The 41480-nt window shown below is 71.4% G+C and carries 35 protein-coding genes and 4 pseudogenes; 13 read left to right on the top strand and 26 right to left on the bottom strand.

Annotation, left to right across the window (positions count from 1 at the left end):
• Together ADL12_RS55850 and ADL12_RS43460 are read right to left on the bottom strand one after the other, a co-directional pair.
• Window positions 1-197, bottom strand: a pseudogene (locus tag ADL12_RS55850) (FGGY family carbohydrate kinase); the annotation flags it as partial.
• 26 nt (window positions 198-223) lie between these two features.
• Window positions 224-1675 carry an FGGY family carbohydrate kinase gene (locus ADL12_RS43460; RefSeq protein WP_062713877.1) on the bottom strand — a complete coding sequence of 484 codons (1452 nt, stop codon included), beginning with the start codon at window positions 1673-1675 and terminating at the stop codon, window positions 224-226.
• A 378-nt stretch (window positions 1676-2053) separates the two neighbouring features.
• Between ADL12_RS43460 and ADL12_RS43465 the strand changes: the two genes are divergently transcribed.
• The gene (locus ADL12_RS43465) at window positions 2054-3148 is read left to right on the top strand and encodes a mechanosensitive ion channel family protein (protein WP_062713879.1); all 1095 of its coding nucleotides are present in this window, start codon (window positions 2054-2056) and stop codon (window positions 3146-3148) included.
• 15 nt (window positions 3149-3163) lie between these two features.
• Here the strand turns inward: ADL12_RS43465 and ADL12_RS43470 are convergent, their stop codons facing one another.
• A complete protein-coding gene (locus tag ADL12_RS43470) occupies window positions 3164-4729 on the bottom strand; it encodes a M1 family metallopeptidase (RefSeq protein ID WP_062713881.1) in 1566 nt (521 codons plus the stop codon).
• Between the two features lie 236 nt (window positions 4730-4965).
• Between ADL12_RS43470 and ADL12_RS43475 the strand changes: the two genes are divergently transcribed.
• Window positions 4966-7185, top strand: a complete 2220-nt coding sequence (locus ADL12_RS43475; protein ID WP_062713883.1) for an NADP-dependent isocitrate dehydrogenase — start codon at window positions 4966-4968, stop codon at window positions 7183-7185.
• 69 nt (window positions 7186-7254) lie between these two features.
• On the opposite strand, the gene ADL12_RS43480 is transcribed toward ADL12_RS43475, so the two are convergent.
• On the bottom strand, window positions 7255-8361 hold the full coding sequence (locus tag ADL12_RS43480; protein ID WP_062713885.1) for a DNA glycosylase AlkZ-like family protein: 1107 nt from the start codon (window positions 8359-8361) through the stop codon (window positions 7255-7257).
• A 5-nt stretch (window positions 8362-8366) separates the two neighbouring features.
• Entirely contained in the window at window positions 8367-8696 is a 330-nt protein-coding gene (locus ADL12_RS43485; RefSeq protein ID WP_062713937.1) for a DUF5713 family protein, read from the bottom strand.
• 48 nt (window positions 8697-8744) lie between these two features.
• On the opposite strand from ADL12_RS43485, the gene ADL12_RS43490 reads away from it, so the two are divergent.
• Window positions 8745-9542: an N-formylglutamate amidohydrolase gene (locus tag ADL12_RS43490; RefSeq protein WP_062713887.1), complete on the top strand. Its 798-nt coding sequence runs from the start codon at window positions 8745-8747 to the stop codon at window positions 9540-9542.
• A gap of 9 nt (window positions 9543-9551) precedes the next feature.
• Here the strand turns inward: ADL12_RS43490 and ADL12_RS43495 are convergent, their stop codons facing one another.
• Genes ADL12_RS43495 through ADL12_RS43505 form a run of 3 tightly spaced genes read right to left on the bottom strand, consistent with a single transcriptional unit; the run spans window position 9552 to window position 12123 of the window.
• Window positions 9552-10043 (bottom strand): hypothetical protein, encoded by a 492-nt coding sequence (locus tag ADL12_RS43495; RefSeq protein WP_208614744.1) that lies wholly within the window; start codon window positions 10041-10043, stop codon window positions 9552-9554.
• Between the two features lie 8 nt (window positions 10044-10051).
• Window positions 10052-10627, bottom strand: coding sequence for an RNA polymerase sigma factor (locus ADL12_RS43500; RefSeq protein WP_062713889.1), 576 nt, complete (start codon window positions 10625-10627; stop codon window positions 10052-10054).
• Between the two features lie 59 nt (window positions 10628-10686).
• Entirely contained in the window at window positions 10687-12123 is a 1437-nt protein-coding gene (locus ADL12_RS43505; protein WP_062713891.1) for a S8/S53 family peptidase, read from the bottom strand.
• Window positions 12124-12271: 148 nt separating this feature from the next.
• Between ADL12_RS43505 and ADL12_RS43510 the strand changes: the two genes are divergently transcribed.
• Window positions 12272-14839 (top strand): CHAT domain-containing protein, encoded by a 2568-nt coding sequence (locus ADL12_RS43510; RefSeq protein WP_062713941.1) that lies wholly within the window; start codon window positions 12272-12274, stop codon window positions 14837-14839.
• A gap of 29 nt (window positions 14840-14868) precedes the next feature.
• On the opposite strand, the gene ADL12_RS43515 is transcribed toward ADL12_RS43510, so the two are convergent.
• Window positions 14869-16680 carry a LuxR family transcriptional regulator AbsR2 gene (locus tag ADL12_RS43515; protein WP_062713893.1) on the bottom strand — a complete coding sequence of 604 codons (1812 nt, stop codon included), beginning with the start codon at window positions 16678-16680 and terminating at the stop codon, window positions 14869-14871.
• Window positions 16681-16778: 98 nt separating this feature from the next.
• Between ADL12_RS43515 and absR1 the strand changes: the two genes are divergently transcribed.
• The gene (gene absR1, locus ADL12_RS43520) at window positions 16779-17864 is read left to right on the top strand and encodes a beta-glucuronidase AbsR1 (protein WP_062713896.1); all 1086 of its coding nucleotides are present in this window, start codon (window positions 16779-16781) and stop codon (window positions 17862-17864) included.
• Between the two features lie 130 nt (window positions 17865-17994).
• On the opposite strand, the gene ADL12_RS43525 is transcribed toward absR1, so the two are convergent.
• Both ADL12_RS43525 and ADL12_RS51980 read right to left on the bottom strand, forming a co-directional pair.
• Window positions 17995-18447: a GNAT family N-acetyltransferase gene (locus ADL12_RS43525; protein WP_425265214.1), complete on the bottom strand. Its 453-nt coding sequence runs from the start codon at window positions 18445-18447 to the stop codon at window positions 17995-17997.
• Window positions 18448-18516: 69 nt separating this feature from the next.
• Window positions 18517-18644 (bottom strand): annotated as a pseudogene (locus tag ADL12_RS51980) (helix-turn-helix domain-containing protein); the annotation flags it as partial.
• A 52-nt stretch (window positions 18645-18696) separates the two neighbouring features.
• Here ADL12_RS51980 and ADL12_RS43530 point away from each other — a divergent pair.
• Window positions 18697-19068 carry a hypothetical protein gene (locus ADL12_RS43530; protein WP_062713900.1) on the top strand — a complete coding sequence of 124 codons (372 nt, stop codon included), beginning with the start codon at window positions 18697-18699 and terminating at the stop codon, window positions 19066-19068.
• A gap of 92 nt (window positions 19069-19160) precedes the next feature.
• Entirely contained in the window at window positions 19161-19733 is a 573-nt protein-coding gene (locus ADL12_RS43535) for a MarR family winged helix-turn-helix transcriptional regulator (RefSeq protein WP_062713902.1), read from the top strand.
• Window positions 19734-19748: 15 nt separating this feature from the next.
• On the opposite strand, the gene ADL12_RS43540 is transcribed toward ADL12_RS43535, so the two are convergent.
• The 10 genes from ADL12_RS43540 to ADL12_RS43585 all read right to left on the bottom strand — a co-directional run bounded on the left by ADL12_RS43540 (window position 19749) and on the right by ADL12_RS43585 (window position 29993).
• The gene (locus tag ADL12_RS43540; RefSeq protein WP_062713904.1) at window positions 19749-20459 is read right to left on the bottom strand and encodes a gamma-glutamyl-gamma-aminobutyrate hydrolase family protein; all 711 of its coding nucleotides are present in this window, start codon (window positions 20457-20459) and stop codon (window positions 19749-19751) included.
• On the bottom strand, window positions 20456-21946 hold the full coding sequence (locus ADL12_RS43545) for an aldehyde dehydrogenase (protein WP_062713906.1): 1491 nt from the start codon (window positions 21944-21946) through the stop codon (window positions 20456-20458). Before ADL12_RS43545 ends, ADL12_RS43540 begins: the two co-directional genes overlap by 4 nt.
• A 121-nt stretch (window positions 21947-22067) precedes the next feature.
• Window positions 22068-23516: an APC family permease gene (locus ADL12_RS43550; protein ID WP_062713908.1), complete on the bottom strand. Its 1449-nt coding sequence runs from the start codon at window positions 23514-23516 to the stop codon at window positions 22068-22070.
• A gap of 182 nt (window positions 23517-23698) precedes the next feature.
• A complete protein-coding gene (locus tag ADL12_RS43555) occupies window positions 23699-24358 on the bottom strand; it encodes a TetR/AcrR family transcriptional regulator (protein ID WP_062713943.1) in 660 nt (219 codons plus the stop codon).
• Between the two features lie 44 nt (window positions 24359-24402).
• Window positions 24403-25257: a fumarylacetoacetate hydrolase family protein gene (locus ADL12_RS43560; protein ID WP_062713910.1), complete on the bottom strand. Its 855-nt coding sequence runs from the start codon at window positions 25255-25257 to the stop codon at window positions 24403-24405.
• 3 nt (window positions 25258-25260) lie between these two features.
• A complete protein-coding gene (locus tag ADL12_RS43565) occupies window positions 25261-26205 on the bottom strand; it encodes a 3,4-dihydroxyphenylacetate 2,3-dioxygenase (protein WP_062713911.1) in 945 nt (314 codons plus the stop codon).
• Window positions 26198-27661: an aldehyde dehydrogenase gene (locus tag ADL12_RS43570; protein WP_062713913.1), complete on the bottom strand. Its 1464-nt coding sequence runs from the start codon at window positions 27659-27661 to the stop codon at window positions 26198-26200. Before ADL12_RS43570 ends, ADL12_RS43565 begins: the two co-directional genes overlap by 8 nt.
• A gap of 122 nt (window positions 27662-27783) precedes the next feature.
• Entirely contained in the window at window positions 27784-28596 is an 813-nt protein-coding gene (locus ADL12_RS43575; protein WP_062713915.1) for an acetoacetate decarboxylase family protein, read from the bottom strand.
• Between the two features lie 12 nt (window positions 28597-28608).
• A complete protein-coding gene (locus ADL12_RS43580) occupies window positions 28609-29799 on the bottom strand; it encodes an NAD(P)/FAD-dependent oxidoreductase (protein WP_062713917.1) in 1191 nt (396 codons plus the stop codon).
• 5 nt (window positions 29800-29804) lie between these two features.
• The gene (locus ADL12_RS43585) at window positions 29805-29993 is read right to left on the bottom strand and encodes a ferredoxin (RefSeq protein ID WP_062713919.1); all 189 of its coding nucleotides are present in this window, start codon (window positions 29991-29993) and stop codon (window positions 29805-29807) included.
• 365 nt (window positions 29994-30358) lie between these two features.
• Between ADL12_RS43585 and ADL12_RS43590 the strand changes: the two genes are divergently transcribed.
• Window positions 30359-31699, top strand: coding sequence for a glutamine synthetase family protein (locus ADL12_RS43590; protein WP_425265215.1), 1341 nt, complete (start codon window positions 30359-30361; stop codon window positions 31697-31699).
• 15 nt (window positions 31700-31714) lie between these two features.
• Window positions 31715-33034 (top strand): cytochrome P450, encoded by a 1320-nt coding sequence (locus ADL12_RS43595; RefSeq protein ID WP_062713923.1) that lies wholly within the window; start codon window positions 31715-31717, stop codon window positions 33032-33034.
• On the opposite strand, the gene ADL12_RS43600 is transcribed toward ADL12_RS43595, so the two are convergent.
• Entirely contained in the window at window positions 33021-34640 is a 1620-nt protein-coding gene (locus tag ADL12_RS43600; RefSeq protein ID WP_062713925.1) for an FAD-binding oxidoreductase, read from the bottom strand. The genes ADL12_RS43595 and ADL12_RS43600 overlap by 14 nt on opposite strands.
• Window positions 34641-34815: 175 nt before the next feature.
• Here ADL12_RS43600 and ADL12_RS43605 point away from each other — a divergent pair, with 175 nt between their 5' ends.
• On the top strand, window positions 34816-35556 hold the full coding sequence (locus ADL12_RS43605; protein ID WP_062713945.1) for a class I SAM-dependent DNA methyltransferase: 741 nt from the start codon (window positions 34816-34818) through the stop codon (window positions 35554-35556).
• 26 nt (window positions 35557-35582) lie between these two features.
• On the opposite strand, the pseudogene ADL12_RS57420 reads toward ADL12_RS43605, so the two are convergent.
• From ADL12_RS57420 to ADL12_RS43625, 4 genes and pseudogenes are all read right to left on the bottom strand, one after another.
• Window positions 35583-36038: pseudogene (locus ADL12_RS57420) on the bottom strand (glutathione S-transferase family protein); the annotation flags it as partial.
• Between the two features lie 160 nt (window positions 36039-36198).
• Entirely contained in the window at window positions 36199-36657 is a 459-nt protein-coding gene (locus ADL12_RS43615; RefSeq protein ID WP_062713929.1) for an RrF2 family transcriptional regulator, read from the bottom strand.
• A gap of 52 nt (window positions 36658-36709) precedes the next feature.
• Window positions 36710-37906, bottom strand: a complete 1197-nt coding sequence (locus ADL12_RS43620) for an acyl-CoA dehydrogenase family protein (RefSeq protein ID WP_062713931.1) — start codon at window positions 37904-37906, stop codon at window positions 36710-36712.
• Window positions 37907-37918: 12 nt separating this feature from the next.
• Window positions 37919-38882 (bottom strand): annotated as a pseudogene (locus ADL12_RS43625) (LLM class flavin-dependent oxidoreductase).
• Between the two features lie 425 nt (window positions 38883-39307).
• On the opposite strand from ADL12_RS43625, the gene ADL12_RS43630 reads away from it, so the two are divergent.
• The 3 genes from ADL12_RS43630 to ADL12_RS43640 all read left to right on the top strand — a co-directional run.
• Window positions 39308-39490: a hypothetical protein gene (locus tag ADL12_RS43630; RefSeq protein WP_062713933.1), complete on the top strand. Its 183-nt coding sequence runs from the start codon at window positions 39308-39310 to the stop codon at window positions 39488-39490.
• A 327-nt stretch (window positions 39491-39817) separates the two neighbouring features.
• Complete coding sequence (locus tag ADL12_RS43635; RefSeq protein WP_062713936.1) at window positions 39818-40924, top strand: ABC transporter substrate-binding protein; 1107 nt, start codon at window positions 39818-39820, stop codon at window positions 40922-40924.
• A 36-nt stretch (window positions 40925-40960) separates the two neighbouring features.
• Window positions 40961-41480: ABC transporter ATP-binding protein (locus tag ADL12_RS43640; protein ID WP_159053480.1), on the top strand; the 520-nt coding region annotated here is incomplete at its 3' end.

The following is a 41480-nucleotide window of genomic DNA, read 5'->3' on the forward strand; positions in this document are numbered from 1 at the left end:
CCAAGGAGAGCCCCCACTTCCGCCCGGAACACGGCACGACGCCCGGCAGCCTCACCCGCCATGACGCGCGGCTCATAGAGCACGGCCGACATCCCGCCCGGCAGAACCTCAGCAAGCACCAACCCCGGGCCCACACCCAGCCAGGCCAGCACACCGACACCCCACGCCGCCGCGTCCGGCAGGGCGAACCCTCCCACCCGACCACAACGCGCGGCCGCCCCCCTCATACGGACGCCCCGCCCGTCCCACCAAGGAGAGCCCCCACTTCCGCCCGGAACGCCGCACGCCGCCCGGCAGCCTCACCCGCCGTGACGCGCGGCTCGTAGAGCGCCGCCGGCTTCCCGTCCGGCAGAGCCTCAGCGAGCGTCAGGCACGGCTCCACGCCCAGCCGGGCCAGCGCGCCGACGCCCAGTGCGGTCGCGTCGGGCAGGGCGGAGACCTCCACGGGGCGTTGCAGCAGGTCGGCCTGGGTCTGCATGAGGAGGGCCGAGCGGGTCAGACCGCCGTCGACTCGCAGCACCCGCAGGGCGGTGCCGAGGTCGGTCTCGGTCGCGTCGGCGAGTTCGGCGACCTGGGCGGCGATGCCCTCGCACAGTGCGCGCACCAGGTGTCCGGCGCCCGTGTCGAGGCCCAGTCCGGTGAGCGAACCGCGCAGGTCACCGCGCCACCAGGGGGCGGCGAGACCGGCCAGGGCGGGCACGAAGGTGACTCCGCCGCTGTCCGGCACCGTGGCGCCCACCACGTCGAGGTCGGCGGCGCCCTTGATGACGCCGAGGTCGGTGAGCCAGCCGACGGCGGACGCGGCCGTGTACACCTGGCCGTCGAGGCAGTAGTCGGTGCGTCCGGCGAGCCGCCAGGCGACACAGCTGACCAGGCCGGAGGCGGTGCGCCGGGGCGTGTCACCGGTGTGGGCGAGGAGGAAGGCGCCGGTTCCGTAGGTGCACTTGGCGCCGCCCGGGTCGGTGACGCGCTGGGCGAGGAGGGCGGCCTGCTGGTCGACGAGGAGGCCGGTGAGCGGGATCTCAGGGCCGTCGAAGGCGGTCGTCGTGCCGACCGGGGTGGCGCAGTCGACGACGTCAGGGAGCCGTTCGTCCGAGAGTCCGTAGAGGTCGAGCGCGCGGTCCGACCAGTCGGCCCGGTCGAGGTCGAGGAGTTGGGTACGGCCTGCGGTGGCGGCGTCCGTGACATACGCGCCGGTGAGCCGGTGGACGAGCCAGGCGTCGCTGGTGGTGACGACCCCGTCGCGGGTCAGATGGCGTCGTATCCAGGCCATCTTGGAGGCGGCGAAGTACGGGTCGAGGGGCAGGCCGGTCAGTCGGCGTAACTCGTCGGCGTGCGGGGCGAGTTCCGCGCACACCGTCTCGGCGCGACGATCCTGCCACACCAGCGCGTCGGTCAGCGGGCGGCCGGTGCCGGGGTCCCAGGCGAGCACGGTCTCGCCCTGGTTGGCGAGGCCCAGCGCCACGACGGGTTCGCGGGCCTCGGCCAGCGCGCGGTTTCCGGCCTCGACGACCGAGGCGTACAGCTCGTGGGGGTCGACCTCCACCAGGCCGCCGGGCAGATGGCGGGGGTGGACGGCGGTGAATCCGGTGCCGATGACGCCGCGTTCGGGGCAGACGACGAGGGCCTTGGTGCCGGAGGTCCCCTGGTCGATCGCGAGCACCGGACCTGTCATGGCACCTCTCCCCGTCGACTCCCGCGACGCCCTCGACTGTCTCGGCCGCCTCGGCGATCACCCGCGCCAGCCTGCCGCCGGGGTGCGCGGGCGTCAAGCGGCGCTCTGCGTACCCAGGCCGTGGGCGGCAAGTGCCCCTTCGCCCACCGGCTGTCGGCGGAGAATGCCCGAAACCGGCCCAAGACGCCGTCCGGGCGCCGATCCTGGTACGAACACCTGTGCCCGATACGGCAGGATGAGCCCTCGTGCCGGCCTCGGGGGACGGGTGGCCGACACGATGGCACATCGCGGAAAACGAGCAGGTGACAACGTGACGAGACTTCACATCCGGCCGTCGGCGAAGGGGTTCGCCGCAGCTCTTCACCACGGAGGCGACCGGTGAAGCGAGCGCTCATTGTGGACGACCTGGTCATCGCCGGGATCGCGCTGGCGGCGGGGCTGCTCGCGGCCTTCCTGCTGCGCATGCTGCTGCGCTGGCTCGGCAAGCACGCCGACCGCACCCGCTGGAGCGGCGACGACCTCATCGTGGACACGCTGCGGACCGTGGTGCCCTGGGCGGCGTTCCTCGGCGGCGCGGCCTCCGCGGGCGCGGCGCTGCCGCTGACCCGGACGGTCCAGCACAACGTCAACAAGACCTTGACCGTGCTGCTCATCTTCGTCGTGACGCTGGCGGTGGCCCGTGGCGTCGCCGGACTGATGCGGACGGTCACCCAGTCCCGCCCCGGCGTCGCCGGCTCGGCCACGATCTTCGTCAACATCACCCGGATCCTGGTCCTGGCCATCGGCTTCCTGGTGGTGCTCCAGACCCTGGGCATCTCCATAGCGCCCCTGCTCACCGCCCTGGGCGTCGGCGGTCTGGCGGTCGCGCTCGCCCTGCAGGACACGCTCGCCAACCTCTTCGCGGGCATCCACATCCTCGCCTCCAAGACCGTCCAGCCCGGCGACTACATCCGGCTGGCCAGCGGCGAGGAGGGCTATGTCGAGGACATCAACTGGCGCCAGACGACCGTACGCGCGCTCTCCAACAACCTGATCGTCATCCCCAACGGGGAGCTCGCGAAGACGAACATGACCAACTTCATGCGCCCCGAGCAGGAGTTGACGATCCTGGTCCAGGTCGGCGTCGCCTACGACAGCGACCTGGACCACGTGGAGCGGGTGACCAACGAGGTCATCGGCGAGGTGATGACCGAGGTCGAGGGCGCCCTCCCGGACCACGAGCCGATCATCCGCTTCCACACCTTCGGCGACTCCCGGATCGGCTTCACGGTCATCCTGGGCGTCGGTGAGTTCAGCGACCAGTACCGGATCAAGCACGAGTTCATCAAGCGCCTGCACAAGCGCTACCGCCGGGAGGGCATCCGCATCCCGGCGCCCACGCGGACGGTGGCGATCCAGCAGGGCACGGTGGCGATACCGCAGCAGCGCCTCCCCGAAGAGGCGGACGAAGTGGCCTCCGTCCGCCTCGACTGACGTACCCGGACGTCGCTACAGGGTGGCCGAGCTCTCGTGGTGGTCGGCACCCTTGCGGCGGCGCGGCGCGGTGAGCGCCGGGTTCACCGGGGTGACCGTCCAGTCCGGGTGCCCGGGCATCCGCGGCGTCTTCGTGCCGTACAACCAGTCCCGAAGGAATCCGGACAGGTCCTGGCCGGTGACCTCCGAGGCGACGGCGATGTAGTCCTCCGTCGACGCCGAGGAGTTGCGGTACCGGGCGAGGAAGGCACGCTCAAGCGCGCTGAAGGGCTCCTCGCCGACGAGATTGCGCAGCGCGTACAGGACGAGAACGCCGCCCAGATAGCGCTGGCCTTCGAAGAGGTTCGCCGCGTTCGGCGCCGCGACCGGCCCCCAGTCATGGCGCCACTGGTCGCCCTGCGCGTAGGTGTTCTTCATCCGGGCTTCCAAGGTTGTCATGCCCAGGGAGTCGGGCCAGCCGCGCTCATAGCGGTAGAGCAGCCCGTAGAAGTCGGCGTGTCCCTCGTTGAGCCACAGGTCGGCCCAGGTGGCGGGGCTGACGCTGTTGCCGAAGTAGGAGTGGACCAGCTCGTGCATCATGTGCGAGCCGATCTTCTTCTCCTCCTGGAGCAGATACTTCGGCCGGTAGATGGTGAGGGTCTGCGTCTCCAGACCGGTGAAACCGAAGGGCTCCGCGGCGTCGGAGTTGCAGGGCAGCAGTCCGTACGTCTCGAAGGGGTACGCCCCGAGCCGCGCCTCCACCCATTCCACCAGCTTCGGCGTCAGCGCGAGCGCGGGCTCCAGCGCCTCGGCGCGCGCGGCCGGGACGACGTCCCGCAGGGGGAGCCCGTGCGGGCCCTGCCGGTCCTTCACCACGTAGTCGCCGACCGTGATCTGCACCAGTTCCGTCGCCATGGGCTCGCGGGAGCGGTACGTGTACGCCGTACGGCCGCCCGACAGGCTCTCGGTGCGCACGAGCAGGCCGCTCGCCACGCCGCGCAGGCCGACTGGGACCGTGAGGCGGAAGGTGAAGTCGGCCTTGTCGGAGGGGTGGTCGTTGCAGGGGAAGACGGTGTGCGCCGAGTCCGCCTGGCACGCCACCGCGAACCCGTCGAGCGTGTCGACCCAGCCGGTGTGCGGCAGGGCACGGCGCGGGTCCGCCGAGTACTCGACGCACACGGTGACCGCGCACTTGGCGGGCAGGGTCCGCGCGGGCGTTATGCGCAGCTTCTCGTCCACCTGCTCGAACGTCGCCGTACGGCCGCCGACGCGGACGGAGTGGATGTCGAGGCCGAGGCCGTCGAGGGAGAAGCGGGTCAGGGCCTGGGTGGTGCGGATCTTCAGGGTCGCGGTGGCGTCGACCAGGCGGGTCGTGGCGTCGTAGGAGAAGTCGAGGTGGTAGGCGGCGACGCGGTAGCCGTCGTTGCCGAGGGCCGGGTAGACGGTGTCGCCGAGGGTCTCGGGGCCCGGGCCGCCGGAGGTCCTGGGGGCCGACGTCCCCGTGCGCGTCGGCGTGGCGTGGGCCGAGGGCGCGGTGGTCAGGGCCGCCGCGGTTCCGATGAGAGCGGCCGCGGGGGCCGTCACTCGGGTGCGATATCTCATGGTCCGCTTTCGCTGGGGCAGGCCGGGTGGTCAGGACCGGCCGCCGGATCGGTGATCTCCCTACATGACTGTGGGATCGGCCGATCAGGTTGCACGGAGGCGGTACCTCCGTTTACCCGGATCCGGAGATCTCGGCACACATCCCGCACCCGGTGGCGCGGACCCCTGTCGAGCCGAGGTCGATCACGAGATATCTTGATGTCGAGCAATGTTGCAGACGTGGAGCGGAGCACCCGGTGACTGACTCGACCATCATCTATACGCACACTGACGAGGCCCCGGCCCTGGCGACGTATTCCTTCCTGCCGGTGGTCCAGGCGTACGCCTCGCAGGCGGGTGTCACCGTGGAGACGCGTGACATCTCGCTGGCCGGCCGCATCATCGCGGTGTTCCCGGAGTACCTGACCGAGGACCAGCGCATCCCGGACGCCCTCACCGAGCTCGGCGAGCTCGCGAAGACGCCCGAGGCCAACATCATCAAGCTGCCGAACATCTCGGCGTCCATCCCGCAGCTCAAGGCGGCCATCGCCGAGCTGCAGGGCCAGGGCTACGCGCTGCCGAACTACCCGGACGACCCGAAGACCGACGAGGACCGGGAGATCCAGGCCCGCTACGACAAGATCAAGGGCTCCGCGGTCAACCCGGTCCTGCGTGAGGGCAACTCCGACCGTCGCGCCCCCGCCTCGGTCAAGAACTACGCCAAGACCCACCCGCACCGCATGGGCGCCTGGACCTCCGAGTCCAAGACGAACGTGGCGACCATGGCCGAGAACGACTTCGCCTCCACCGAGAAGTCCGTGGTGATCCCCGAGGCCACCACGCTCCGCTTCGAGCTGGTCGGCGAGGACGGCTCCACCACCGCCCTGCGTGAGCCGCTGAAGGTCATCGCCGGTGAGGTCGTCGACGCCGCCGTGCTCCGCGTCACCGCGCTGAACGAGTTCCTCGCCGCGCAGGTCGCCCGCGCCAAGGCGGAGGGCGTGCTGTTCTCCGTACACCTGAAGGCGACGATGATGAAGGTCTCCGACCCCATCATCTTCGGCCACGTGTTGCGCGCGTTCTTCCCGAAGACCTTCGAGCAGTACGGCGCGACGCTGGCCGCCGCCGGTCTGTCCCCGAACGACGGTCTGGGCGGCATCCTCAAGGGCCTGGAGTCACTGCCCGAGGGCGCAGCGATCAAGGCGTCCTTCGACGCGGAGCTGGCCGAGGGGCCGGCGCTGGCGATGGTCGACTCCGACCGTGGCATCACCAACCTGCACGTGCCGTCGGACGTGATCGTCGACGCCTCGATGCCGGCGATGATCCGCACCTCCGGCCACATGTGGGGCCCGGACGGCCAGGAGGCCGACACCCTCGCGGTCCTGCCCGACCACTCCTACTCCGGCGTCTACCAGGCCGTGATCGAGGACTGCCGGGCCAACGGCGCCTTCGACCCGGCCACCATGGGCTCGGTCCCGAACGTGGGTCTGATGGCGCAGAAGGCCGAGGAGTACGGCTCCCACGACAAGACCTTCGAGATCCCGGCCGACGGCACGGTCCGCCTGGTCGACGAGGCCGGCAACGTCGTCCTGGAGCAGGCCGTCGCCGCCGGTGACATCTTCCGCGCCTGCCAGACCAAGGACGCCCCGATCCGCGACTGGGTCAAGCTGGCCGTCACGCGGGCCCGCGCCACCGGCGACCCGGCGGTGTTCTGGCTGGACGAGAACCGCGGCCACGACGCCGTGATCATCGAGAAGGTCAAGCAGTACCTGCCGGAGCACGACACCGAGGGCCTGGACATCCGTATCCTCGCCCCGGTCGAGGCCACCAAGCTGTCGGTGGAGCGCATCCGCCGCGGCGAGAACACGATCTCGGTCACCGGTAACGTCCTGCGCGACTACCTCACCGACCTCTTCCCCATCCTGGAGCTGGGCACCAGCGCCAAGATGCTGTCGGTCGTCCCGCTGATGGCGGGCGGCGGCCTGTTCGAGACGGGCGCCGGCGGCTCCGCGCCGAAGCACGTCCAGCAGCTGGTCAAGGAGGACTACCTGCGCTGGGACTCCCTCGGTGAGTTCTTCGCGCTGGTGCCGTCCCTGGAGCAGTACGCGACCGCCACCGGCAACACCCGCGCCAAGGTCCTCGCCGACACCCTCGACCGCGCCACGGCGACCTTCCTCAACGAGGACAAGTCCCCGACCCGTCGCGTCGGCGGCATCGACAACCGCGGCAGCCACTTCTTCCTGTCCCTGTACTGGGCGCAGGAGCTGGCCCAGCAGACCGACGACGCGGACCTGGCCAAGGCGTTCGCCCCGCACGCCGAGACGCTCGCGGCGAACGAGCAGAAGATCGTCGACGAGCTGATCGCCGTCCAGGGCAAGCCGGCCGAGATCGGCGGCTACTACCAGCCCGACCCGGCCAAGGCCGCCGCGGTCATGCGCCCGTCGGCCACCTGGAACGAGGCGCTCGCGTCCCTGAGCTGACGCACCCCCGCTCCCAGGCTCCGCCCCGGCCGACACCACGTCTGCCGGGGCGCAGTCGTGTCCGCTCACTCAGGCGGGCAGCAAGAGCTCCACCTCCAGCCAGCGGGCCAGGTCCTCGAGCTCCGTGCGGATCTCCACGCTCATGGTCTTCGTGAACGGCACATCCTCATGGATGGCGTTCACCCGCAGCACCCCCGCCTTGCGGTCGGCGGTGGCGTCGAGCTTGCCCACCAGCCGGTCGCCGTACAGGATCGGCAGCGCGAAGTATCCCCAGCGGCGCTTGGCGACCGGCTTGTACATCTCCAACTGGTAGTCGAAGCCGAAGAGTTCGGTGGTCCGCTTGCGGTCATGGATCAGCCGGTCGAAGGGCGACAGCAGAGCCGCCCGCCCCGCGAACGGCTGCCCCAACCGGTCCGGATCGACACGCCACTCACCCCGCACGCCCTCGACGACGGCCGGCTCACCGGCCTCCCCCACGTCCGCCGGCTCGACCTGGCACTCCGGCCCTCGCGCGCGGGCGATACCCAACGCCCGCAGCCGCCGCTCGTCCCGGATGCGCAGCGCCTCCTCGACAGGTACCGCGGGGGCGTCGGGGTAGACCCGCTCGGCCAGGTCCCAAAGCCGATCCCCGCCGCGGCGTCCGGCCACGGCGACCTCCCCGCGCTGCACCATCAGCTCCAGGAGCTTGGTGACATTGCGATTGTTGGTCCACCCGCTCGACTTCCACGGCAGTTCGCAGGTGTCGGGCAACTCGCGGGAGGGCAGCGGCCCTGCGGCGCCGAGCCGGTCGAGTATGTCCCGGCGGCAGGCGTCGTTGGCCGCCACCCACTTACGGTGATACTCACGCCAGGAGGACGGCGTCCCCCGCTCGGGCCACTCGGCCATCTCGGCGCGGTACAGCGCGAGATCCTCACCGGGCCGGATCATCGCCTGCAACTCCAGCAGCGTCCGGTCGGCGAGGGCAGCAGTCAGGTCGGCCGGCGAGTAACCGGCGGACCCGAGCCGACTCCAAGCGACGAGATCGGCGTTGGGCGCGACAGCGGCGGTCGGGTCGACCTGCAGCAGGGTCAGCCGCCGTACGACATCGAGCAGCCCGGCCGGCCGGGAGCGGTCCAGCAGTTGGGCGCGCACGGCGATGCGGCGGGCGTCGGTACGGGAGAGTTCGTGGACGGTCATCCGCGTCACCAGTCCCGCGTGGCGATCAGTTCCTCATCGTCCGCGTCCGCGAATCCATAGGCATGGGCCACGAACCAGAAGTCCCCGGCTATCTCCTCGCGGGCCACGGTCTCGATGTCGAAGTCGTCGTCCTGCAGAGCGTTGAACTCGTCGGTGGCCGCCTGGGTCAGGACGTACAGCGCGGCCAGGTCTGCGGGCCGCTCCGCCTCGATGCGCTCGCACAGCCGCAGCAGGATCGCCTTGCCCCGGTCCACCACGTGGTCGGGGTAGTAGCCGTCCGCATACAGGGCTGTGAGGAACGGGTGCGCGGTCACCTGCTGGTTGCCGATGTTCATGCTGTGATGGTGCACCACGCCACTGACAACGCCCCGGGAGCAGCCGTCATGACCTCTGCCGTGCCGTCGTTCGAGTTGCTCCCCGGAGCCGACGCATCGCCGGTGATCCTGCATGTGCCGCACTCGGCGCGGGAGATACCGCCGCAGGTGCGCGCGGGGATCGTGCTGGACGACTTCGCGCTGGAGCGGGAGCTGGACCACATCGTGGACGCGCACACCGCTGAGCTCGCGGAAGAGGCGGCCGGGGCGTCGAGGGTGACCCCGTGGCGGTTCGTCAACCGGCTCTCGCGGCTGGTCGTCGACCCGGAGCGGTTCCCGGACGAGCGGGAGGAGATGCTGGCCGTGGGTATGGGTGCCGTCTATACGCGGACCACGCACAAGGCACCGTTGAGGCCTGCGGACGCCGACCCCGAACCCCTCATCGAGCGGTACTTCCGGCCGTACGCGAAGGCCATGTCGGACGCCGTGGCCGATCGCCTCGCCGTCACTGGGCGGGCCGTGATCATCGACATCCACTCCTATCCGACCGCCCGGCTCCCCTACGAGCTGCACGGTGAGGGCCCGCGGCCGCCGGTCTGCCTGGGCACCGACTCCTTCCACACGCCGCCCGAACTGCTCGCCGCGGCCCGGGAGGCGTTCGCCCCGTGCGGGGAGACAGGGCTCGACAGCCCGTTCGGCGGTACGTACGTCCCGTTGGAGTTCTACGGCACCGAGCCCCGGGTGGCCGCCCTGATGATCGAGATCCGCCGGGACACGTACATGGCGGAGCCGGGCGGTCCGGCCGGTCCCGGACTCACCCGGCTCACGCAGGCGCTGGCAGCACTGGTGGACGCCGCCTCCCGCTGACGCGGCGCGTCAGGCCCGCAGCCACTCCGTGACCACGACCTCCCCGCCGGTCCGCAGCCGCAGGGCGAAGGGGCCGCTCGGCGGTGCGTCGCTGCTGAAGCGGCCCATGGCGTCGGCCACGACCGGTGTGGCCGTCTGCGGGCCGCCGAGCACCTCGATCCGCGCCTGCTGCGGCGGCAGCACCTGCCCCATCAGCCCCTGCGCGCTCACCTCCACATCGACGGTCACCTCGCCGGCCCGGAAGGTCAGCATCCGCGGCACGTCCGTCGCCCCCCTGACCGGAATGGCGTCCACCACCGAGTCGAACGTCAACTCGGCGATACGGGCGTCGAGGTCGTGCAGGGCGAAGGCCGCGACGGCGCTCTGCCGCAGCTGGGCAGGGACGGGGTCCAGGATGGCGGCGGCCTGGCGGAGCTCCTCCTCCAGCAGCTCGACGTCGAAGCCGTCGTCGCCCAGGGACCGTTCGCCGAGGGGCTCTTCGTCCGTCACTTCGTCGTGCATGTCGTCGTTCACAGCGCTCCCCGTGCGTCGAGTCGGGCCCGAAGTCGGCGCAGACAGCGCTGGCGCAGCGGCCCGATGCTGCCCACGGCGATGCCCAGTGCGGCGGACACCTCCTGGTAGCTGGGCGGCGGCGAGGCCATCAGCACGCGCAGCAACTGGCGGCAGCGGTCGCCGAGTTCCTCGAACTCCTGCCACATCCAGCGGATGCGCTCACTCTCGGCGGCCGCCTCCTCAGAGTCCAGGATCGACTGTTCGGGCGTACGGTCCTCGCTGACCCGGTCGAGCAGCTGCGGATCGCTCGTCACCGTCAGCCGCCTTAAGCTCTTGAGCACCTTCAGGCATTCGTGCCGTGCGGTGCTCGCGAGCCACGATCCGGCCTTCTCGGGTTCACGGATGCGCCCGAGGTGCTGGGCGAAGCGGAACCAGACGGTCTGGTAGACCTCATGGGCGTCGGCGTCGCCCAGCCGATGCGCGCGCACGACGGACCACACCAGTGGGCTCAGCCCTTCCACGAGCGCCTTCCAGGCCGCCGCGTCACCGTCGACGGCGGACTGCACCAAGGCACCGACATCTGCACGGTCCACAGCCCCACCCCTCGTGTACGGCAAGTCATCGTACGCCGCGGAGGGGACGGTTCCGACCCTCATGAGCGAGGAGCCGGTGGCACTACGGGGGCAGGGCGCCAGGTCGAGGGGCGGAGTGCCGGAACGTGCGCCCCCCGCACCTCCGCGAACCCGGAGTTCGCCGCGAGCATCTTGTACCGGGCGACCCGCGGGTCGCGCTCCTGCTGCGCGGTCATGTGGGCGGCGATCATGCCGGCGACCAGGGGCGTGGCGAACGAGGTGCCGCTCCAGTGTGCGAGCCCCTCGAACATCACCTGGTCCGGCTTGACGCTGCGGCCCTGCTCGCTCAACACGCCGGTGTGGCGCGGGGACTGGCAGGTGCAGGAGTAGCCGAAGCCGTACCGGCAGGCGTCGTAGGTGGAGTGCTGGTAGACGTACGGCACGGGCTCGTCGAAGCCGGTGAGGGCGCTGGTGAGCCGCTCGCCGGGCGCGTACACCTTCACCCAGCCGCCGTGGTTGCTGAAGCAGGCTCCGAACTCGCCGTCCTCGCGCAGCGCTCCGACCGACAGCACGACGTCCTGGTAGTCGGGTACGTCGGCGTAGGCGGCGGGCCAGAAGGGCGTGGCGCTGCCGTTGTTGCCGGCCGCCGCGACGAGCAGGGTGCGCCGGCCGCGCAGTTCCTGCATGAATGCCTCGACGCCGAGCAGCGCGTCGGTGCGGCCGTTGGAGGTGCCGGCGGAGAGGCTGAGGATGTCGGGCCAGCCACCCGCGTCGACGGCCTCGAAGAGCTTCTCGCCGAACTCGGACTCCAGGAGGGCGCCCGCGTCGTTGAGGGAGTTGCGGACGGTGATGTCCGTGTTGGGCGCGACGGCGGCGACGAGCCCGGCGATGAAGGTCCCGTGGCCGACGTACTCCTGGAGAATGCCGTCGTCGTCGCACTCCTTGACCTGGGCGTCGCCCTCGGTGTGGGCCAGCAGCGGGAAGGAGCGGTAGTCGTTCATGAGGCCGGTGTCGATGACGAGGACGCCGACGGCGGTGTCCGGGTCGTGGACGCCCTCGGCCGCCGCGGGATTGATCCCACGCTTGAGCAGGGCGGGCACGGGTTCGTCGCCGGGACAGGAGTTGACCCCGCCCGCGATCGCGACGAGGTGGTTGCGGCTGACGAGGCGCCGTCCGGCCCGGCCCTCCGTCTCCCGCAGGGCGCGCAGGGCGTGCGCGACGGTGCGGTCGCCGCTGCGGTCGCCCTCCCCGGGGTCGCCGACCTGGATGCGGGTGATGCCCGAGCGGTTGCTCTGCGGGCTCGCGCGGCGCACGTGGTCCTGCACCAGGTCGGGTTCGGCGGTGAAGTGCGCCCGCACGGTCTCCTCGACGACGCGGGCGTCCTCGCCGTCACGGACCAGTATGTAGCCCTTCTCGTAGATGAACTCGCCGGAGTCGTCCGGTCCCATCGCGAGGGGGACGTCGGGCATGGTGCGCTGGATCTGCTCGAACTGCTCGTGGAATCGCTGTGGTGCCATGGCGTGTCCTCCCGCTGAGGCGACGGTCGTCAGTCAGAGCCGTACGGTCGCTGATTGATACAGCGCCAAACCTGTGTGGCACGGTTCCGAGGCAACTACCATCCGTGGAGTGACAGCGGGAAGCGACTCGGTTCTCGAACTGCTGCCGATGGTGTTCGCCGCCCCGAACGACGCGCTGGCGAGGGCGGAAGGAGTGCTCGACGCCGATCCGTCGCCGTGGCACGCCTCCGTCGCCCACCAGGTGATCGGCATCTGGCAGCGGGACTGGGGCGACATGCGCATCGCCCTGCATCACCTGCGGCGTGCCCGGGATCTCGCGGCACGCGCGGAGTCGGCCGACCGGGAGGCGGACGCCCTGGCCGCGCTCGGGGTCGCGTTGGTGCACGCGGGGCGCACTCAGCAGGGGCTGGCCGCGCTGGAGCGCGGGATCGAGCGCGGGAGCGGACACACGCGCGCGCGGGTGCTGTACCGGCGGGCCTACGCCCGCTGGGTCCTGGGCCACCACCGGGAGGCGCTGGAGGACGTACGCAGGGCGATACCCGTGCTGCGGCAGGTGGACGATGTGATCTGGACGGCGCGGGCGCTCACTTTGCGCGCGACCGTGCATCTGGCGCTCGGCGCGATGGACCGTGCGGATGCCGACTTCACGGCGGCCGAGGCGCTGTGGGACACCACCGGCCAGGAGCACGACAAGGCCGACGCGGTGGAGAGCCGGGGGCTCGCGGCGTTCCGGTCGGGCGACATCCCGGCGGCGCTGCGGCTGCTCGACGACGCCGAGGAGCGCTACGCCAAGCTCGGCACGCCGACGTTCATGCTGAACATCCGCCGCTGCGAGGTGCTGATGGCCGCCGGGCTGGCCCCGGAGGCGCTGGCCGAGGCGGACGCGGCGATCTCCGTGCTCGACGGCATCGGCGGCCAGTCCACCCGCAAGGCCGAACTGCTGCTGGCCGCCGCGCGTGCCGCCCGGCTGGCGGGCGACGCGCACACGGCGATCGCGCGCGCCGACATGGCCGTACGGCTGTTCGCCGGGCAGCGGCGCATGTGGTGGGAGACGCATGCCCGGCTGGTGCTGATCGAGGCGCGGGTCGCCGCCGGGCGCAGTTCGGGCCGGCTGGTGGCCGACACGGCGGCGGTCGCCGAACGGCTGGCCTCCTTCGGCGCGCCCGCCGCGCCGGAGGCCTCGCTGCTCGCGGGCCGGATGGCGCTCGCGCTGGGCTGGCAGGCCGACGCCGAGCAGCATCTGGCCGTCGCCGCCCGCAGCAGGCGCAGCGGGCCGCCGCTGGCGCGGATGACGGGCTGGGCGGCACAGGCGCTGCGGGCGCAGGCGGCCGGGTCGGGGCGCGGCGTCCTGGAGGCCTGCCGGCGCGGCCTGGACGTCCTCGACGCGCACCGGATGACGCTGGGCGCCTCGGAGTTGCGCGCCCGCGCCAGCGCGCAGGGCGCCGAGCTCGCCGCGCTGGCCCAGCAGGCCAGCCTCGACTCCGGCAGCCCGCGCCGGCTGCTGGTGTGGAGCGAGCGCTGGCGGGCCACCGCGCTGTCGACGCCGCCGACCCGGCCGCCGGCCGATCCGGAGCTCCAGAGCGACCTGACGGCGTTCCGGGAGATCGCGGCGCGCGCCGAGGAGGCCCGCAGCGAGGCCCGCCCGGTTCCGGCGCTGGAGCGTGAACAGCGGCGCCTGGAGCGGGAGATACGCTCCCGGACCCTGCACCTGCGCGGCGACACGCCGGGCGACGGCCACCGCTTCGACCCGGCCAGGCTGCTTCAGCGGCTGGGCGACGACGTACGGCTGGCCGAACTCGCCGTGCTGGACGGGCGGGTTCAGGTGCTGTTGTGCGGGCAGGGGCGGGTGCGGCGGTTCGAGGCCGGGCTGCTGGCGGAGGCGGAGACCGAGGCCGAGCACGTCCAGGCCGGGCTGCGGCGGCTGGCGCACCCGGGTGCGGAGGGGCGGCTGCCGGTGGTGGAGGCGGCGGGGCGGCGCCTGGAGGAGCTGCTGCTCGGTCCGGCGGCGGCGCATCTGGGCGACGGCCCCGTGGTGGTCGTACCGCCGGCCCGGCTGCACCGTGTGCCGTGGGCGCTGCTGCCGTCGCTGCGGGACCGTGTGCTCAGCGTGTCGCCCTCGGCGAGCAGTTGGCTGCGCGCCCGGGAGACCGAGCCGCCGCCGGGCGGGCGCCCTGTGCTGGTGCGCGGGCCGGGTCTGGCGACCGGCGGCGCGGAGGTGCCCCACCTGGCCGGACGGTACGGCGGTGCGGTCGTCCTGGAGCACGCCGACGCGCGCGTGCCGCGCGTACTGGAGGAGCTCGACGGCGCCGCGCTCGCCCATATCGCCGCCCATGGCACGTTCCGCGCGGACAGCCCCCTGTTCTCGTCGCTGCGGATGGCCGACGGGCCACTCATCGTCCACGACTTCGAACGCCTGGACCGCAGCCCTTACCGGATCATCCTCTCCTGCTGCGACACCGCCCGGTTCGCCTCCGTCGGCGCCGACGAACTGCTCGGCCTGGTCACCGCGCTGCTGCCGCTGGGCACGGCTGGGGTGGTGGCGTGCACGGCACCCGTCAACGACGCCGCGGTGGTGCCGCTGATGCTCGCGCTGCACAAGGGGCTCAGCGAGGGGCTCTCCTTGGCGGAGGCGCTGCGCGACGCCCGGGCGGCGCTGCCGGGCGACGCGCTGCACCAGGCGACGGGGTGGGCGTTCTCGGCGTTCGGTGCGGCCTGACGCGGCGCTGGGCGTCCCTCGAGGACGGCTTACGCCGGTTGCGCGTCCGGTAGTTCCACCAGCCACGGCAGTGCGCCGCGGTCGCTGGCGCCGAGGCGGGCGTAGGCGCTGTAGAGGTGGTTGCCGACCGTGCGGACGGACAGGGTGAGCTTCTCGGCGATCTGCCGGTTGCTCAGCCCCGTGGCCGCGAGGGTGACGATCTGCCGTTGCCGGGCGGTCAGTTCGCCCAGCACCAGGCCGGACAGCGCCGGGGTGCGGGCGCCCTGGCAGCGGCGGGCCAGGGCGACGGCACGCGTGCGTGCGGTGCGGGCGGCGCGCGGGTCGCGGTGGGCCCGTACGGCCTGGGCGTGCGCCTCGGCCGCGAACAGCAGGAAGCCGCGCTCCTCCAGCTCTTCGGCCACCTGGTCGAGCGCGGGGCCGTCGCCGCGGGCGAGCGCGTCGGCGTGCGCGGCGAAGATGCCGGTCAGGCGGCCCGCGGCAGGCTCGGGGGCGCCGAGGCGGACCGCGTCGTACGCATCGCCGGTGAGCGCCTCGACGTCCCCGTCGGCATCGCCGCGGGCCGTTGCCAGCCGGGTGACCGCCCCACCCCCGTGGGGGCGGCCACCCAGGATCTTGTGCGCGGTCGGCATGTCGCCCGACTGCGCTGCGGCGAGGGCGAGTTCGAGTCGGCAGGTCGGATCGTCACCGCCGTCACCCAGCCCCTCCCGCGCCCACGCCGCCGCCTCCCGCAGCTCGCCGCGCAGCCGCGCGAACCGGGCGCGTACGGCCGCGTACCCGGTCGGCACCGGCGCGCCCTCCGCGACCAGCCACTCCCCCACCGGCGTCGGCATCGCCCGTACGTCCGCCCGCTCGATCCGGCCGGCCAGCGCGGCCCGCTCGGCGTCGAGGGCGGGCCCGCACTGCTCGGGCGTCCGGGACAGCCGCCTCGCCCGCAGCCTGCCGGCCACGGCCCGCAGCACCGGGCCGTGCAGGGGGTGGGCGAGGCGGACGGCGCCCTGGTCGTCGACGTGGACCAGGGAGTCGGCCTCGAGGTGTTCCAGGGCACGAAGGTGGAGTTCGTCCAGGTCCAGGGGCAACGGCTCGGCGAAGGCGAGGCGTTCGAGGGTCTCGCGCTCTTCGGGGCAGGTGCGGTCGAGGACGTGGGCCGTGCGTTCCCGTACCGTCGCGGTGACCGGCACCGGGCCGCGCCACGCCCACTCGTCCGAGTCGGGGACCCGGCCGAGCAGCCCGCGTTCGCGTACGGCGCCCACCAGGTCGCGCAGCAGCCGCAGGTCCCCCTGGCACAGGCGGTGCAGCCGGTTCACGGTGAGCGGCTCCAGGCCGCCCCCGGCTCCGCCCGCCAGCAGTTCGGCGGTCTCCTCGCGGGGCAGTGGCTCCAGGGTGAGGCGGGGCAGGAGTTCGCCGGTCCACAGCCGGGAGATCGCGCCCGGGGCCGGGGCACCGTCGGTGGTGACGACCAGGAGACGGGTGCGTCCGTGCACGGCCAGCTGGTGGACGAGGGCGGCCGAGGCGTCGTCGAGCAGGTGCGCGTCGTCGACCAGGAGCAGTCGTACGCCGGACAGGTGCTGGAACGCGCCGTGCAGGGAGGCCGTCTCGGGCACGAGGTGCGCGAACGCGGCGAAGCGGATCCGGCGGGTCTCGGGGGTGCCGGCCACCCTGGCCCAGCCGGTGCCGCGGACGGCCTCGGTGACGAGCCGGGTCTTGCCGCAGCCCGCCGGTCCCGTGATCACGATGCCGTGCCGACCGGCGGTCAAAGACCCACGGACCAGTTCGAGTTCGTTCTCCCGGCCGGTGAACGGCCAGGGCAGTTCCAGGGTCTTCGCGTCCCGTTCGAAAGTCATCACGGCAATAGGAGCGCGGTGACTCACACTTGATACACGGGGACTTGAGTAGCCCTCGACTCAGGCGCCCGTGGCGGGCCGACGGCAACCTGTTCGGCATGACCGCCCGCTACTGCTCCCTCGCGCAGCAGTCGGCGCCCGCCTTCGCACCGGGGCTGGCCGCCGAGCGGCTCAGTGCGCTCATCAGCGGGCGTCGGATGTGGGTCAACGGCACCGTGCTGCACTACTACTTCTTCGACCGGGACTCCGACGGATCCGTGATCCCCGATCCGGAGACCGGCCGGGCCCGGCGCGTGTCGTGGGTCGGCGGCAAGGAACAGCAGGACGTCGTGCGCGAGTGCTTCCAGGAGTGGCAGGGCCTCGGCATCGGGCTGTCGTTCGTGGAGGTGCGCGACCGGTCGGAGGCCGAGCTGCGCATCGGGTTCCAGCTGGGCGACGGCTCCTGGTCGAACGTGGGCAAGGACTCGCTCCGGGTGGGCCTCAACGATCGCACGATGAACTTCGGCTGGGACCTGACCGTGCCCGGGGAGCGCGCGACGGCCCTGCACGAGATCGGGCACGCGCTCGGCATGCTGCACGAGCACCAGAGCCCGTTCGCCAGCATCCACTGGGACGACGAGGCCGTGTTCGCCGATCTGGCGGGCCCGCCGAACTTCTGGAGCCGGGACAAGACGTTCTTCAACATCCTGCGCAAGCTCGATCCGGACGAGGTCAACGGCTCCGTCTGGGACCCGCACTCGATCATGGAGTACCCCTTCTCGGGCGGGCTGATCCTGGAGCCGGAGCAGTTCCGCGCGGGCCTGAACCCGCCGGGCGTGCTCTCCGACGCCGACAAGGAGTTCGTCCTGCGCTGGTACCCGCCGGCCGAGACGCCCGGGCCGCGGGAACTGGTGCCGTTCCGCTCGGTACCGCTGCGGCTCGGCCCGGCCGAGCAGGCCGACTTCGTCGTCGAGCCGCCGGAGACCCGCGAGTACACCTTCGGCACCTTCGGCGACAGCGACACCGTCGTCGTGCTCTTCGAGGAACGGGACGGCGAGCCCCGTTACCTCACCGCCGAGGACGACGGCGGCACACCGCACAACGCCCTCGTCAAGGCCCGCCTCGTCAAGGGCCGCCGCTATTTCGTCCGAGTGCGTCTGTATGCCAACTGGGGTTCCGGGGAGACCGCGGTCATGTGCTGGTGACAGCACGGCTTTGCTGACGCGCACGGACGCGACAAGTCCACAGTCCGGCGCCGGGGGAAGTGGCCGGAGACGCCGCCTTCGGGGGAGGGCGACGTCTTCGGCCACGCCGGCGTGTCCGGCCACGCGCCGGCTACAGCTCCCGGGTGAAGACCACCATCGGCCGACCGGGACCGTCGTAGTCCTCCTCCACGCGCGCGTCGAAGCCGAGGCTGCGGTGGAAGGCGATGGAGCCCTTGTTGCCGACCGAGGTGATCGCCTTGAGGCGGACCGCTCCCTGGCCTCGGGCCGCATCGGTGAACTCCGTGTAGAGGCGGCGCCCCAGGCCGGTGCCGCGGGTGTCGTCCCGGGTGGCGATGAGGTGGACGTATCCGGTGTGGTCGGGGGTGACGAAGCCGATGACATATCCGCGGATGCCGTCCTCGGCACGTGCGATGAGACAGGTGGCGCCGAACTCCCGCACCAGCACCGGCTGATGGAGCGCGCGCAGGTCGCGCTCGCCCCAGTAACGGGCGTGGTTCTCCAGCACCTGATGGAGGTCCGAGACATCGGCGGGGACGATCTCAAGCGGCATGGTCCTGATCATGACACGGGTGGGACGGGTGGGCGGTGACGGGGAGTTGGTCCAGGCTCGCCTCGTCGATGTGGACGCACCGGGGCCGCCGCTGGCCACGACCGGCACGCCGGCGGCGGCGAGCGCCTTCAGGTCCGGTAGACGGTCCGGACCGACACCTCCAGCTCGTCGGCGAGTTGACGTGCCGTCATCTGCCCACGCGCAGTCATACGGTCGTAGCGTCTCCCGCAGGCATCCCCACGACCTCAAGGGAGACAGCAAGTGATCACCGGATACCTCATCGGCGAGAGCCTTCGCCCCGGCGCCGAGTTCCAGTCGCGGGGCCTCAGGCTGCGCAAGGTCAGCCGGGTCGACGTCTCGGCGAGTGCGGCCGAGGGCCAGCCCGGACTGTGGACGTTCGTCGAGTGGGAGAGCGACGGCGAGGACGTCACGGCGCTCGCGGAGGCGTTCGCGGCGGCGCTCGAGCCCGAGAACGGCTGGTACGTCGACTTCGTCGCCGGGGACGATCGTGTGGTCGTCTTCGCCGGGAAGGTGTTCCGCTACCGGCGCGGTGACGGGGCGGGCCGTGCCGAGGTGGTCGCGTACGGGACGTCGGTGGGGACGCCCGCGCATCAGCTGGACTGGAAGGAGTGAGCCGCCCGCGGGTCGGGCAGCGACTGACCCTTCGTACAATTTGAACCCGAACGACACCGCTGTTCGACTCGCCCGCGGCGAAGGAGTGTGCCATGCCCGGCCAACGATCGATCACCGAAGCCGAGAAGCTGGCCGAGGCCAAGCTCGGTGGTATCCCGCTGCACCGGGAGCAGATGGCCGTGGTCGCCAACATCTACCGCGCGGCCTCGACCGTCCGCCAGCACCTGGAGAACTCCGTGTTGCGCGGGGCCGATCTGACCTGGACGGCGTTCGTGGTGCTCTGGGTGGTCTGGGTGTGGGGCGAGTCGGAGACCCGGCATGTCGCGGAGGAGGCCGGGATCTCCAAGGGGACGCTCACCGGCGTGTCGCGGACGCTGGAGGGGCGGGGGCTGATGAAGCGGGCCGGGCACCCGACCGACGGCAGGCTGGTGCTGCTCAGCCTGACCGAGGAAGGGGAGGCGCTGATGCGGCGCCTGTTCCCGGCCTTCAACGACGAGGAGGCCTTCGTCGCCGGGCGGCTCAGCGACCAGGAGTGCCGGAGCGTCGCGGAGGGGCTGCGCCGGGTGGTGCTCCAGGTCGAGGAGCAGGGCGAGGAGCGCCGGCTCGCCCTTCTCGACGGGGCCGAGCCGGCACCGCGGCGCAGCGGACGCCGACCGAAGGCCTGAGCCACGCCCGCCTGTTCAGCGACGCTCGCGTGCGGCCCGCACCAGGGCGTCGAAGAGGCCCTGCTCTGCCGGATCCCGGTGCGCGGTGTCCTCGGGGTGCCACTGCACGGCCGTGAACCACCCTTCCGCGCCCGGGAGTTCGACCCCTTCCACCGTCCCGTCGGCGGCGCGCGCGGTGACCGTGAGTCCTGTGCCGAGGCGGTCGACGCGCTGGTGGTGGTAGCAGGAGGCCTCCGCCTTCTCGGCGCCGGTGGCCTGTTCCAGCAGGGTGCCGGGCCGGATCGGCACCGGGTGCACTAGGTGCCGGTGTTCGCGCTCGGGGCCGCCCATGTCCTGTTCCAGGGTGCCGCCGAGGGCTACGTTCACGACCTGCAGGCCCCGGCAGATCGCCAGCAGGGGGATGCCCAGATCCAGAGTCCGCCGGGCGACTTCGAGGTCGGAGGCGTCCTGGAGGTCGTCGACGTCGTAGACGGTGTCGTGGATGCCGTCAGCGCCGTAGCGGTGCGGGGCGAGGTCGCCGCCGCCGGGGAGCAGGACGCCGTCGAAGCGGGCGAGCCGCTCCGCCACGTCGGCGTCGGCAGGGTCGGCCGGGTGGATGCTCGCCGGTTCGCCGCCCGCTCGCCACACCGCCTCGATCAGCGCGCGGGCGTTGACCTCGGCCGCGTACCGGAGGGCGGAGGTGGTGGCGCAGAAGCGGGCGGGAACGGCGATCAGCGGGCGGGTCACAGCTGGATCCAGGTGGTCTTGAGCTCGGTGTACTTCTCCAGGGCGTGGGCGGACTTGTCGCGGCCGTTCCCGGACTGCTTCATGCCGCCGAAGGGGACGGTCAGGTCGCCCTCCTCGTAGCAGTTGACCCAGACCGTGCCGGCTTTCAGAGCGCGGGAGACGCGGTGGGCGGTGGAGAGGTCGGAGGTCCACAGGCCGGCGGCGAGACCGTACTCGGTCGCGTTGGCCAGTCGTACCGCCTCGTCGAGGTCGTCGAAGGCGAGGACGGACAGGACGGGGCCGAAGATCTCCTCGCGGGCGAGCCGCATCCCAGGGTCCACGTGAGCGAAGACGGTCGGCTGCAGGAAGCTGCCGCCGGTCTCGGTGAGGGTGCGGGAGCCGCCCGTGAGCAGGCGGGCGCCCTCGGCCAGGCCCGTGGCGATGTGGTCCTGCACCCGCCCCAGGTGGTCCTCGCCGACCAGGGCGCCCATCTCGGTGGCCGGATCGAGGGGGTCACCGACCCGCAGCTCCTGGGCCCGCCGGACGATCGCCTCGGTGACCTGGTCGGCGATCGAGGAGTGCACCAGCAGCCGGGAGGGGGCCGTGCACATCTCGCCCTGGTTGAAGAAGATGCCCCATGCGGCGGTGGCGGCGGCCTGCTCCAGGTCGGGGGCGTCCGGCAGGATGATGTTGGGCGATTTGCCGCCCAGCTCCAGCCAGACGCGCTTGAGGTTGGAGTCGGCCGCATAGTGCAGGAAGTGGCGGCCCACGGCGGTGGACCCGGTGAAGGCCAGGACGTCGACGTCGGGGTGGAGTCCGAGGGCCCGCCCGGCGACGGGACCGTTGCCGTTCACGACGTTGAGCACCCCGGGTGGCAGCCCCGCCTCGGTGGCCAGGCGGCCGAGCAGAAGGGCGGACAGGGGGGAGCTCTCGGACGGCTTCAGTACGACCGTGCAGCCGGCCGCGAGCGCCGGGGCGACCTTCCAACCCGCCAGCGTCAGGGGGAAGTTCCAGGGCACGACGGCGCCGACGACACCGGCCGGTTCGCGGGTGACGAGGGCCAGGGCGTCGGGGGCGGTGTGCGGGGACTCGTCGGTGAGCTTGTCGGCGAGCTGGCCGTACCAGCGGAAGGTGGTGATGGCGGCGCGCAGTTCGATGTCGTACGCGTCCGTGATCGGTTTGCCCATCTCCAGGCTGATGGTCAGCGCCAGTTCGGCGCGCTGCTCCTGAAGCAGGTCGGCGATCCGCAACAGCACCCGGCCGCGCTCGGCGGGCGCGAGGCGCGGCCACGGCCCGGCGTCGAAGGCGCGGCGGGCGGCCGCGACCGCCGCGTCCACCTCGGCGGCGCCCCCGTCGGCGACCTGCGCCAGCACTTGGCCGTCCCGGGGCGAGACGGCCGTGAAGGCCCCTCCCCCGCCCGGCTCGTCGGCGCCGTCGATGTGATGGGCGCCGGACAATTCCAGGGACTTGGCGCGACGCAGCCACTCCTCTTGGGCGACGTCCAGCATGCGGGACCTCCGAGAGAACGTTTAATTTCAAACCAAATTGATTTCAAACCAAATGGGCCGGGTTCGGCCCGTTGCCGGGCGCCACCCGGCCGGCGGTTGCCCGGCCGGGTGGCGTGAGGGACTACGCGCGGGCAGAGCGCGTCAGCCGGCCGGCGAGGACGCCCAGCACCAGGACGGCCGGAACCGCCATCTGAAGCCACACGGCGGTGGTCCGGTCCCCGCCGATGAGGGTCGTGAAGTTCTCGACGATCAGCCAGATGGCCCCGGCGATTCCCAGCGCCCCCAGCACGGGGGCGATCAGCGTGTTCCACGGCCGGGTGTCGAGGCGCTCGCGCCGGAAGAAGGCGACGACCGAGGCCGAGGTCAGGAAGTACAGGAGCATGATCGCCAGCACGGCGATCCCGCTCCCCCACGAGAACAGGGTGACCACCGGGTCCTTGCCGGCCAGCGCGAACGGGATCACCAGGAGTACGGCGATGGCCGTTTGCACGAAGCCCGCCGTGCCGGGCGAGTGCCGGCGGTTGACCGCCGACAGCCTGCGCGGCAGGAGGCCCTCGCGACTGAGCGAGAACAGGTAGCGGTTGGCCGAGTTGTGGAAGGCGAGGATGCCGGCGAAGAGCGAGGTGGCCAGCAGGATCGGCAGCACGTCGTTGGCCCAGCCGCCGAACTGGGCGGCGATCGGACCGAAGACGAACACCGTCGAGTCACCGCTCTCCAGCGCCTGCCCGGCGGCCGCCGTCGCCTTCGAGGCGCCGTAGGAGGAGATCACCATCCAGGAGGCGAAGGCGAAGAAGCCGGTGACGAGGACGACAGCGAGATAGGTGGCCCGGGGCACCGTTCTGCGGGGCTCGCGGGCCTCCTCGCCGTAGATCGCGGTGGCCTCGAAGCCGATCATCGACGCCACGGCGAACATCAACGCCACACCCGGAGCCCCGTCCAGGGCCGCGCCCGGCGAGAACGTGTCCGCGAGCCCGAGCCCCTCGGGCCCGCCACCCTTGACGAGGGTGACGACCGCGAAGGCGCCCAGGATGCTGAACTCGGCCAGCACGAACACGGCCAGCACCTTCGCGCCCATCTCGATGCCGAGGGCGCCGAGGACCTGCACGATCGCCATGGTGACCAGGGCACACGCCCACCAGGGCACGTCCGCCCCGGCGTAGTGCGCCAGCAGGCCGCTGAGGGTCGCCCCGTACAGGCCGTACATGGCGGCCTGCACCGCGCAGTACGCGAAGAGGGCGATCCCCGCACTGCCGTTGCCGAGGTCTTTGCCGAGCCCCTTGCCGATGTACCGGTAGAAGGCCCCGGCGTCCACGACATGCCGGCCCATGGCGACGAAGCCGACCGAGAACAGCAGGATGATCAGGCCGGCCGCGAGATAGGCGGCCGGGGCGGCGGCCCCGTTCCCGATGGCTACGGCGATGGGGGCGGCGCCCGCGACGCCGGTCAGCGGCGCCTGGGCGGAGAGGACGAAGAAGAGGATGCCCAGCACGCCGAGGGAGTTGGGCTTGAGCTTGCCTGCGGTGGAGGCGTCGGGCGCGGTCTGGTTCCGGACCGCCGTCTGACTGTCCACTCGGATCACCTGCCTGGGGAAGAGGACTTCGTTTCAGGCCAAACGAGTTGCCTCATGGTGGGCTGGAACTATCCGTTTGGCAAGGGGGTGAGGGCAAGATTTGGTACGGCGGTGCCGAGATTTGATACGGCAACGAGAACAGACCCCGGGCCACAGGTGCCCGGGGTCCCGGAAAACGCAGGTCAGCTGCCGTTCTCCGGCAGGTCGACGCCGTCGTTCTCCGGTGCCTGGTCACCGTCGGCCGCCAGCAGTCGGAGCAGGCCCCGCAGCTCCTCGATCGCGGCGTCGGTGGTCCGGGGCTCGCCGAAGACGAGCTGGTGCAGTACGAGCCCGTCCAGGGCGGCGAAGACCAGCCGGGTCAGCGGGCGGCCGGCGCCGTCGGGCAGCATGCGGAACAGCTCGCGCTCGGTGGCGTCGAAGTAGTCGTCGTACAGGGCGCGGATCTGCGGCAGCAGCTCCGGTCGGCGCCGGGCTTCCAGCAGGAGCTCGTACTGGAAGGCCTGGATGTCCGGGTCGGCCGTGACCATGTCCGAGACCCCGACCGAGAAGTCGGCGACCTTGCCGGTGCCGGGTTCGAGCGCGCTGGTGCTGAGCGAGGTGCGGATCGCGTGGGCGAGGGCCTCCTCGATCAGCGCGTCGCGCGAGCCGAAGTGGTGGACGACCAGTCCGTGCGTGGTGCCCGCCTCCTGCGCGACCGCCCGGTAGGTGAGCTTGCGCAGCCCGCCCCGCGCCACGACCCGCACCGCGGCGTTCAGCAGCGCCTCCCGGCCCTCGCCGTAGTTCATGCGCCGGCGCGGCTTGCGGCCCTCGGGGCTCTCGGGACCCTCGGCGGATGCGGTCATGTTCGTGACCTTACCCGCCGGGTCGGACACCGCCGCCTGCGTGGTCAACGCTTGGGCGGGCGGACGCCGCGGAACTCCCAGTCGCCGCCGAGCGCGGTCGACAGCACCTCCTCGGACTCGGTGGGCTGGGCGCCGACGTCGGTGCGGATCGGGGTCGGTCCGGTGACGATGTGGTTGGTGAGCCGGCCGAGACCCTCGACCTCGACCTCGACGACGTCTCCGGGCTGCACGGGCCGGGAGTTGGCCGGCGTACCGGACAGGAGCACGTCGCCCGGGTACAGGGTGATGGTGCGGGCGATGTCGGCGACGAGGTAGTGCATGTCCCACTTCATCTCGTCCGTCGAACCGTCCTGGACGACCTCGCCGTTGACGTACGTCCGCAGCCGCTTGCCGTGGAAGTCCCAGTCGGTCACCAGGCCCGGCCCAAGGGGGCAGAGAGTGTCCGAGCCCTTCACTCGCAGCATCGACCCGGCGTCGGTGTCGCGGAAGTCGTGCAGCCCGTAGTCGTTGGCGACGGTGTAGCCGGCGATGTACTCCCCCGCCTCGGCCGGGGAGATGTTCCGCGCGGTCTTCCCGATCACGATGGCGACCTCGCCCTCGTAGTTGAGCCAATTGCAGCCCTCGGGGCGGACGATGGCGCCCTTGTGGGAGTTGAGGGAGGAGGTCGGCTTGTGGAAGTACGTAGGCGTCTGCGGGAGCTCGATCCGGAACTCGTCCACCCGGCTGCGGTGGTTGAGGTGGACGGCGATCACCTTGGAGGGGACCACCGGGGGCAGGTGCCGGGCGTCCTCGATCTTGACGCGGCGGCCGTCCCCGGCGACGAGTTCGTCGCCGTCGACGGTGACCTGGACGGCGGCGCCCTCGAGGAGGATGCGGCGATACTCAGAAAATGCAGCCATGTCTCAGACCTCCTGGGGGCGGCTGTGCGGGGTGCGCTGATACGACGGTGAGGGCTGACCGGTGCCGGTCCAGCCGTCGGCGGGCCGGTCGAACCACAGATGGACCTGACCCGTGCCGATGGAGTTCTCGTACTCGCCGTACTGCCGGCCCTTGGCGACGCAGGCCTGCTCGCCGAGGGAGCCGGCCATCATCAGATAGTGGAAGAACTTCGCCTCGGGCTTGTACTTCCAGAACTCGTCCATGGTGTCGAGGACCTTGTCGTGGCGGCCCTCCTTGAACCATCCGATGCGCTCGTGGTCGGCCGCCCGGGCCTCGGGCGTGAAGATGTGCGCCGGGTCGCCGGCCTCGTGGTCGCGCAGCTCACGCAGCGGCCAGAAGGTGTGCGACAGGGCGCCCGAGGCGATGAGCAGGACCCGTCGCCCCGGTGTGGCGGCGATCCCGTCGGCCAGCGCCCGCCCGAGCCGCAGGTGATCCTCCATGTCCCCGGTCTGGCAGACCCCGATGGTCACCCACCGCTTGTCCGGCAGCCCCTCCCCCAGGAACTTCCAGAGGTTGATGGTGGCGTAGTAGATCGGCAGGTAGTCGTCGTCGATGGCGGTGATCCAGGTGCCGTGCTTGTCCGCGAACTTCTCGACGTTACGGGCGAGTTCGGGGTCGCCCGGGAAGTCGTACGGCATCCGGCACATCCCGCGCGGCAGCTCCTCGGAGGTGAACAGACCGGCGCGGCGCGCTTGCGCGGTGACGACGAACTCGACGGTGGTCGCCCAGTGGGAGTCGAGAACGACGACGGTGTCGTAGTCGTCCCGCTCGAAGACGTCCCTGCGCAGCTGCTCGAGCCCGGTGACGAGGGTGATCTCCTTGCCCTCGTTGAGCTCCAGCCGGTCGGCCTGCGGGAGCACGATGGTGGGGACGTGGGCGAGCAGCCCGGCCCCGACGATCTCACCCATGGTCCTGGTTCCATCCCTTCGGAGCGGTCACGGTGTTCTTCAGGTCGCAGTAGAAGTCGAAGCTCCAGGTGCCGCCCTCGCGTCCGACGCCGGACTGGCGTGAGCCGCCGAAGGGGGCCAGCAGGTCGCGGACGAAGAAGCAGTTGACCCAGACGGTGCCGGCGACGAGCTGGGCGGTGACGCGTTCGGCGCGCCGGGTGTCGCCGGTGGCGACGGTGGCGGCGAGGCCGAAGCGGGTGTCGTTGGCGAGCCGTACGGCTTCGTCCTCGTCGGCGAAGGTCTGCAGGGTCAGGACCGGCCCGAAGACCTCCTCCTGCACGATCTCCGAGTCCTGGGCGACATCGGCGAGCAAGGTCGGCGCGTAGTACTGCCCGTCCCCCCGGTGCCCGCCGACGATCGCACGCGCCCCGGCCGCGATCGCCCGCTGGACGAAGCCGTCGATCTTCTCCAGCTGGCGCGGGTGGATGTTCGGCCCGATGTCGCTGGCCTCGTCACGCGGGTCGCCCTGCGTGAGCGTCGCGGCCTTCTCCAGGAACCGGCGCGTGAACTCCGCGGCGACCGTCTCCTCGACGAGGATGCGCGTCGCGGCCAGGCAGACCTGCCCGGCGTTGTCGTACTGCTCCACGGCAAGGTCGACCGCGAGGTCCAGGTCGGCGTCGGCGAACACCAACAGGGGTGACTTGCCGCCGAGTTCCAGGCTGAGAGGCGTCAGGTTGGCGGCGGCCGAGGCGGCGATCCGCCGGGCGGTCGGCACCGAGCCGGTGAAGCTGATCCGGCGCACGTCCGGGTGGGAGGTGAGCGCATCGCCGATCTCGGCACCGTAGCCCTGGACGACGTTGAGAACACCGGCGGGGAGCCCTGCCTCGGCCGCGATGTCGGCGAGGAGGGAGGCGGTCAGCGGGGACCACTCGGCGGGCTTCAGGACGACCGTGTTGCCCGCCGCGAGGGCCGGGGCGACCTTCCAGGTGGCCAGCATCAGGGGCGCGTTCCAGGGCGTGATCAGCACACAGGGGCCGGCGGGGTCCCAGCTGACGTGGTTCGTGTGTCCGCGCGTCTCGAAGTCCTCGTGGTCCAGCTTCAGCAGCCAGTCCGCGAAGAAGCGGAAGTTGTGGGCGACGCGGGGCATGACGCCGCGCCGGTGCGAGCGCAGGAGGGCGCCATTGTCGTTGGTCTCGACGATGGCCAGCTCTTCCAGCCGCTTCTCGACACCGTCGGCGATGGCGTGGAGGAGGCGGGCGCGTTCGGCGCGGGGGGTGGCAGCCCAGGCGGGGAAGGCGTCGCGAGCGGCGACGACGGCGGCCTGGGCTTCGGCGGGACCGCCACGGGCGATCTCACCGAGAACGCTTCCGTCGATGGGCGAGGCATCGGTGAAGGTGTCGCCGGAGGCGACACGCCGGCCACCGATCCAGTGCCGGGTGTCGACGGAAACACCGGCGACGACGATTTTGTCAGGCATGAGAAGGGCTCCAATGGAACGAAGGGAAGTGGAGATACTCAGGGGCGCGGGGCTGTATCGATATGCGGCTCCGCCGTGTGGGCGCGACCAGCCACGACGAAACGCGCACCCAGCCACCGACATCACTCGGCAGATGCTTCCGACGTACCGACCTCCAGCAGCCGCCCCCCATCCCAAACCACCCCGACCTGCCGGTAATACGCGGCGATCGGCTCCCGGATCTCCAGCCGCGCAAGCTCCTCCGTAGGCGCCTCGAACAGCTCCAACTCGGCGTCACCCACCCACGGTTGACCACCCTCGAAGGAAGCCGCACCAGACTCGATCAGCTCATCGAGAGCCAATCCCTTGCCCTTCTCGATCGAAGGCAGCCAGCGGTGGTGGGCCATCGGATGCCCATTGACGAACCCGTTCGTCTCCGACGGCTCCCGCAGCGTCACCACGGCCTGCGCCAACCGCCGGTCGGCAGCGGCAAGAGTCGCACCGAAGCGGGCGCCGGCCTCGATCCGCGGAGCGGGCCCGTACGGATGGGGCCGCGTCTGATGAATGGACCCGAGCTTCTTCGGATACCCCTGGTGCAGTCCACGGGCGATCGCGAAGTCCTTGTCGACCCAGATGTAGACGCAGCGCGAATACGTCCGCCCCCGGTACTTGCAGCGGACGACCGCGAAGGCCTCCTTGTACTGGGCGAGCACGGGGTCCAGCAGCTCGCCGCCGGAGGCGGAGCAGGACTGCCAGTCGGCCCAGATCAGCGCGACCGCGCCGGGCTCCTCGTCGGCCAACTCCAGGGGATCGGGGAGCAGTTCACGCACGCGGGCGGGATCGGTGCGGTACTCGACGGTCAGCAGGTCGCCGGAGTAACGCCATGGCGGGGAAGGGATCAGCGACGAGCTGCCGGTCGCCGTCTTGGGGTGGAAGTAGCCACGGACACTGGACATTTGCGGGGTTCCTTACGCGGTGAGGGCGGGCTGCTTCAGCAGCTGGGCGCGGTAGCGGGCGGCGCCCATGGCGGCGGCCTGGCCACCGAGCGCGACGACGCCGACCAGCTGACCGCCGGAGTGGTAGCCGACCAGGACATCGCCCTCCGCGTCGCCGTCCAGGACGCGAACGTCACCGAGGCCGAGCACGGGGGCGCCGAAGGACTGCAACCGGAACTCGTGCTGGTCGCTCCAGAACGTGGGCAGCGGCGCGAACGGCGGCAACGCCGCGCCGGTCAGGACTTTCGCGGCATGTTTCGCGGTGTCGGTCGGGATGGACCAGTGCTCGACACGGCGGGGCACGCCGTCGTAGCGGGCATTGGGAAAGCGGGCCACGTCTCCCACCGCCACGACCTCCGGACGCCCGCCGACCCGCAGCTGCCCGTCGGTGAGGACCCCATCGGCCAGGTCGAGGCCGTTGCCCTCCAACCACTCGACGTTGGCGACGGAACCGACGGACTCGACCACCGCGTCCGCGGGCAGCACCGTGCCGTCACCCAGCACGACGCCGGTGACCCGTTCGTCGCCCTCGAACCCGGTGACCCCGGCGCCCAGCACGAAGCGCACCCCGCGTTCCTCGTGCCGCTTCAGCAGCGCGCGGCCGAGCAGTTCGCCGAGCGGCCCGACCATGGGCAGGGGCAGCGGGTCGACGACGGTCACCTCGCGGACCCCGAGTCCTACGGCGGTGGCGGCGACCTCGCAGCCGATGAACCCGGCGCCGACGACGACCACGCGCACGCCCGGCCGGGTCAGTTCGTCCCGCAGGCCCTGGGCGTCGGCCGGCGTACGGACCGTGTGGCGACCGGTGAGCGGGCCGGGGCACGCCAGCCGCCGGGGTCGCGTGCCGGTGGCGACGACCAGACCGTCGTACGACAACGCCTCGCCGCCGTCGAGTTCGACGGTCCGCTCGGCCAGCCGCGCCTCGACGACCTTCGCACCCAGCCGCCACTCCACATCGGCGGCGGCCGCCTTCGGGGTGAAGGCCAGCGACTCGAAGGGCGCCTTGCCCGCGAGGACCCCCTTGGACAGCGGAGGCCGGTTGTACGGCATGTGCGGCTCGTCGCCGATGACCGTGATCGCGCCGGTCCAGCCGGCCGCGCGCAGCTGCTCCGCCGCACGCAGGCCGCCCATCGAGGCGCCGACGACAACTATGCGTCCGGTCATGGGGCTCAGTCCTCGACCCGGATGGCCTGCAGCGGGCAGACATCGGCGGCTTCCTCGACCTCGTCGCGGAGGGCCTCGTCGGGGCCGGAGACGTACACCAGGTGTCCGTCGTCGTCCATCGAGAAGACGTCAGGAGCCGCGAAGACGCACTGGCCGTGGTCCTGGCACTTGTTCATGTCGACTACGACCTTCATGGCCGGTCCTCCTGGAAGTGAGGGCGTCGGAGCGGGGAGCGAAGGGGATGGTCGGGGCCCGGCCTGCCTGTCGGCCGGGCCCCTGGGCCAAAGGGGCGCGAGATCCGCACCCCCTACTCGTTTGGCTTCAAACAACATAGGAAGCAGCGGGATCCTGGTCAATACCTGTCCAGGTGGATAAATTTTTGGGGCAGCCCTCTTGCGGGACGGCGAATCCTGTCCATACCGTTCGGGTTCAAACGACGACTCCCGGGGTGGCGCCTCCCCACCCCGCACCCTCTGCTCAGGTCGTCCTCACGCCACCTTCCCCATCGCCCGAGGAGACATCGGTGAGCGCTCACGACATTCCAGATATCCGCCGGCACATGGAGCGGCTCACCGCCGAGGGCGTGGACGTGGTCCGGGTGATCTATCCCGACCTCATCGGCACCGACCGGGCCCGTGACGTCCTGGTGGACCATCTGCCGTCGGCCTGCGAACACGGTCTGGCCTTCTGCCGGGCCGTCTACCACACCAGCCCGCAGGGCGACGTGGTCCCCGTCGCGGGCGGCCTCGACGCCGGCCTGCCCGACGTCACCGTGCGCCCCGACCTGTCCACCCTGGCCCCGCTGCCCTGGGAGCCCGGCGTCGCCACCTGCCTCGGCGAGGTCACCGACCCGGCGACCGGCGCCCCCGCCCCCGAGTCACCGCGCGACCTGCTGCGCACCGTGCTGACCCGCTGCGCCGAACAGGGGCTGCGTCCCGTCGTCGGCCCGGAGCTGGAGTACTTCCTGCTGGAGCCCGCCCCCGGCACCCCCACCGGATGGCGCCGCGCCCCGGAGACCACCGGCGCCGTCTACACGGCCGGCCTGCGCGCCGACCCCGACAACCATCTGCTGCGCACCCTGCGCCACCTGCGTGACCTCGGGATCGGTGTGATCACCGGCAACCACGAGTTCGACGGCGGCCAGTACGAGATCAATCTGACCCACTCCGACGCGCTGGACGCGGCCGACCGCTCGTTCCGCTTCAAGGCCGCGGTGAAGGAGCTGGCCCGCAAGGAGGGCCGGCTGGCCACCTTCATGGCCAAGCCGTTCGGGGACGCGGGCGGATCGGGCTTCCATCTGCATCTGTCCTGCGACGACTCCGACGAGCACGGCGACGAGAAGGGGGTCCGCAACGCCTTCGACGACCCCGCGGGCGCCTACGGCCTCTCGGCCACCGCCCGGCACGCCGTCGCCGGAGTCGTCGCCCACGCTCCCGCGCTCGCCGCGCTGGCCAACCCGACCGTCAACTCGTACAAACGCTTCGGCCCCGACACCCTCGCGCCCTGGCTGATCGACTGGGGGCTGGACAACCGCAGCGCCATGGTCCGCATCCCGCCGGAGCGCGGCTCGGGGGCCCGACTCGAACTGCGCCTCGGGGACGCCGGCGCCAACCCCTACCTCCTCGTCGCCGGCACGATCGCCGCCGCGCTGCTCGGCATTCAGGCCGGTGAGGAGCCGCCGGCCCCGCTGGAGGGCTACGGCTACGACACGTCCAGGTCGGCCGTGCTGCCCACGGACCTGTCCGCCGCGCTGGACGCGCTGGAGGCGGACACCGCCCTGACCGATCTGCTCGGCAAGGGCTTCGTCTCATCCTTCCTGACCTACAAGCGCAACGAGGTCGAACGCTTCCAACGGCATGTCACCGACTGGGAGTTCACCGAGTACGCCTACCACCTGTGACGCCTGGAGCCATTGATGACCGAGACGCAGATCCAGCCCCAGCCCTCCGCCGCCGCTGCTGCCGCCGCGACCGCCGTGAACGAACCGATGCCGCTGGCGGACGTCGACCTCGCCGACCTGGACAACTTCACCGACGGGGTCACCCCGTGGCGGATGTTCCACACCCTGCGCCATGAGGACCCCGTGCACTGGCAGCCGGAGGAGGCCCCCAACTCCGGCTTCTGGGCGGTGACCCGGCACGCGGACATCGCCCGCGTCGACCGCGACCCCGAGACCTTCACCTCCACGAAGTTCGTGAACCTGGAAGAGGTCGACGAGGACCAGATCAAGAAACGCGCCTCCATCCTGGAGATGGACGGCGTCCGCCACCGAGCGCTGCGCAGCGTGATCCAGCGGCAGTTCGGCGCGAGCGTCATCAACAGCTACGCCGACTTCCTGCGCGGCCTGACCGCGACGACCCTGGACGCCGCCCTCGCCAAGGGCACGTTCGACTTCGTCGCCGACGTCTCCGCGGACTTCCCGATCAACGTCCTGGCGCGGCTGCTCGACGTGCCGCCGGAGGACAACCAGCAGCTCATCGACTGGGGCAACCGCATCATCGGCAACACCGACCCCGACTACGCGGACGTGTTGCTGCACGGCGAGGAGAGCGAGAAGTACCGCGACCTGCCGTTCCGCTCGCCCGCGTCCATCGAAGTCTTCGAGTACGGGCGGGAGTTGGCCAGGCAGCGGCGCGGCGGCGACGGCACGGACCTGATCTCGCGGCTGGTCAACACGACCCCGCGCGACGGTGTCCCGCTCTCCCCGCAGGACTTCGACAACTACTTCCTGCTGCTGGTGGTGGCCGGCAACGAGACCACCCGCCACACCATCTCCCACTCCATGCTGGCCCTCCTCCAGCACCCCGAGCAGTTGGCCCGCCTGAAGGAGGATCCCTCCCTGATCCCCACGGCGGTCGAGGAGTTCCTGCGCTGGGCCTCCCCCGTGTACCACTTCCGCCGTACCGCCACGCGCGATGTCGAGCTCGGCGGCAAGCAGGTCAAGGAGGGCGACAAGGTCGTCATGTGGTTCGCGTCCGGCAACCGTGACGAGGAGGTCTTCGGCAACCCGTACGACTTCGACGTCACCCGCACGGACAACGACCACGTCACCTTCGGCAAGGGCAGCCCGCACCTGTGCCTGGGCAACCTGCTGGCCCGCACCGAGATCCGCATCATGTTCGAGGAGCTGATCCCGCGCCTGGCCGACATCCGCCTGGCCGGAGACGTGCCGCGGGTCCGCTCCAACTTCGTCAACGGCATCAAGAAGCTGCCGGTCGAGGTCACCCTCGCCTGAGGGCCGGGCGCACCGACAGGGCATGGTGGAAGACGTCACGGGGGTCCCACTTCGCCTTGATGCGCTGGAGCCGGCGGTAGTTCTCGCCGAAGTACAGGGTGTGCCACGGGGCGCCCGTGTTCCAGGCGGGGTCCGCCAGGTCGGTGTCGGGGTAGTTGATGAACGCGCCGTCGGCAGCCGCGGGGACACCGCCGGTGTCGGCGTACAGGTCCCGGTACAACTCGCGCAGCCAGGCGATGTGCCGGGCGTCGTCGCGGGGGTCCTCCCATCCGTTGACGTAGAACATCTTGATGCTCGCGTCGCGGTGGGAGGTCGCGGTCGCGTCCCCCGCCACGGTGTTGACCTTGCCGCCGTGGGTGTAGAGGCTCACGCTGCCGCCGGGGTGGTCGTAGTCGGAGCGGGTGAGGTGGTGGTGCAGGGTGTCGATCTGCCGGTCGGTGAAACGTCGGCGCAGGTAGCCCGACTTGACCTTCAGCCGGTAGACGGGGCCGGGGTCGCCGGGTGAGCCGGCCAGGGCCGCGGCCAGCCAGGAGTGGTTCCTCACCGTGCGGACCGGCTGGACCGGAACGCCCCGGTTGATCGCGGCGAGGTGCTCGTCCAGCATTCGTTCGGCGCCGGAGTCCGCTGCCACCTGGCCGATCATGAGGACCGTCCCCGACGGGCGGCGGGTGAGCGCGAGTTCGCTGTAGAGGGCGAGGTACGGGGAGTGGGGGGCGCTGTGCCGTTCGGCCCAGGCGCAGTGGTTGCGGACCAGCCGGGCGAACGACGTCCTGTCGAGCTTCTGCCAGTCCCAGGTGACCGAGAAGCTCAGCACACCGGACGGCGGGGCGGGCAGGAGGGCGGAAGGGTCGTCGCCGTCGGCGCCTGGTGTGCGGAACCAGTAGCGGGTGACGATGCCGAAGCTGCCGCCTCCGCCACCGGTGTGCGCCCACCACAAGTCCCGGTTCGGATCGGAGGGTTCGCGTGTGGCCACCACTCTGCGCGCCTTGCCCGCCCGGTCCACGACGACCACCTCGACCGCGTACAGATGGTCCACGGACAGGCCCATCAGCCGGGACAGCGGACCGAAGCCGCCGCCCAGGACATGCCCGCCGATGCCGACGTCGGCACACCAGCCGGCCGGGATCGTCACTCCCCAGCCCAGGTACAGCCTCCGGTACACCTCGCCCAGCAGGGCACCGGCCTCCACAGCGAAGGCGCGGCGGTCAGGGTCGTACGACACCGCCGTCATGGCGGACATGTCGACGACCACCTCCACGGCCGGGTCGGCGACGAAGTTCTCGAAGCCGTGGCCGCCGCTGCGGACCGTGATGCGCCGTCCGCTGTCCACCGCCTGCTGTACGGCCCGTACGACGTGCGCGGTCGTGCCGACCACCCAGACGTGCTCCGGCCCGCCCACGAACCGGCGGTTGTAGCCCCGGGACGCCAGGGACCGGTACCGCGGATCGCCGCGCCCGACCATGGCCGGTCCGGGTGCCGGCGGGCAGGACGCCTCGTCCGCCGCCGCGACCACGCCCGCGCCCGCGCCCAGTCCGGGCACCACGACCCCCGCCGTCGTGGCGACCAGACCGCCGCGCACCACATTCCTCCTGCTTAAAGCACTCATGACGTCTCCTCGGACTGCCTTGGAGCTGCTGGCTTCCTGACGTATCGAAGCTAGGTGGAGACGCTGCCGAGGGCAGTCGTCCCAGCCCCCCGCTTGGCGGTGGTGCCAGCACCCCGATCGGCCGCCCGTGGAAAATCACGTGCCCCGGCGCGGCAGCCGGCAGTATCGTCCCGGCGTGATCGAAGACGACGGCTACTTCGGAGAGAACATCGCGGCCACCTACGACACCTCGGCGGCGGACATGTTCCGCCCCGACGTGGTCGACCCGGCGGTCGCCCTGCTGGCCGAACTCGCCGGCGACGGCCCGGCGCTCGAACTCGGCATCGGCACCGGCCGGATCGCGCTACCGCTGGCCGGCCGCGGTGTCCCGGTGCACGGCATCGATATGTCCCGCGCCATGGTGGACCGGCTGCGCGCCAAGCCCGGCGGCAGCGCGATCGACGTGACGATCGGCGACTTCGCGACGGCGCGGGTGGAGAAGACCTTCTCGGTCGCCTACCTGGTCTTCAACACGCTCATGAATCTGACGACCCAGGACGACCAGGTCGACTGCTTCCGCAACGTCGCCGCACACCTGGCGCCCGGCGGCTGCTTCGTCGTCGAGGTCATGGTCCCCGAACTGCGCAAGCTCCCCGCCGGGCAGAGCGCCGTACCGTTCCACATCAGCGATACGCGTTGGGCGTTCGACACCTACGACCTCGCCACCCAGGCCATGAGCTCCAACTACGTCACCATTGCCGACGGCCGCGCCGAGCACTGGTCCATCCCGTTCCGGTACGTCTGGCCGGCCGAGCTGGACCTGATGGCCCGTCTCGCCGGCCTACGGCTGCGCGACCGGTGGGAGAACTGGACGCGCGAGCCGTTCACGAGCGAGAGCGGCAAGCACGTGTCGGTGTGGGAGAAACCGTTCGACTGACATCGCGTCCGTACGCCGCCCAGTCCGCCGAGCAGGTACTCCTGGGAGGCCGGCTGCCGCTCCAGTGTGTGCAGCAGGGTGGTGAGGGCGGTGTCGCGTGCCGCCGAGTCGTCGTCCGGCTGTCCGGCGCGCTGCGCGGCCGCGGTGATGCCCTGCTCGCAGAGGCGGCCGATGCTCTCTACGGCCTCCTCGGCGCCGTACGGGAAGAGGTCCGGGCCGCGGCCGCCGAACCGTCGGGCCAGGTCCCGCAGGATGTCCGGGGCGTGCGTGCTCACGGTCGTGCCGGTCCAGGCGTCGCTGAGCACCGGCGCCGCGGCCGGGCCGGGGTGCTGGTGCGAGCTGGCCTCGTACAGCGGACGCAGCTCCGGGTGCCCCCCGTCCGGGGCGTCGGACACGGCGGGCAGCAAGGTCACCGGGAGGACGTCGTCGAGGCCGAGCAGGCTGTGCGTGACGGCGATCCGCAGACAGAGCGGACACGTGACGCCCTCACCGTGCGGGGAACTTGCCTCGCTGCACACCCGCACGAGGTCGATGTGGCGCAGCGGTCCATGTTTCCCTACTAATTCACTAGGATTCCCGTACTGGAGTGTCGGGCCGCATCCCAGCCGCGTCAAAAGGGGCCGCCGGGCAGTGAGACGCCGGTCAGGGATTCGTCCAGGCCTCGGGGTCGTCCGCGAGGCTCAGGACGTCGTCGGGCAGCTTGGCCGCGGCGACGTGGGCGAGGGTGACCTCGCCGAGGATCTTGCGGACGTTGGCGCGTACGGCGATCCACAGCGGGAGCAGGGACTCCGCGGGGCCGATGTAGGAGAGGTCGGGCGGGCGTACGCCGCGCACCGAGACCAGGGGGCCGTCCGCCACGCGGATCACGTCCGCGATGGGGATCGAGTCGGCCGGGCGGGCAAGTCGGTAGCCGCCCTTGCCGCCGCGCTGACTGACCACGAGGCCGCCCCGGCGCAGGTCGCCGAGGATGCCCTCCAGGAACTTGTGCGGGATGCCCTGCGCCTCGGCGATCGCTTCGGCCTTGAGCGAGGTGTCGTCACCGGCCGCGGCCAACTCCAACGCTGCCCGCACCGCATAGTCCGCTCTCGCCGAGATCCGCATGCTGAGATTATCCATCACCGCCGTGGCCGATCCTCGCCTCCCGGCCCCTCGATCAGGCGGGGAGGCTGAACGGGGGGTGTGCGCCGTTGAGGAAGTAGTCCCCGACCTCGCGCAGTCGGTGGGCGACCGGCTCGCGCAGGGTGTGCGTGCGGGTGTCGCGCCAGAAGCGGTCCAGGCCGCGCCGCGCGAAGGCGGCCGGCACACCGACGGCGTCCATGGCACCGGTGGTGATCTCCTGCGCGGCCCGGGAGGCGGCGGCCTCGGCCGCGCTCGCGAGGACGGCGATCTCCGCGCACTCCTCGTCGGCGAGGCCCTCGCCTCGCGCCAGGCCGTTCGTCAGGGCGGCCACCGCCTGGTCGGCGAGGGCGGCTGCGGCACGTGCGGCGACGGCGAGTTCGCCGTACGCGGTGAGCACGTACGGGTCCTGCGGCGGGCTGCCCGGCCAGGGCTGGGGTGAGAACGGCTGCCAGGCGGACTGCGCCGCCCGTCCGTGCTCGCGGACCTCACCGAGCAGCCCCTCGGCGACGCCGAGACAGAACTGAGCGGAGACCAGCCGGGCGGTCGGCGCGGCGAGGCCGGCGAAGGGCGACAGGGCGCCGTCGTCCGGGGAGAGGGAGCCGAGCACGTCGTCGGCGGCGACCGGCACGGAGTCGAAGCCCACGCCGCCCGCTGCCGCCAGCCGCTGCCCGAAGGTGTCGCCGCCGCTGCCGTTCACGAGGCCGGGGTGGGCGGGGTCCACGAGGACGGCGAGGGGCTCGCCGGTGCCGGGCACGGCGGCCCGGACCACCAACCGGTCGGCCACCCCGACTCCGGAGCCATACCTCTGATGGCCGTCCAGCACATAGCCGTTGGCCGTCGGGGTCAGCATCAGGGGCGGTTCCTGCGAGGCGATGCCGCCTCCCCAGTACCACTGCCCCGCCGTGAACGCCCGCTCCACGCGTGCGGCACGGTCGGGGCCGGCGAAGAACCGGGCGCAGTAGGACAGGAAGTAGTGGCTGCCCAGCAGGTGGCCGACGGATCCGTCGGCCGCGGAGAGGGTCCGTACGACCGTGTAGGCGGTGCGCCAGTCCGCGCCCCCTCCGCCGTACGCGACCGGCACCAGCAGCGTCAGCAGCCCCGATTCGCGCAGCCGCGCGACCTCGTCGAGCGGTGGCTTGCCGGCCTGCTCGCGCTCGACCGCGTCCGTGGCCAGATCGTCCGCCAGCTCACGGGCTGTGTGCAGCCAGTCGGCCGGGGGTGCGCTTGTCATGGCGGACTTCCTTCAAGGCAGAAAGGCAGAAAGGCAGAAGATCTGAGCCGCGAGCTGTGCGGCCGTCGCGCTGCGGAACGGGTGGCTCCCCAACCCCCGCGCCTCCAGCCGCGGCAGGACGCCCTCGCCGAACCAGTACGCCTCCTCCAGGTGCGGGTAGCCGGAGAGCACGAACTCGTCGATGCCCAGCCGGTGGTACTCGGCGATCCGCTCGGCGACCTCGTCGTGACTGCCGACCAGCGCGGTGCCCGCGCCACCCCGCACCAGCCCGATGCCGGCCCAGAGGTTCGGGTGGATCTCCAGGTCGTCGCGGCCGCCGCCGTGCAGGGCGAGCATCCGCTGCTGCCCCTCGGACTCGCTGCGGGCGAGCCCGGCCTGTACGGCCCGTACGGTCTCCGCGTCGAAGCCGTCCAGCAGCCGCCGGGCCTCCGCCCACGCCTGCTCGGCGGTGTCCCGGGTGATGACGTGCAGGCGGATGCCGAAGCTGATGCTCCGGCCCTCCTTCTCGGCCAGCGCCGGGATCCAGGCGATCTTCTCGGCGACAGCGGACGGCGGCTCGCCCCAGGTGAGGTAGACGTCGACGTGCCGGGCGGCGATCTCTCCGGCGATAGGCGAGGAGCCGCCGAACGGCCTCGGCGCCTCCGGCGGCGTACACGGCGGCACTCGCGGGTGCGGGCGTAGCGCTCGTCCTTGGTGAGGGTGTCGCCCTCACGGCCCTGTTCGTGGTTGTTGCCGCCGGTGATGAAGTGCACGCGAGCAGGATCTGGAGGCGGTCCAGCCGGCTCGCGATGTACGCGGCGGCCGGGGCAAGGTCCGGTGATCCGGAGCCGTAGGCGAACAGCACCCGGTCCCAGCCGTGGTCCTCGTGCGCCCGGGCGAGCCGGAGTGTGTACTCCTTGTCGAACGCGGCGCCGGAGCGCGGCGTGGTTTCGGAGCCGTCGTCGGTGGCGGCGATGCCGAGGAACTCCACGGGCATGGACGTGACCTTTCGGGAATGCGGCGCCCGGTCAGGAAGGCAAGGCATGGCTGAACTGCCTTGCGCACAGGCATGAGTGATGACTCGTCAGACAACAACGGCTGACCGTTTCGGTACGGGCGTGACGACGCCGGGCGTCGGTGAAGACGGGAAGGCAATGCACCGGCAGGGTGCGCGAAGAGGGAGCTCGGCCCGCGACGGGGTCACCGAGGGAGGGAAGGGCCGGTCAGACGGCCCGCTGCCGAGTCAGGCGCAACACGCCGCGGACCACACCCGACCGAAGTCGATGTGATCGCGCGAGACCAAGCGCTGCTGGGCATTCATGCGACCCATTGAGCAGTACATCGTGCTCGCCGTCAAGCAGGACCCGGATACCGGACCGCCTCGACCGGCGCATCCCGGGGCGCAGTTGACACATCGACTTCGTGGGCGCCGGCGCCCGGATCGGCACCGACGAGACCACCGGCACCTTCACCGCGACCAGCCCCACCGTCCCCGGCCACACCGTCCACGCCACCGCGCTGATCGAGGCGGCCCGTGCGCTGCTGCGCGCTCTGGACTCCGAGGCTTCCATCTCGGAAAGCGAGATAGCTGAGTCCATCATATGAACATCCCCTTGGTGCCGACGCCGGCTTCTGCCACGATCCCCATCAACCAGGTAGGAAAACTAGGAAACTATGGGGGTGGGGTGGCCATGCGCATGCGCAACCAGACAGACCTTTTGCTCCCCCTCCTGACCTCGCGTCGCCACATCGACTTCGGCCGTACGTCCAGCGCCATCTGTCAGTCCGCCTGAGACCCGCCGCAGTACCGGCCGCACCACCGCTACGCCGCTGCGCGCTCCAGCAGGCTCATCCGCCTCGGCGCCGAACTGCCTGCCTCGCCGTACCTCTTGCCGTACCTCCCTGATCAACCACGTCTGAGAGGACACTTCTGTGTCTGCCGCAAGACCGCTCACCGCCCTGCGCACCCTCGCCGTCGTGACGGTGCTCCCCCTGCTGCTGACCGCCTGCGGCTACGGCGCCGAGTCCACCGACAGCGACAAGCAGGCCGAGGTCGCGGCGGACGCCAAGAAGCTCTCCGTCGACGAAGTGAACATCGGCTACTTCCCGAACCTGACGCACGCCACCGCGCTGGTGGGTATCCAGGAGGGCCTGCTCCAGAAGGAGCTCGGCGGCACCAGGATCAAGCCGTCGACGTTCAACGCCGGTCCCTCGGAGATCGAGGCGCTGAACTCCGGTGACCTCGACATCGGCTGGATCGGTCCCTCCCCCGCCATCAACGGCTACATCAAGGCGGCGGGCAAGAACCTGCGCATCATCTCCGGTTCCGCCTCCGGCGGTGTGAAGCTCGTCGTCAACCCGGAGAAGATCAAGTCCCTGAAGGACGTCAAGGGCAAGAAGATCGCCACGCCGCAGCTCGGCAACACCCAGGACGTCGCGCTGCTCAACTGGATCTCCGAGCAGGGCTGGAAGGTCGACGCGCAGAGCGGCAAGGGTGACGTCTCCGTCGTCCGCACCGACAACAAGATCACGCCGGACGCCTACAAGTCCGGCTCGATCGACGGCGCGTGGGTTCCTGAGCCGACCGCGTCCAAGCTGGTCGCCGAGGGCGGCAAGGTGCTCCTCGACGAGGGCGACCTGTGGCCCGACAAGAAGTTCGTGATCACGAACATCATCGTCCGGCAGGACTTCCTGAAGGAGCACCCGGACGTCGTCGAGGCCGTGCTGCGCGGTTCGGTGAAGACCAACGCCTGGATCAACGCCAACCCGGACAAGGCCAAGGCCTCGGCCAACGAAGCGCTGAAGGCGGAGTCCGGCAAGGCCCTGCCCGCCGAGGTCGTCGACCCGGCCTGGAAGTCGATCACCTTCCTCGACGACCCGCTGGCCGCCACCCTCGGCACCGAGGCGGAGCACGCGGTGAAGGCCGGCCTGCTGGAGAAGCCCGACCTGAAGGGCATCTACGACCTCACCCCGCTCAACAAGGTCCTCAAGGCCGAGGGCAAGGACGAGGTCGACGACGCCGGTCTCGGCGTCAAGTAACCACCGCATTCGATGAGTTCCCAGGAGGTGACGACCATGGCCACTCTCACGGCCACGACCGCCGAGGTCGCCCAGGACGCCACGGCGGTGACGTACGCCGCCCGTATCGAGCACGTCTCGAAGTCCTTCCCGGTGCCGGGCACACGCGGCGGGCAACAGCTCGTGCTGGACGACATCACGCTCGATGTCGCACCCGGCGAGTTCGTCACCCTCCTGGGGGCCTCCGGCTGCGGCAAGTCCACGCTGCTCAACCTGGTCGCGGGGCTGGACCGGCCGTCCGCCGGCACGATCGGCACGGACGGCCGGCCCGCCCTGATGTTCCAGGAGCACGCCCTGTTCCCGTGGCTGACCGCGGGCAAGAACATCGAACTCGCGCTGAAGCTGCGCGGGGTCGCGAAGGTGGAGCGCCGGCCGGAGGCGGAACGGCTGCTCGAACTCGTACGGCTGCAGGGCGCGTACGGCAAGCGGGTGCACGAGCTGTCGGGCGGGATGCGCCAGCGCGTCGCCCTGGCCCGTGCGCTCGCCCAGGACAGCAAGCTGCTGCTGATGGACGAGC

This window comes from Streptomyces regalis (genome assembly GCF_001509475.1).
GTDB lineage: Bacteria > Actinomycetota > Actinomycetes > Streptomycetales > Streptomycetaceae > Streptomyces > Streptomyces regalis.

Coding starts and splice junctions, on each gene's coding strand:
- ADL12_RS43565 (WP_062713911.1), bottom strand. CDS start 26,205: ATGGGTGAGATCGTCGGGGCCGGGCTGCTCGCCCACGTCCCCACCATC.
- ADL12_RS43580 (WP_062713917.1), bottom strand. CDS start 29,799: ATGACCGGACGCATAGTTGTCGTCGGCGCCTCGATGGGCGGCCTGCGT.
- ADL12_RS43600 (WP_062713925.1), bottom strand. CDS start 34,640: ATGAGTGCTTTAAGCAGGAGGAATGTGGTGCGCGGCGGTCTGGTCGCC.
- ADL12_RS43510 (WP_062713941.1), top strand. CDS start 12,272: ATGGTGTTCGCCGCCCCGAACGACGCGCTGGCGAGGGCGGAAGGAGTG.
- ADL12_RS43490 (WP_062713887.1), top strand. CDS start 8,745: ATGACCTCTGCCGTGCCGTCGTTCGAGTTGCTCCCCGGAGCCGACGCA.
- ADL12_RS43570 (WP_062713913.1), bottom strand. CDS start 27,661: ATGCCTGACAAAATCGTCGTCGCCGGTGTTTCCGTCGACACCCGGCAC.
- ADL12_RS43460 (WP_062713877.1), bottom strand. CDS start 1,675: ATGACAGGTCCGGTGCTCGCGATCGACCAGGGGACCTCCGGCACCAAG.
- ADL12_RS43495 (WP_208614744.1), bottom strand. CDS start 10,043: ATGCACGACGAAGTGACGGACGAAGAGCCCCTCGGCGAACGGTCCCTG.
- ADL12_RS43515 (WP_062713893.1), bottom strand. CDS start 16,680: ATGACTTTCGAACGGGACGCGAAGACCCTGGAACTGCCCTGGCCGTTC.
- ADL12_RS43505 (WP_062713891.1), bottom strand. CDS start 12,123: ATGGCACCACAGCGATTCCACGAGCAGTTCGAGCAGATCCAGCGCACC.
- absR1 (WP_062713896.1), top strand. CDS start 16,779: ATGACCGCCCGCTACTGCTCCCTCGCGCAGCAGTCGGCGCCCGCCTTC.
- ADL12_RS43485 (WP_062713937.1), bottom strand. CDS start 8,696: ATGAACATCGGCAACCAGCAGGTGACCGCGCACCCGTTCCTCACAGCC.
- ADL12_RS43590 (WP_425265215.1), top strand. CDS start 30,359: ATGGAGCGGCTCACCGCCGAGGGCGTGGACGTGGTCCGGGTGATCTAT.
- ADL12_RS43620 (WP_062713931.1), bottom strand. CDS start 37,906: ATGACAAGCGCACCCCCGGCCGACTGGCTGCACACAGCCCGTGAGCTG.
- ADL12_RS43480 (WP_062713885.1), bottom strand. CDS start 8,361: ATGACCGTCCACGAACTCTCCCGTACCGACGCCCGCCGCATCGCCGTG.
- ADL12_RS43525 (WP_425265214.1), bottom strand. CDS start 18,447: ATGATCAGGACCATGCCGCTTGAGATCGTCCCCGCCGATGTCTCGGAC.
- ADL12_RS43535 (WP_062713902.1), top strand. CDS start 19,161: ATGCCCGGCCAACGATCGATCACCGAAGCCGAGAAGCTGGCCGAGGCC.
- ADL12_RS43560 (WP_062713910.1), bottom strand. CDS start 25,257: ATGGCTGCATTTTCTGAGTATCGCCGCATCCTCCTCGAGGGCGCCGCC.
- ADL12_RS43595 (WP_062713923.1), top strand. CDS start 31,715: ATGACCGAGACGCAGATCCAGCCCCAGCCCTCCGCCGCCGCTGCTGCC.
- ADL12_RS43575 (WP_062713915.1), bottom strand. CDS start 28,596: ATGTCCAGTGTCCGTGGCTACTTCCACCCCAAGACGGCGACCGGCAGC.
- ADL12_RS43615 (WP_062713929.1), bottom strand. CDS start 36,657: ATGCGGATCTCGGCGAGAGCGGACTATGCGGTGCGGGCAGCGTTGGAG.
- ADL12_RS43585 (WP_062713919.1), bottom strand. CDS start 29,993: ATGAAGGTCGTAGTCGACATGAACAAGTGCCAGGACCACGGCCAGTGC.
- ADL12_RS43555 (WP_062713943.1), bottom strand. CDS start 24,358: ATGACCGCATCCGCCGAGGGTCCCGAGAGCCCCGAGGGCCGCAAGCCG.
- ADL12_RS43470 (WP_062713881.1), bottom strand. CDS start 4,729: ATGAGATATCGCACCCGAGTGACGGCCCCCGCGGCCGCTCTCATCGGA.
- ADL12_RS43545 (WP_062713906.1), bottom strand. CDS start 21,946: ATGCTGGACGTCGCCCAAGAGGAGTGGCTGCGTCGCGCCAAGTCCCTG.